General features: G+C 31.3%; 51 protein-coding genes. 42 read left to right on the top strand and 9 right to left on the bottom strand.

The window, feature by feature from the left end; all coding sequences use genetic code 11:
• The first annotated feature begins 81 nt into the window (after positions 1-81).
• The 5 genes from KQI42_RS02715 to KQI42_RS02695 all read left to right on the top strand — a co-directional run bounded on the left by KQI42_RS02715 (position 82) and on the right by KQI42_RS02695 (position 4891).
• Positions 82-582 carry an MgtC/SapB family protein gene (locus tag KQI42_RS02715; RefSeq protein ID WP_216516490.1) on the top strand — a complete coding sequence of 167 codons (501 nt, stop codon included), beginning with the start codon at positions 82-84 and terminating at the stop codon, positions 580-582.
• A 111-nt stretch (positions 583-693) separates the two neighbouring features.
• A complete protein-coding gene (murQ, locus tag KQI42_RS02710) occupies positions 694-1608 on the top strand; it encodes an N-acetylmuramic acid 6-phosphate etherase (protein ID WP_216516488.1) in 915 nt (304 codons plus the stop codon).
• An 84-nt stretch (positions 1609-1692) separates the two neighbouring features.
• Positions 1693-3096: a PTS transporter subunit EIIC gene (locus KQI42_RS02705; RefSeq protein ID WP_246566024.1), complete on the top strand. Its 1404-nt coding sequence runs from the start codon at positions 1693-1695 to the stop codon at positions 3094-3096.
• A 16-nt stretch (positions 3097-3112) separates the two neighbouring features.
• The gene (locus KQI42_RS02700) at positions 3113-3961 is read left to right on the top strand and encodes a PHP domain-containing protein (RefSeq protein ID WP_216516486.1); all 849 of its coding nucleotides are present in this window, start codon (positions 3113-3115) and stop codon (positions 3959-3961) included.
• 75 nt (positions 3962-4036) lie between these two features.
• On the top strand, positions 4037-4891 hold the full coding sequence (locus tag KQI42_RS02695) for a MurR/RpiR family transcriptional regulator (RefSeq protein WP_216516484.1): 855 nt from the start codon (positions 4037-4039) through the stop codon (positions 4889-4891).
• A 214-nt stretch (positions 4892-5105) separates the two neighbouring features.
• Here the strand turns inward: KQI42_RS02695 and iadA are convergent, their stop codons facing one another.
• Both iadA and yfcC read right to left on the bottom strand, forming a co-directional pair.
• On the bottom strand, positions 5106-6290 hold the full coding sequence (gene iadA / locus KQI42_RS02690; RefSeq protein WP_425519742.1) for a beta-aspartyl-peptidase: 1185 nt from the start codon (positions 6288-6290) through the stop codon (positions 5106-5108).
• 27 nt (positions 6291-6317) lie between these two features.
• Entirely contained in the window at positions 6318-8003 is a 1686-nt protein-coding gene (gene yfcC, locus KQI42_RS02685; RefSeq protein ID WP_246566023.1) for a putative basic amino acid antiporter YfcC, read from the bottom strand.
• Positions 8004-8193: 190 nt separating this feature from the next.
• Here yfcC and KQI42_RS02680 point away from each other — a divergent pair, with 190 nt between their 5' ends.
• Positions 8194-8604, top strand: coding sequence for an FAD-dependent oxidoreductase (locus KQI42_RS02680; protein ID WP_216516480.1), 411 nt, complete (start codon positions 8194-8196; stop codon positions 8602-8604).
• A gap of 96 nt (positions 8605-8700) precedes the next feature.
• Here the strand turns inward: KQI42_RS02680 and tnpA are convergent, their stop codons facing one another.
• Positions 8701-9096 carry an IS200/IS605 family transposase gene (gene tnpA, locus KQI42_RS02675; protein WP_216516478.1) on the bottom strand — a complete coding sequence of 132 codons (396 nt, stop codon included), beginning with the start codon at positions 9094-9096 and terminating at the stop codon, positions 8701-8703.
• Complete coding sequence (locus KQI42_RS02670) at positions 9047-9211, bottom strand: hypothetical protein (RefSeq protein ID WP_216516476.1); 165 nt, start codon at positions 9209-9211, stop codon at positions 9047-9049. Before KQI42_RS02670 ends, tnpA begins: the two co-directional genes overlap by 50 nt.
• 106 nt (positions 9212-9317) lie before the next feature.
• Here KQI42_RS02670 and KQI42_RS02665 point away from each other — a divergent pair, with 106 nt between their 5' ends.
• The 11 genes from KQI42_RS02665 (at position 9318) to KQI42_RS02615 (ending at position 20266) form a co-directional block, all read left to right on the top strand.
• On the top strand, positions 9318-9587 hold the full coding sequence (locus KQI42_RS02665) for a hypothetical protein (protein WP_216516474.1): 270 nt from the start codon (positions 9318-9320) through the stop codon (positions 9585-9587).
• 35 nt (positions 9588-9622) lie between these two features.
• The gene (locus KQI42_RS02660; protein WP_216516472.1) at positions 9623-10867 is read left to right on the top strand and encodes an RNA-guided endonuclease InsQ/TnpB family protein; all 1245 of its coding nucleotides are present in this window, start codon (positions 9623-9625) and stop codon (positions 10865-10867) included.
• A 52-nt stretch (positions 10868-10919) separates the two neighbouring features.
• Positions 10920-11213, top strand: coding sequence for a nucleoside phosphorylase-I family protein (locus tag KQI42_RS02655; protein WP_216516470.1), 294 nt, complete (start codon positions 10920-10922; stop codon positions 11211-11213).
• Positions 11214-11540: 327 nt separating this feature from the next.
• Positions 11541-12302, top strand: a complete 762-nt coding sequence (locus KQI42_RS02650; protein WP_216516468.1) for an IclR family transcriptional regulator — start codon at positions 11541-11543, stop codon at positions 12300-12302.
• Between the two features lie 41 nt (positions 12303-12343).
• Entirely contained in the window at positions 12344-12604 is a 261-nt protein-coding gene (locus tag KQI42_RS02645) for a DUF997 family protein (protein ID WP_216516467.1), read from the top strand.
• Positions 12604-14070: a sodium/pantothenate symporter gene (gene panF, locus KQI42_RS02640; RefSeq protein WP_216516465.1), complete on the top strand. Its 1467-nt coding sequence runs from the start codon at positions 12604-12606 to the stop codon at positions 14068-14070. Before KQI42_RS02645 ends, panF begins: the two co-directional genes overlap by 1 nt.
• Before the next feature lie 33 nt (positions 14071-14103).
• Positions 14104-15375 carry an acetamidase/formamidase family protein gene (locus KQI42_RS02635; protein ID WP_216516463.1) on the top strand — a complete coding sequence of 424 codons (1272 nt, stop codon included), beginning with the start codon at positions 14104-14106 and terminating at the stop codon, positions 15373-15375.
• 118 nt (positions 15376-15493) lie between these two features.
• Positions 15494-16432 carry a carbamate kinase gene (arcC, locus tag KQI42_RS02630; RefSeq protein WP_216516461.1) on the top strand — a complete coding sequence of 313 codons (939 nt, stop codon included), beginning with the start codon at positions 15494-15496 and terminating at the stop codon, positions 16430-16432.
• Between the two features lie 237 nt (positions 16433-16669).
• A complete protein-coding gene (locus KQI42_RS02625) occupies positions 16670-17647 on the top strand; it encodes an ABC transporter ATP-binding protein (protein WP_216517044.1) in 978 nt (325 codons plus the stop codon).
• Entirely contained in the window at positions 17644-18435 is a 792-nt protein-coding gene (locus KQI42_RS02620; protein WP_216516459.1) for an ABC transporter permease, read from the top strand. The genes KQI42_RS02625 and KQI42_RS02620 overlap by 4 nt, the downstream gene beginning before the upstream one ends.
• 175 nt (positions 18436-18610) lie before the next feature.
• Positions 18611-20266 carry a M20/M25/M40 family metallo-hydrolase gene (locus tag KQI42_RS02615; RefSeq protein ID WP_216516456.1) on the top strand — a complete coding sequence of 552 codons (1656 nt, stop codon included), beginning with the start codon at positions 18611-18613 and terminating at the stop codon, positions 20264-20266.
• 118 nt (positions 20267-20384) lie between these two features.
• Here KQI42_RS02615 and KQI42_RS02610 read toward each other — a convergent pair whose 3' ends face one another.
• Positions 20385-22130, bottom strand: coding sequence for an ABC transporter ATP-binding protein (locus KQI42_RS02610; RefSeq protein ID WP_216516454.1), 1746 nt, complete (start codon positions 22128-22130; stop codon positions 20385-20387).
• The gene (locus tag KQI42_RS02605; protein ID WP_216516452.1) at positions 22099-23865 is read right to left on the bottom strand and encodes an ABC transporter ATP-binding protein; all 1767 of its coding nucleotides are present in this window, start codon (positions 23863-23865) and stop codon (positions 22099-22101) included. The genes KQI42_RS02610 and KQI42_RS02605 overlap by 32 nt, the downstream gene beginning before the upstream one ends.
• Positions 23866-24041: 176 nt before the next feature.
• On the opposite strand from KQI42_RS02605, the gene KQI42_RS02600 reads away from it, so the two are divergent.
• Positions 24042-24905 carry a LysR family transcriptional regulator gene (locus KQI42_RS02600; RefSeq protein WP_216516450.1) on the top strand — a complete coding sequence of 288 codons (864 nt, stop codon included), beginning with the start codon at positions 24042-24044 and terminating at the stop codon, positions 24903-24905.
• 120 nt (positions 24906-25025) lie between these two features.
• Here KQI42_RS02600 and KQI42_RS02595 read toward each other — a convergent pair whose 3' ends face one another.
• The gene (locus KQI42_RS02595) at positions 25026-27188 is read right to left on the bottom strand and encodes a methyl-accepting chemotaxis protein (protein ID WP_216516448.1); all 2163 of its coding nucleotides are present in this window, start codon (positions 27186-27188) and stop codon (positions 25026-25028) included.
• A 176-nt stretch (positions 27189-27364) separates the two neighbouring features.
• On the bottom strand, positions 27365-29533 hold the full coding sequence (locus KQI42_RS02590) for a methyl-accepting chemotaxis protein (RefSeq protein ID WP_216516446.1): 2169 nt from the start codon (positions 29531-29533) through the stop codon (positions 27365-27367).
• A 282-nt stretch (positions 29534-29815) separates the two neighbouring features.
• Here KQI42_RS02590 and KQI42_RS02585 point away from each other — a divergent pair, with 282 nt between their 5' ends.
• From KQI42_RS02585 to KQI42_RS02510, 17 genes are all read left to right on the top strand, one after another.
• The gene (locus KQI42_RS02585; protein WP_216516444.1) at positions 29816-30976 is read left to right on the top strand and encodes an ABC transporter substrate-binding protein; all 1161 of its coding nucleotides are present in this window, start codon (positions 29816-29818) and stop codon (positions 30974-30976) included.
• 28 nt (positions 30977-31004) lie between these two features.
• Entirely contained in the window at positions 31005-31889 is an 885-nt protein-coding gene (locus tag KQI42_RS02580) for a branched-chain amino acid ABC transporter permease (protein WP_216516443.1), read from the top strand.
• 3 nt (positions 31890-31892) lie between these two features.
• Entirely contained in the window at positions 31893-32915 is a 1023-nt protein-coding gene (locus KQI42_RS02575; RefSeq protein WP_216516442.1) for a branched-chain amino acid ABC transporter permease, read from the top strand.
• Positions 32899-33666 (top strand): ABC transporter ATP-binding protein, encoded by a 768-nt coding sequence (locus KQI42_RS02570; protein WP_216516441.1) that lies wholly within the window; start codon positions 32899-32901, stop codon positions 33664-33666. Before KQI42_RS02575 ends, KQI42_RS02570 begins: the two co-directional genes overlap by 17 nt.
• Entirely contained in the window at positions 33666-34376 is a 711-nt protein-coding gene (locus tag KQI42_RS02565) for an ABC transporter ATP-binding protein (protein ID WP_216516440.1), read from the top strand. Before KQI42_RS02570 ends, KQI42_RS02565 begins: the two co-directional genes overlap by 1 nt.
• Before the next feature lie 156 nt (positions 34377-34532).
• The gene (locus KQI42_RS02560; protein WP_216516439.1) at positions 34533-35537 is read left to right on the top strand and encodes a LacI family DNA-binding transcriptional regulator; all 1005 of its coding nucleotides are present in this window, start codon (positions 34533-34535) and stop codon (positions 35535-35537) included.
• A gap of 5 nt (positions 35538-35542) precedes the next feature.
• Entirely contained in the window at positions 35543-36469 is a 927-nt protein-coding gene (rbsK, locus tag KQI42_RS02555) for a ribokinase (protein WP_216516437.1), read from the top strand.
• Positions 36470-36599: 130 nt separating this feature from the next.
• Positions 36600-37625, top strand: a complete 1026-nt coding sequence (locus KQI42_RS02550; RefSeq protein WP_216516435.1) for an autoinducer 2 ABC transporter substrate-binding protein — start codon at positions 36600-36602, stop codon at positions 37623-37625.
• A 245-nt stretch (positions 37626-37870) separates the two neighbouring features.
• Positions 37871-39373, top strand: a complete 1503-nt coding sequence (locus KQI42_RS02545; protein WP_216516433.1) for a sugar ABC transporter ATP-binding protein — start codon at positions 37871-37873, stop codon at positions 39371-39373.
• Between the two features lie 13 nt (positions 39374-39386).
• Positions 39387-40694: an ArgE/DapE family deacylase gene (locus KQI42_RS02540; protein WP_216516431.1), complete on the top strand. Its 1308-nt coding sequence runs from the start codon at positions 39387-39389 to the stop codon at positions 40692-40694.
• Positions 40695-40698: 4 nt separating this feature from the next.
• Complete coding sequence (locus KQI42_RS02535; RefSeq protein WP_216516429.1) at positions 40699-41664, top strand: ABC transporter permease; 966 nt, start codon at positions 40699-40701, stop codon at positions 41662-41664.
• Between the two features lie 17 nt (positions 41665-41681).
• Positions 41682-42650, top strand: a complete 969-nt coding sequence (locus tag KQI42_RS02530) for an ABC transporter permease (RefSeq protein ID WP_216516427.1) — start codon at positions 41682-41684, stop codon at positions 42648-42650.
• A gap of 54 nt (positions 42651-42704) precedes the next feature.
• Positions 42705-43445 (top strand): glutamine amidotransferase, encoded by a 741-nt coding sequence (locus KQI42_RS02525; RefSeq protein ID WP_216516425.1) that lies wholly within the window; start codon positions 42705-42707, stop codon positions 43443-43445.
• A gap of 52 nt (positions 43446-43497) precedes the next feature.
• Positions 43498-43632 (top strand): hypothetical protein, encoded by a 135-nt coding sequence (locus tag KQI42_RS21195; RefSeq protein WP_281420255.1) that lies wholly within the window; start codon positions 43498-43500, stop codon positions 43630-43632.
• A gap of 301 nt (positions 43633-43933) precedes the next feature.
• Positions 43934-44806, top strand: a complete 873-nt coding sequence (locus KQI42_RS20830; RefSeq protein WP_216516423.1) for an S-layer homology domain-containing protein — start codon at positions 43934-43936, stop codon at positions 44804-44806.
• Between the two features lie 321 nt (positions 44807-45127).
• Positions 45128-46699 carry a hypothetical protein gene (locus KQI42_RS02515; RefSeq protein WP_216516421.1) on the top strand — a complete coding sequence of 524 codons (1572 nt, stop codon included), beginning with the start codon at positions 45128-45130 and terminating at the stop codon, positions 46697-46699.
• 2 nt (positions 46700-46701) lie between these two features.
• Positions 46702-47538 carry a beta/alpha barrel domain-containing protein gene (locus KQI42_RS02510; protein WP_216516418.1) on the top strand — a complete coding sequence of 279 codons (837 nt, stop codon included), beginning with the start codon at positions 46702-46704 and terminating at the stop codon, positions 47536-47538.
• Between the two features lie 161 nt (positions 47539-47699).
• Here the strand turns inward: KQI42_RS02510 and KQI42_RS02505 are convergent, their stop codons facing one another.
• Positions 47700-48422 (bottom strand): GntR family transcriptional regulator, encoded by a 723-nt coding sequence (locus KQI42_RS02505; protein ID WP_216516416.1) that lies wholly within the window; start codon positions 48420-48422, stop codon positions 47700-47702.
• Between the two features lie 131 nt (positions 48423-48553).
• Between KQI42_RS02505 and murJ the strand changes: the two genes are divergently transcribed.
• The 7 genes from murJ to KQI42_RS02470 form a co-directional block, all read left to right on the top strand.
• A complete protein-coding gene (gene murJ / locus KQI42_RS02500) occupies positions 48554-50098 on the top strand; it encodes a murein biosynthesis integral membrane protein MurJ (protein ID WP_216516415.1) in 1545 nt (514 codons plus the stop codon).
• 32 nt (positions 50099-50130) lie between these two features.
• Complete coding sequence (locus tag KQI42_RS02495) at positions 50131-52314, top strand: PAS domain-containing sensor histidine kinase (RefSeq protein WP_216516414.1); 2184 nt, start codon at positions 50131-50133, stop codon at positions 52312-52314.
• Positions 52315-52358: 44 nt separating this feature from the next.
• Complete coding sequence (locus KQI42_RS02490; protein ID WP_216516413.1) at positions 52359-53678, top strand: sigma-54-dependent transcriptional regulator; 1320 nt, start codon at positions 52359-52361, stop codon at positions 53676-53678.
• A gap of 184 nt (positions 53679-53862) precedes the next feature.
• Entirely contained in the window at positions 53863-55050 is a 1188-nt protein-coding gene (locus KQI42_RS02485; RefSeq protein WP_216516412.1) for a CaiB/BaiF CoA transferase family protein, read from the top strand.
• A gap of 56 nt (positions 55051-55106) precedes the next feature.
• Positions 55107-55475: a malonate transporter subunit MadL gene (madL, locus tag KQI42_RS02480; protein ID WP_216516411.1), complete on the top strand. Its 369-nt coding sequence runs from the start codon at positions 55107-55109 to the stop codon at positions 55473-55475.
• Between the two features lie 18 nt (positions 55476-55493).
• On the top strand, positions 55494-56258 hold the full coding sequence (gene madM / locus KQI42_RS02475; protein WP_216516410.1) for a malonate transporter subunit MadM: 765 nt from the start codon (positions 55494-55496) through the stop codon (positions 56256-56258).
• Positions 56259-56301: 43 nt separating this feature from the next.
• Positions 56302-57671, top strand: a 1370-nt coding sequence (locus KQI42_RS02470; protein WP_216516408.1) for an acyl-CoA carboxylase subunit beta, incomplete at its 3' end; no start/stop codon positions are given.

Below are 57671 nucleotides of genomic sequence, written 5' to 3'. Positions count from 1 at the left end.
TTCCTACTGCTATTTGTAAAATGTATATTTTCTTTAAAGTTTAGAAAAGATTTAAAGTTAATTGGGGTGGGGGAGGGTTAAATGGAAAAATATGAGGTAATAATACGTTTTGCATTTGCTGTATTAGTAGGTGGATTAATTGGATATGAAAGAGAACACCATAATAGGCCAGCAGGATTTATAACTCATATATTAGTCTGTGTTGGAGCAGCTATAACATCTATGATACAGCTTCATTTAGTACAGGATTCTTTAAAATTGATGCTTATGTATCCTGAACTTGCAAATACTTTTAAAGTAGATACTGGGAGAATAATAGCTCAGGTTATATCAGGAGTAGGATTTTTAGGGGCAGGTTCAATAATACACGAAAAGGGCAGTGTAAAAGGTTTGACTACAGCAGCTACTCTTTGGGTAGTGGCTTGTATAGGTATTGGAGTAGGTTTAGGATATTATTTCTTAAGTATTGTATCTGCAATAGGAGTCTACTGCGTTTTAGTAGTTCTTAAAAGAGTTAAATTTAAAATTCAGGATAAAAGAGTTGAAACAGACGAAAATTCTAAAATTGACATGAGCAATTGAAGGAATTATTTTTTTAAGCTAGAAAGAAATAAAATTTTATGATATCATTTAATTTAAGGAATAAAATTTTACGACTAGATATTTTCAGCATAATAGAGGGAGATGATAGAAATGAAAATAAACCTTGATAACTTAACTACAGAACTTAGAAATCCTCATACAGAGAACATAGACCTATTATCCACAGAAGAAATGATTAAAGTTATAAACAGTGAAGATAAAAAGGTAGCCTTGGCAGTAGAAAGAGAAATAGGAAATATTGCTAAAGCTGTTGATGTTATAGCAGAAAAGTTAGAACAGGGAGGAAAGTTAATTTATTTAGGTGCAGGTACTAGCGGCAGATTAGGTATATTAGATGCCTCAGAATGTCCTCCAACTTTTGGAACTTCACCAGAAATGGTACAAGGAGTAATTGCAGGAGGAGATAAAGCAGTATTTTCAGCAATAGAAGGTTCTGAAGATAATAAGGATGCTGGAAAAGAAGATTTGAAAAAGGTTCATTTTAGTGAAAAAGATGTTTTAGTAGGTATAGCGGCAAGCGGCAGGACACCTTATGTCATAGGAGGCTTAGAATATGCTAAAAGTATAGGTGCTAGTACTATAGGAGTTACAAATAATAAGGATTCAGAAATAGCAAAAGTTGCAGATATATGTATAGCACCAGTAGTAGGAGGAGAAGTAATCACTGGCTCTACTAGACTTAAATCTGGAACAGCACAGAAGATGGTTCTTAATATGTTAACTACTGGATCTATGATTAAGTTAGGAAAAGTATATAAAAATTTAATGGTAGATGTTGAAGCGACTAATCTAAAGTTGAGAGAAAGATGCAAAAAGATTGTTAGAGAAGCAACAGGAGTAGGAGAAGAAGAGGCTTTAAAATATTTACAAGAAACAGACTACGATGTGAAATTAAGTATTTTTATGATATTGACTAATTTGAATATGGAAGAATCAAGGAACATATTGAGTTTACATAATGGACATGTTAGACAGGCATTAGAAGCAGTTAACAAAGAAAAGTAAACTACTAAACCATGAAAATAAGCAAGGTGTTTTTAAAACCCTTATTTATTTAAATATATACTAATATTAAGGAGGTTAAGACCAATGGCTAAACTATCACCCAAAGAAATGGGAAAAAGAATTTTAGAAAACGTTGGAGGTAAGGAAAACGTTATAAGTGTAACTCATTGTGCAACTAGACTTAGACTGGTTCTTAAAGACAAAGAATTAGTGAATAAGAATGACTTAGCTAAGGTTGAAGGTGTTCTTAGTACAGTTGAACAAAGTGGTCAATTCCAAATTATTTTAGGACCAGGAACTGCTGCCAAGGTATCAGGAGAAGTAGCTAAACTAGTCGGAGTAAAAGTAGGGCAAGAGGATGAAGTAGCAGTTAGAAAGGCAGAATTAAAAGAAAAAAATAATACTCCTTTCAAAAGATTTTTAAGACATTTATCAAATATTTTTATTCCATTAATTCCAGCTTTTGTTGGCTGTGGAGTTATTTACGGTTCATCTAAATTACTTCAAAACTTAGGACTAATAGATGATAATATGTATGCAATGTTAGGAGTAATAGGAAAAGCTGTATTTACTTATATGAGCATCATGGTTGGTATGTATACTGCTAAAGAATTTGGAGGAAGCGTTACTTTAGGAGGAGCTATTGCTGGTATTTTAAGTTCTCCAGGACTAGCGAAAGTAGTTATAAATGGAGAAAACCTTGTACCAGAACAAGGTGGGATTATTGCTGTATTAATAGCTTGCATGATAGGAGCATGGCTAGAGAAAAAATTAAGAAAGATAATGCCTTCTGTTATCGACTTAATAGCGACACCAACTATAGTTTTAATCGTAGTAGGATTGGGGAGTCTTTACATAGTCCATCCTTTAGGAGTAGCACTATCCCAAGGTTTAAGTAATATAGTGAACTCTCTAATAGATAGAGGTGGATTCCTTGTAGGAGCAGTTTTATCAGGATCTTTCTTACCTTTAGTAATGACCGGTCTTCATAGAGCACTGACTCCAATAGAAGTAAGTTTACTTAAAGAAACAGGAGTTGATCTTCTAAGACCAATATTAGCTATGGCTGGAGCAGGACAAGTAGGAGCTGGTATTGCAGTTTATTTAAAAACAAAGAATAAGAATCTTAAAAAGATTATAGGAAGTTCATTACCTGTAGCTATGCTTGGTGTAGGGGAACCACTAATGTTTGGTGTAACATTGCCTCTAGGTAAGCCTTTTATAACTGCTTGTCTTGGATCGGTAATAGGTGGAGCATATGTATCTATGATGAAGGTAGCTTCTATAGGTATTGGATTATCTGGATTACCTCTAACACTATTGATTCCTTCAGAAAGTATAATTCACTATCTAATAGGAACATTATTAGCCTATGCAGGAGGCTTTGTATTGACTTACGTAACTAAATGGGATGATATGCCAGATGGAAGTTTAAGTAATGGAATGGAAGAACATTCTGTATTAAATGAAGTATTAAATTTAAAATAATATTGGGGGAGTTAATATGAAATTTGACTTTCATATGCACTCTGTCTATTCAGATGGAAGTTCAACTTTAGAAGAAATATTTGAAATAGGAAAAAATTTAAAGATGTCTGCTATATCAATAACAGACCATGATACAGTACTAGGTTTAGAAAAGGCTGTAGACTTAAGTAAAAAAAATAATATTCCTATAATTCCAGCTGTAGAATTTACAGCAGTGGAGAAGGGAATTAAGTTCCATGTATTAGGATATAACATAGACTATAAATCCTTAGAGCTAATAGAATATTCAAAGATCTTGCTAAATTATTTAAATAATAGATCTAAAGAACAGATAAAACTAATGCATAATAATGGTATAGAAATTGAAGAAGAGGAGTTTTTCAAGGAAGGAAAAGGCGGTCCATTGTATAGGGCAAAGATGCTTAAAACTTTAAGTAAGTATGGATATTTAAAAGAAGAAGAGATTATGATGTCTTTAAAAGCTTATTTTGGGAAAGAAGCTCCTTATTACGTTGAAGATACTTACAAATACTATGACTTCCAACAAATATGTGAATTAATAAAAAGAAATAATGGAATCATAATTTTAGCCCATCCAATAAAAGTTAAAAATAAAGATAAGGATCTTTATTTGGAAATAATAAATAGTGGATTATTAGATGGAGTAGAAATATATCATCCTTCCAATGATATGGAAATAAGAGAAGAACTAAAAGGAATAGCCAAGAGTAAAGACATTATAGTTACTGGTGGTTCAGACTATCATGGAATCTTTAACAAATTAAAAACTCCAATTTGTGGTATAGATATACCCGAAGAAGTTTATAGAAACTTATATCCCTATTTTGTAAATAAAATAGTATAATAAGGATGTATATATGTGGTGGCCAAGTTAATTTTAGCCACCACATATTTAATAAAGTCAAAGGTGGTGGGGGCCATGAGCAGTATACTACGAATAAAGAATTTATTAAATGAATTAACAGATATAGAAAAAGTTATTGCTGATTTTATATTAGAAAATCAAGACGAAGTATATAATTTAACTGCCAATGAATTAGCAGAGATAACTAATACCAGTCCTGCTAGTGTTATAAGATTTTCTAAAAAAGTTGGTTATTCAGGATTTCAAGAGTTGAAAATTGCTCTAGCAAAGGATATTCCGAACTATGAAATAGATGAAAACAGTATATATGAAGCTATAACAATTCATGATTCTACTATGGATATTATGAATAAAGTGGCTATGGAAAATATGAAAGCAATAAAGGATACCTTAAAGTTACTGGACGAGAAAACAATAAATGAAGCAGTAGATGCTATAAGTAATGCTAAGAGAATAAATCTTTATGGAGTAGGGGTATCTTCGTTAGTAGCTTTAGATTTTCAGTATAAGTTAGTTAGAATAAATAAAGATGCTAATATACATATGGATCATCATCTTCAGTTAGTATCTGCTTCAAATATGAGTGAAAAAGATGTAGCTATAGGAATATCTCATAGTGGAAAAACTATTGAAACCTATAAAGCTTTAGAAATATCTAGAAAGAGAGGAGCTAAGACCATCTCTATAACAAAATATGGAGATAATCCTGTTAGTAAAGTAGCAGATATAAAAATTTTTACTACAGAAGTTGAAAAACACCTTAGAATGGGAGCAGTAGCTTCAAGAATAGCTCAACTTACCATAATAGATATATTATTTATGAATATTGTAAAGAAAAATTTTAATATTATTCCAGAATATATACAAGAAACAGGAAAGATAATTGAGAATTTAAGGATAAAAGAGTAGGACATATTTATTTGGAATATGTCTTTTTTATAACCCATAGGAAAGTCCTACTTTTCCTTAATTTAAACTTTCCGTAATGGGTTTCAAGAAAGGCTTCCTTAATATATTAATACTTCAATAGAAGCCTTTTTTAATATTTCATCTGTTTTATAATAGATTTAATAAAAATAACTCTCCCTTTTAGAACTAGCTCTAAGAAGGAGAGTTATTTTATTTATTCAAATGTTCCAAAGACTTTTATCTCTTTATTTTCAACAACTATTTGACCTTTTGCTATGACTGTATGGATAGTTAAATCCTTTTCATTTAATAATACCACATCAGCATCATAGCCCTCTTTAATTCTACCTTTACCATTTAATTTCAAGAGAGTTGCTGGATTAGATGTAACAGTTTTCAATACCTTCTCTAAAGGTAAATTTTCATCTATTACAGCATCTCTTATTTCTTCAAATAAAGATGAAACTTTACCAACTTGAAGACCAGCAAATTCTTTATTTTCGTTAAACATAGGAAGACTTCCTTGACCATCAGACGAAAGAGTTATATTGTTTTCTGACACACCAGCTTCATAGCATTTTTTCAATCCCTTGCTTACTTTAACTTCTCCTTCTTCCCAGAAAACAGGATCTGAGCTTGTAGTAAAGTCTATAAATCCGCCAGATTTTGCATATTTAATTGCCGCTTCAAATAATCTAGCATTTCTATTCATATGGGTAGGAATAAACTGAGTATATGGAATTTCTGTGTTCTCAACTATTTCAGTTAATACATCTATCATGGAATCACCATCTCCTACATGGATATTGACAATACCAGCTTTTCCAGACAATATGCCAGATACTCTTGCATCTGCTGCAAGTTTTTTTAATTCATCTATGGTAGGTTGTGAGGAACGATGGTCGGAAATTGCAATCTCCCCAACACCTATAACCTTGTCAATTGCAATTAAGTCCTTCGAAACATCTCCAGTAATGGTTGTAACGGGTATTCTATAAGAACCAGAATAGATAAAAGTAGTAATGCCATCTTCCTCAAGACTTCGTGCCTTTGCAAGGAGGGACATCATATTTCTTGTTATTCCGTCTGTACCTAGACATCCGACAACTGTTGTTATACCTGCTGTAGTGATATCCGTTAATTTAATTTCCGGAGTTCTTGTTCTAAAGCCGCCTTCACCACCACCGCCAATTATATGCACATGGTTATCGATAAATCCTGGAGTAAGTATTTTACCTTTACCATGGATTATATCAACGGCTACGGCATTATTTTGAGTAACTTCAAGATTATCTCCTATAGAGCATATTTTATTTCCAACCAATACTACATCCTTTATCCCTAAATATTCTGGTGCATATACTTTTACTTCTTTAATTATTTTAATCAAAGCCTTCATCTCCTAAATTAAAATTTGTAAGAAATATTAGAATCCTATTAATACACCCAGTACAATAAATATACTTGCTGTAATAAATAAAAGTCCTTGGAACTTAATTTGGAATTTTGCCCAGTTTACCCAATCCAGTTTAGCTACGCCTAATACCGCCATTAAGCAAGCAGAAGTAGGTACAATAAGGTTTGTAAGTCCGTCGCCTAATTGAAAAGCAAGAACAGCTACTTGTTTACTTAAACCAATTAATTGTGCAAGGGGAGCCATAAGTGGCATAGTAATAGCTGCTTGGCCAGAACCTGATACTACAAAGAAGTTAAATACTGATTGGAATATATACATAAACCATGCAGAAAGTACTACTGGGAGTCTGCTTAAAGCTTTAGACATTCCATTTAATATAGTATTTAAAACTGTATTAGCTCCAGGGTTGCTATCTCCTAATACTAAGACTATTCCCTGAGCTAAGGCAACTACAATAGCTGCTCCAACTAAATCCTTTGCACCTTCTCTAAAAGAAACTGCAATATCATTTACCGTCATGTTGTTTAATTTAAAGATTATAGCAGTTATACCAGAAGCCAAACCTAAAGCGAAAAATATAGTTGCAATCTCTGGCAAATAATATTCATGAACTCTAACACCCCAAATTATCCATGCCATAGCTAAAACTAAATAAATAATAATTAATATATGGCCAAACTTAAACTCAAGCTTAGAGGATTCGTTTGATTTAAAATCTTCTCTAAAATAGGAGTCAGATTCATAGGCTACAGATTTTGTAGGATTTTTCCTAATATTTTTTGCATAGAACCATATATATGCAATGGAAATTATATTAAATACTATATACATAATAATTCTAAAGCCTGATCCAGATTGAATAGGAAGTCCCGATATGCTTTGTGCAATAGATACACTAAAAGGATTCATCCATGAGGTCGCAAAACCTATTTGGGTTGCACCGTAGGTTATCAATATACCTACAACAGCATCATATCCCATAGCAATGACTATAGGTACTATAATAATGGTAAAAGGAATAGCTTCTTCTCCCATACCAAATACTGCTCCTCCTATAGAGAATAATAAAAATAACATAGGAATGAGTAGTGCTTCTGTTCCCTTTGTTTTACTTATCATGTTCATGATACCAGCTTCTACAGCACCAGTTTTGAGTACTATACCAAAAGCACCGCCAACTACTAAAATAAAAGCAATAATACCTACTGAAGTACCCCATTTATCACCTTTTACTAAGCCTTCAAAGGCAAAGTTTAAGAAACCCATGTCTCCACCTTTGGCAAAAAGCTTAATCCCTTTTTTCTCACCAGATGAAACATATTTTCCATACTCTTGTAAAACCTTAAAGTTTAATTCTCCATTTTCATTTATGGACTCAAAGGACTTTGCACGATCTTTTCTAATAGATGCTATAGGTTCTTCTACTCCATTTTCCATAATCAATGTAGTATCTCCTGAAGCATCCAAGGTATAATCTACGCCATTTACATTGAACTCTACTGCCTCTCCATCCAAAGTGGATGCAATTTCTTTTCCAGTCCCATCGTATATATTATAGAAAATCTCAAATCTTCCTAGAGGAACCAAATAAGTTAATAATGCAGCTAAAACTACTACACAAAATATAATAACGTATGTGTCTGGCATTTCCCATGTTCTTTGAAGCTTTGTACTAGTATCTGTTCCTTTTGACATCAAATTTCCTCCTTATGTGATATAAAATATAGTTAAATATTAAAATGATATTTTATATTATATTATATTTTATCAAGAGACTAAAGAAATAACTTTATTTTACAAAAATTAACTGGAAAAAGGAAGGTAGTCGAGAAAGGACATATTTCCAAATAAATATATCTTTTTTAAATATTTTATTTGTTTTATAATGGGTTTAAGGACATATGTCCTTAAAAAAAGCACAAAATCTTCTTTAGAACATTGGAATAGAGATTTAGAAGCTATTGAGAACAGAATGGAAAAAACTCTAAAGGAAAATAAAGTTGACATATATTACGGGGAAGAAAAATTTTTAAACAAAAATGAATTTCAGGTAGGGGAAAAGGTAATTCATGGCGAATATATAATTATAGCTACAGGTACTAGACCTTCTTCCTCTGAGGAAATTTCTTTAGATGGTAAAAAGATAATTACTCATAAGGAAGCCATAGATCTTGACTATGATCTTAAATCCATTATTATTCTAGGTGGCAATGTAGAAGGTGTAGAGTTTGGAGCTTTCCTTGGAGAGATGGGTATAGATGTAACTATTATTGAAAAGGAAGATACTATTTTATAGAGAATGCCCGAAAACCTCCGTTGTTTATCTCGGAGGATGAAAGGGCATAAAATTAAGGTGGTTCGATACCACCTTAATTTTACATTACACTAACTTCTAATTTTGAATATATTTTTGAATTGTTTCAGCACTAACAGTTCCAATATAATAACCCCTACTCCATAGACCACTACCCCAAAACTTATTTTGTTTTAGGGCAGGAAACCCTTGAAATATCCGGTTTGTAGAAATACTTTTAAGTTTTCTAACTATATCAACTGGTGCAATAGTTGGAGGTGCAGATACAAAAAGGTGAACATGGTCAGACATTATTTCCTGTTCAATAAGGTCATAACCATAATTATGACATATAACTTTAAAACATTTAGATAATTCCTTTTCCAGTTCACCTTTAAATATAGAGTGTCTATATTTAGGACAAAATACAATATGATAATTAATATTATACTTGCTGTGGCTCGTTGTTTTGTTTTGAGTATTTTTTAATGACATATTTCATACCTTCTTCTATTAAGTCATTAGCATTAGTACCTTTTTGCAATGCAAGTATTCTAATATCCTTGTATAAATCTTCGTCTAATGTTGTGTTAATGTTTTTTCTTGCCATTAGTATCACCTCCGTATTAAAATTATAACACATAGTTAACAATGTTTCGATGTTTGGTTATAATTAATACATAGATAACTATGTAAGGATAAGGAGGCAAAAATGTATGTTTGTTTTAAAATGTAAAAGTTGTGGATTTGAACAAGTTGTAAAAAAGAGAATAGATAAAGATACTTACAATCAATTAACAAACAATGAAGGATTATATTGTGATAGAAATTGTTGTAATGGCAGAAACTCGGAAAGACCGAAAGGATATATTGCTGTATATGGAGTTTTTGGTGGCTGGACTATTGTTCGTCAAGCAACTCTGGAGGAATATAAAGGAATTAAAAGAGCAAAAGAAATTCGAGATTTAGGTATAAAAAATCTTTAAAGTTTAGTTAATATGACAAAAAGGAGGTGAAAAATATGAAGTTATCGTTTAAATTTAAACCGAGTTTTACACTAGAGCAGTTAAGTATTATAGAAGAATTATCTTATCATACAACTAAACTATACAATATAGTTAATTATGATTTAAGAGAGAAGGGTTTCAAGTCCTATGTAGATATTGAAAATGCTTATAAATCTAATTGGCATTGTGATTTTCTTCATAGTCATACAAGACAGCATTGTTTTAAAATGATAGAACAAAATTGGAAATCATATTTTGCAAGTATTAAAGATTATAAAGAAAATCCTCATAAATACAAAGGACTTCCTAAACCACCTAAATTTAAAAATATAGAAGATAAAAAGAATGAGATTGTATTTACTAACTTTGCTATAAGATTTAAAGAAAATACATTAATGTTATCTCTTTCTAAAGCAATTCAAAAAACATTTGAGGTAGAAAGTTTAAATTTTGAAGTTTCTAACAAACTTCAAAGCCTTATAAATTGGAATGATTTGCAACAAGTTAGGGTTAAGTGGGATAATTCTTTAAAACAATGGTACTTAATTGTAATCTATAATAAACAAGAGTTAGAGCCAGTAGATAATACTAACATCATGGCTATAGATTTGGGATTAGACAATCTTGCTACACTAACCTTTAATGAAGGAATTGAAACTTATCTTTTTTGTGGTAAAAAACTTAAAGGTATCAATGCTTTTGTGAATAAGAAAATTGCTTATTATCAAGGTATTGAAATGAATAAATATAGTTCAGATAAGTTCAAAAATACAAAAATGATAAATTCTTTAAGAAGGTATAGAAATAATTATGTTAATGATTATCTTCACAAAGTAAGTAAAAATATCATAGATAAAGCAATAGAGCATAGGGTAAAAAAGATAGTTATAGGTAAAATCAAGGGTATTAAGCAAGATATGAATTATAATAAATCTTTTGTTCAAATACCAGTACAAAGACTTGCTGAATTAATAAAATATAAGGCAGAATTGCAAGGTATTGAAGTTAAATTTAAAGAAGAAAGTTATACAAGTGGTTGCAGTGCTTTCGATTGTGAACCAATAAATAAAAAACATTACGATAAAACTCGTAGAGTGGTTAGAGGATTGTTCAAATCAAGTTTTGGATTAGTTAATAGTGATGTGAATGGCTCATTAAATATATTAAGGAAAGAAGAAAAATGTATTCCCGAAATAGTGCAAACTATGAGGGATAAAGGGAGTGTGTCCTCCCCGTTGAGAGTAAGGGTTGCCTGTTAAAGGTGGAAACTTAAATATCAAACCTCTCACGAAGCCCCCGTTGCTTGTCTCGGTGGTGGTTCACATTGATGAGGAAAAAGAAGTAATGGAATATTGGAACAAAAAAGGAATTTTATGTTCTGATATGGAAACGGCTACCTTGTTAACTTTATCCAAATTAAGAAAAGTTAGGGCTGGAAGTATTTTAAATAATGTAGTAAAATATGAATCAGATGTAAAAACTGGAATAGAAGATTATGTTAAGGAAGGAGCTACGCCTTTAGAAGGAGAAAAGAGAGAAATCTTAGTAGCTTTAGAATCTCTTATAAAAATTCACCAAAATAACGAAGGGTGCAACTCTTTATAGAGTTTCACATATAACCACACCAAACCCCACAATGATACTTTTTCGGCAATAAGCTGGAAAAGTATCATTATTTTTTTGAGACAATAGTGAAAGCTATGATTTTAAAAAGCGGTTAGAAAAAAATATTATTTTTATAAAGAATTTTTAAATTTTAAATTAATTATAATCCAGCAAAGCATTGATACAGCTTATGTTAAAAAATAATAATATTAGTAATGAAAAAAATGTATGTTTTTCCATTGACAATATAATCACATATCTTTATAATTACCACAAACAAATATCAACCATCGGTTGCTATATACAACCAGTAGAAAGGAGATATAGATGTTTTTAAAATCCGCGGAAAACGTTTTAGACATTTTGTTTCTTTGGGAAAAAGAAAAAGCTGAAGAATTAGGCTTAAATGAAATAAGTCAGTTGACAGGAATTAATAAAAGTACAGTATATAAAATACTCCAATCTCTTAAAAATAGAAACGTTATTGAACAAAATGAGTCAACTAAAAAGTATAAGTTAGGAGTAGGCCTTATACAGCTTTCTAGTCACGTTCTAAAAAACTTAGATCTAAGAGAAATTGCACATCCATTATTGAAGCAGCTTGCCTATATGTGTGAGAATACAGTTACATTAGGAATAAAAAGTGGTAAAAATTTAATATTTATTGACAGAATTGATGGCAGAGATAATGTAAGATTTTTCTGTGACATTGGAAAAGTAACTCCATTTAATGGTGGAGCTGCTGCTAAAGCTTTACTTGCACATCTTAAGGAAGACGAAATTAAAGAAATCATCGATGATATGGAACACCAAAAATTTACTCATAAAACCAAAGATAGAGATGAAATAATAAAGGAAATAGAAATAATTAGGAGAGATGGATATTCCATAAGTGATGAAGAAGTAGATATAGGGGTTCTAGCAATTGGTGCACCAATATTTGACTATACAGGAGCAGCAATAGGAGGAGTAGCTATTGCAGGAATTAAACAAACTTTTACCCAAGAAAGTTTTAGAATCAATAAGAAACTTCTATTGGAATATAGCAGCATGATATCAAAAAGAATGGGTTATTTTGAAAATAAGTAATTCTAGGGATTCATTAGTTAGAAAAATAAAGGAGGAATAATATGCAAAGTACAAAGGAGAGAAGAGAACAGTATTTGCTTTGCTTAAAGGAGTTTAAAATTGGTGCTATTATTACAGCATTATTTATATCTATTTCTTGTTTAGTAAGCTATAAATTAGGTTATGGAAGAGATCCAAGCACTATTAAGTTAATACTTGGATTTCCCGATTGGGTATTTTGGGGAGTACTGGTTCCTTGGACATCAATTGTTGTCTTTACTACTATTTATGGTTTAGCAATAATGAAAGGAGATGAGAAATAATGCAGGCTTCTTTAACCACAATAATTGTTTTTTTAATATATATAGTAGTTCTATTGTCATTGGGATACATAGCCCATTTAAGAGTAAAAAAATCTGATGATTTTTCTGCAGAATACTGGGTTGGTGGACGATCCTTTGGACCGTGGTTAGTAGCTTTTACTTGGGCAACTTCATGGACCAGTGGAGGATCATTTATAGGTACGCCAGCTATTTATTATACTTATGGATGGACAGCGCTATTATGGCAGGCTGGTGCTGGAGTATTGGGCATTATAGGAATAATAGCCATAGGGAGACGAGTCTCGACTATAGCTTCTGAAAGAAATTGTATGACTTTACCTGATTTATTTGTAGATAGATATGAAAGTAATAGTATGGGAATTTTAGCAGCACTAATAATACTTGTATTTGGTATAGCTTATATGGTTTCTCAATATGTAGCAGCAGCTAGAATATTAGAAGTAATAGCAGAGATACCCTATACCATAGGAATTATATCTTTTGCAGTAATTGTTGGACTGTATACATCTTTTGGCGGAATCAGAGGTGTAGCATATACCAATATATTTCAAGGCTTAATTATGGTCGGAGGTTCAATTGCTATAGCCATCATTATGGTAATAAAAGGTGGCGGACTTACTCAAATAACTAAAACTATGTTGGCTCAAGATCCAAGTCTTGTAGTAGCACCTGGTCCAAATAATTGGTTGCCAATTAATTCAGCAATATCTATGTTTTTTGTTTTAGGAGTTGCAGTAATGGCACAACCTCATGTTGTAACTAGGTTATTTTCAGTTAAAGATGTGGATTCTGTGAAAAAATCGGGAGTTTTAGTAAGTATAGTAACTTTCATCTGGTTTATATGTTTATTTATAAGTTCTATTGCAGGAAAAAGTTTAATCCCAAATATTGATATTCCAGATCAAATATTTCCAACTATTGTAGTAAACTATTCATCAAAAATCTTTGCAGGCATAATGCTCTCAGCTCCATTTGCAGCAGTAATGAGTACAGTTGCTTCACTGCTATTATCAACTAGTAGTGCCATAATTAGAGATATTTATGAAAAAAATATTAATAGTAATATGGATGATAATAAACTTAAAAAGATGAGTTATATGACTACAGTAGGTATTAGCGTATTAGTAATGATATTGGCATTAAACCCACCATCTTTTTTACAAGCAATAGTCATATTTGCAATTTCAGGATTTGCAGCTTCCTTTACTATACCTATTGTAATGGGATTGTTTTGGTCAGGGGCTACAAAGACAGGTGGAATAACATCTATGTTAATGGGATTTTTAACTTTAATAATATTATACGTTTTTAAGATACCAGATCCTTTAGGATTTAATCCACTGGTATGGGGACTGATAGTTTCTTTAATCACCATGGTTATTGTAAGCAAGGTTACTAAAAAGAGCTCTAAAGAGATTATGAACAGATATTTTGGTATAGATTAATATAAAATTAAGTTTTTAATGGAGTGATATTTGATGTCAAAATTTATAGAAGTCAATGAATTTATAGATATAGTTGGTGGAGAAATGGACATGTTAGGTCCTATAGAAGACGGTGATACTATTTATTCAATAGTGCCACCAGGATGTTGGGGACCAATGATTACTCCATCTATAAGAAGTGGACATGAAGTGACTAGACCTATAAGAGTAAAAGGTGCTAAAGTAGGAGATGCCGTTGCATTGCATATAAAAAAAATAAATCTAAAATCTAAATATGCAGCTTCTGGGACTGGGAAAAGATTTGACGGAAGATATGATGTAGATCCTACTGTAAATGCTATTTGTCCTTATTGTAATGAGAAAAATCCAGAAACAATTATTGAAGGTATTGGAGAAGAAGCTATTAGATGTTCTAAATGTAAAAATCCAGTTATCCCCCAAACCTTGTCTAATGGATATACTATTTTATTCAATGAAGATATTGGAGTAACTGTAGATAAAACTATTGGAAATGAAATTGCATTGGAGGTAGCTAGAGGAAATGATGGTCTTCCTTCAGGCTCAAAGCAACATCCAGCAACAATTTTAGCAAAGACAGATGTTGTTGACGTAATAACTAGGGTAAAACCTATGATAGGCAATATAGGATGTGTACCAAGTAAACCGTTACCGTCTTCTAGAAACTGTGGTGATATGTTAGCTTCTTTAAATTCTACAAATATATTTGGTCAAATACTACATGAAGATATAACAGATGCTCATATGGATGTTAATAGTGTCTGCGAGGGCAGTATAGTTGTTTGTCCGGTGAAGGTAGATGGAGGAGGAGTATTTTTGGGGGATATCCATTCAATTCAAGGAGATGGAGAACTGGCTATGCATGCCATTGATGTAACGGCAGAGGTAGAAATAGAGGTAAAATTAATAAAGGAATTGGAACTAAATGGACCAATTATAATTCCACCCTTGGAAGAAATAAATTATAGATTTTTACCTTTCACAGAAAGAGAATATGAGAAAGCTAATAAGATATTAAAGCCTTATAGACAGAAAATAGAGGAAAAGCTGTATCCAGTTCAGTTTGTAGGAAGTGGTTCAAATCTAAATTTAGCTATTGATAATTGTGTAAATAGAATAAGTGAAGTTACAGGATATGATATGGAAGAAGTTAAGAATAGAGCAACTATTAGTGGAGAAGTTGGAATTGGGCGTACATCAGGTTTAGTCTATATTACAATAATGTTACCAGAAGAAAAGCTAAAGAAAATAAAAATATATTCGTTTATTGAAAAAATATATAAATAAATAACAAAAAGTATGCAATTTAACATTATGCATACTTTTTTCTTGCCATAGAATGAATTTTGATTTATAATTTTGGTTGAAAATAGAAACAACAATCTTTAGGAAAGGGATGGTCCCTATGTCAAAGAAAAGAATAGTAGTAGCTTTAGGAGGAAATGCTTTACAAGAAAATCCAAAGGATATATCAGCTGAAGCTCAGTTAGCAACAGCAAAAGAAACATCTAAATCTATTGTCGACTTAATAGAAGAGGGGCATGAAATAACTATAGTTCATGGAAACGGACCCCAAGTTGGACAATTGATCTCAGTATATGAACAATCTAAAGAAGTACCTACGATGCCTTTTCCAGAATGTGGAGCCATGAGCCAAGGCTATATTGGATACCATTTACAACAAGCTATTGGAGAAGAGTTAAATAAGAGAAATATGAAGAAACAAGTAATTTCTATTATAACTCAAGTAGTAGTAGATAAAGACGATATTGGATTTAAAAATCCAACTAAACCTGTAGGATCATTTTTTACAGAAGAAGAAGCAAGAATCCTTGAAGAAAAAGGATATGTAATGAAAGAGGATGCAGGAAGAGGTTATAGAAGAGTAGTACCTTCACCTGAGCCTATAGATATTGTAGAATCCGATATAATAAAGAACTTAGTTGATTCAGGAATTATAGTGATTACTGCTGGCGGGGGAGGAGTTCCAGTAGTTCTAAAAGAAGATAGATCCTTAGAAGGAGTAGCAGCAGTAATAGATAAGGATTTAGCTGGAGCTTTAGTAGGAGAAATTCTTGATGCAGATATGCTTATAATCTTAACAGCAGTAGAAAAAATATATTTAGACTTTAATAAACCGTCAGAAAGAGGATTAGACAAATTAAGTATAGCAGAGGTAGAAAAATACATTGAAGAAGGTCATTTTGCACCAGGCTCTATGCTTCCCAAAGTAAAAGCAGCAGCAAAATTTGTTTCCGGTAAGAAAGGTAGAATTGCTCTTATTACATCCCTAGAAAAGGCCAAAGATGGAATAGAAGGTAAAACTGGAACAATAATAGAATAACTTATATAGTATTTTAGATAAATAAGACTTCATCTTTGAGATACTTAGCGCCTCAAAGATGAAGTTTTATTGTATAATTATACAAATACGATAAATATCATGACTTCTTCTTTTTAGCTTTTTATGCTAAAGAGAGGAAGTTTTTTCTAGTTTACTGTGACTAAAGTCATATATAAATATTACTAAGATAATGACTTAAGATTGATGACATGAGGAAGTGCTTGATATATACTATAAATAACAGAATATTGTATCAATGATATATTTAGGAAGAAGGGGGATGATGGTATAGGTGTTCTAGAAGTTACTAATCTAACTAAGTATTATGGAAAGGTTAAGGCAGTAGATGACATTTCCTTTAGCATTGAAAGAGGAAAGATATGTGGAATACTTGGACCTAATGGTTCGGGGAAAACAACAACTATTAAAAGCATTTGCAATTTAATAATTCCCGATAAAGGAACGATTAAGATTTTTGGAAAAGATAATAGAAAAGCTACAAACCATATTTCAGCATTATTCGAAGGTACGAGAAATCTTTACTGGAGATTAACACCAAGGGAAAATTTACGTTATTTTGCAGGCATAAGAGGAATCGGAGGTAAAGCTTTAGAGAAAAATATAGATATATTATTGGACAGATTTAACTTAACTGATAAAAGGGATGTAATGGTAAACAACTTATCTAGGGGAATGCAGCAAAAAGTTGCCATAGCTATGACTTTAATATGTGATACAGAGATTGTATTATTAGACGAACCTACTCTTGGTTTAGATGTACAAAGCTATTTGGATATAAAAAATATTTTAATAGACACAGCTTCTAATATGGATAAAACTATATTGTTAAGTACCCACAATATGGCGTTAGTTCAAGATGTCTGTGATGATGTAGTTATATTGAGTAAAGGTAAAAAAGTTGCAGAAGATAGTATGGAAAAACTATTAAATATGTTTAAAAGTATGACTTATGAAATCATACTTGCAGAAAGTCTTTCTCCAGAAAACAAAGAACATTTATCAAGACTAAATTACGAATTTTATATAATTAATGACGGATCTAAAATAGAAATAGATATATTTGATTTTCATGATATATATAAGATTATAGAAGAACTAAAAAATATAAATATTTTTATTAAAGAGATAAAACAAAAAGATGTTAATTTTGAGAGAATTTATTTAAGCTTAACTGATGAGGAGGTGAACAGTTGAAAAAATTCTATTATCTACTTAAGGTATCTATGGAACGAACTATTAAAGAATTAATTAGATATAAGTTTAATACTATTTCAGATATTTTCCTTCTATATATATTATTTATGGCTATGTTTTTAGGAATTAGAAGTTTTGGAACTAATATGGGAGTATCCGCTTTGGATATGGGAAATAACTTAGAAGGATTTATAGTAGGCTATTTTTTATGGACAATCATGATGATGGCTTACTCAGATGCGGCTTATAGTCTGATAAGTGATGCTAATAGAGGTACCCTAGAACAACTAAATATGTCTAGTATAAGCCTTTCATGTATAATAACTGCAAGAACTATTTCTAATCTATTAGTAAACTTAGTAATTTCTATAATTTTATTATTCATTATAATGAGTACAACCAACTATTGGATTGAAGTAAAAATATTATCTATTCTAATTCCTATATTTCTAGGCATATTCAGCATATTGGGTATAGGATTAATCTGCGGAGGATTGGCACTTATTTTTAAAAAGATTCAATCTCTATTAAACGTAATTCAATATTTTTTAATAGGGATAGTTACAATAAATCCTAAAAGTGAAATTATATCTAATATAATTCCTTTTAGACCTGCAGCAAATAAAGTTTTTTTAACTATGATAGGAGGATATTCATTTAAGGACTTTTCAATATATGATTATGGAATAATGATAGGAAATTCTATTATATATTTTACCATAGGGTTAGTGGTCTTCAATAAATGTGTTAAAGTAGCTAAAAGTAAAGGTCTATTGGGACAATATTAAAAAAGGCAATGATTGATAGAAAAACAATCATTTATAAAGAAACTTCTTTTTTTGGATATTTATCGTCTAAAAGAAGAAGTTTTTTAATATATTTGGAAAAGGACTTGAAGTAAGAATATTGCGAATGTTATGATGAAGTTATAATGTACAAGGGCTAAAGTTGGAGGTGTTTTATTTGTATTTAAACTGTTTTGAAGAAGTGAAAGAAATTACTACGAATCTTGTAAAGATACCTAGCATAGTAAAAACTAGTGGTGAAACTAAATGTGCGGAAAAGATATATGAGTATTATAAGAACTTGCCTTACTTTAAAGAGAATCAAGAGTATTTATTAATGGAAAAAACGGAGAAAGACGAAATTGAAAGACATAACGTTATAGCCATGGTAAGAGGAACCAAGGGGGAATCTAATAAAACTTTATTATTAATGGGACATTTAGATACGGTAGGAATTGATGATTTTGGTACGATAAAAGAATATGCCTTCGATCCCATTAAGTTGCCAGAACTTCTAAGGAATATGAATTTAGGAGAAGAAGTAAATAGAGATATTGATTCAGGAGAGTATATGTTTGGTAGAGGAGCCTTAGATATGAAGGCTGGAGTTGCAGGGCATATGTATTTAATTAAGTATTTTTCAGAACATCCTGAAGAGCTAAATGGAAACTTAATTGCTTTAGCAGAATGTGATGAAGAAGATAATTCACACGGAGCAATTTCAGCGTTAAAGATATTAAGAGAGTGGAAAGAAAGATATAACTTTGAATATATAGCGGCTATAAATGCGGATTACTCTACTCCATACCATGAAAAAGATGAAAATAGATACATATATTTTGGAACTATAGGAAAGCTTCTTCCATCCTTTTATGTAACAGGAAAGGAAACTCATGTAGGTCAAGCTTTTGGTGGCTTAGATCCAAACTTAATAGTAGCGGAAATTACAAGACAAATGGATCTAAATCCGGATCTATGTGATGAAGCTCAAGGTGAAATTACCATTCCTCCTGTTTCATTGAAACAAGCTGATTTTAAAGATATATATACAGTACAAACACCTTTGGCAGCATATTCTTATTATAATTTCTTCGTTCATAGAATGAGTCCAACAGATGTAATGGAAAAAGTTAAAGAGAAGGCAATAGAAGCTTTTGATAATGTAATAGAATATTTAAATGACTCATATAAAAAATTCTGTGAAATAAGTGGATATACTTATACAGAATTACCATGGAGAACCAGAGTGTATACTTGGGAAGAATTTTATAACGAATTAGCAACTATCCATGGAAATAAATTTATAGCGTATATTCATAACTTTGCTAAGGAATTAAATGAAAAAGAGCCAGCTATGGATTTAAGAAAGTTTAGTGTAAGAATAGTAGATGAAGCATGGAAGTGGACAGTAGATAAATCCCCTGTCATAATAATTTATTATTCCTCTACTTTCTGTGCACGTATTGAAGTTACGGGAGAAGAAGAAAAAGAAAAGCTTCTTATAGATAGTGTAAAAGAATCTATTAATTTTGTTCAAGAATATTCAGATAAGCCTATAGTAACAAAGATGTTTTATCCCTATATTTCAGATATGAGCTTTATGGGCATGAGTGACAGTGTGGAAAGTCTAAAGACTTTAAAACAAAATATGCCAGCTTGGGGAAGCAAGTATGTTCATCCAATAGAAGAGATATTGGATATAAATGTACCTGTAGTAAATATTGGAACCTTCGGAAAGGATGGCCATAAAATTACAGAGAGAGTTCATATGAGATACACCTTTGAAAATGTTTCCAATATAACATATAATACAATAAAGAAGTTATTAAGCTAATAGTGACTTCCTCTTAAAAATAAATGCCTCTGAAAATGAGGCATTTATTTTTGTGTTTGTACATTACTTAATTATAACTTTAATTGATATCTTTTATGAAAAGTAATCTAGAATTAAATTATTTCCCAGTAGAGGATATAAATTGACTATTATAAAGTTTCTCATAAAAACCTTTTTTACTTAACAATTCCCTATGGTTTCCTTGTTCTATAATTTTACCACTTTTCATGACTAAAATTAAGTCTGCGTCTATAATAGTTGATAATCTATGGGCTATAACAAAACTGGTTCGCCCTTTCATTAGCTCTAAAAAGCCTTGTTGAATTTTTATTTCTGTAAGAGTATCAATATTACTAGTGGCTTCATCTAAAATTAACATAGGGGGATCAACAAGCATGGCTCTTGCAATTGTCAATAATTGTTTTTCTCCTTGAGATAAATTACCTTCATTCTCTGTAATTATTGTATTATATCCGTTGGGTAGTTTCTTAACGAAACTATCACAATGAGATTTTTTTAAAACTTCTTTTACCTCTTCATCACTAGCATCAGGCTTTCCATAAACTATGTTATCACGTATAGTTCCAGTAAATAACCAGCTATCTTGTAGTACCATTCCAAAAGAACGTCTGATACTATCCTTTTTTAAGTTTTTAATATTAATACCATCGATTAAAATCTCACCACTATCTACATCATAAAATCTCATTAGAAGATTTATTAAAGTGGTTTTACCTGCACCAGTAGGCCCTACAATGGCTATGGTACTTCCTTGAGGGATATTAATATTAAGATTTTGAATTAAAGGTTTATTTTTATTATATGAAAAGTTTACATTATCAAACACTATATTACCTCTACAATTTTCAAGAACTGGTATACTTTCATCTTCTACTGGCTCTGATTCTTCATCTAGAACTTCAAATATTCTTTCAGCAGAAGCCATTGCAGCTTGGAACTGAGAAATTATACTTGTTATTTCATTTATAGGTTTAGAGAATTGAGTAGAGTAAATTAAAAAACTAGATATTTTTCCAATGGAAATATATCCGGATATTGACATTATACCACCTATAATACAAACCATAATATATGAGAGATTATTAATAAATCTAGTTGAAGGATTTGTTAGAGAAGAATAAAATTGTGCAGCTCTTCCATGTTCATAAAGAAGAGTATTTATTTCTTCGAATCTTTCAAGAGAACGAGATTCATAATTAAAAGCTTTAACTATTTTTTGATTTCCTATTATTTCTTCTACATATCCATTTAGTTCTCCAATTACTATAGATTGGTCTCTAAACATTTTATTAGACATTCTTGCAATAAAGGATGCAATATAGAAACATACAGGCGTTATTAACACTACTATTAAAGTTATGGGGATACTTAGAAAAATCATAAAACCTAGAGAACCGAAGATAATAACTATTCCAGAAAAAAGCTGATTAATACCTTGAAGTAATCCCTCTGAAATAAACTCAATATCATTAGTAAATTTACTCATTATATCTCCATGAGAATTTGTATCAAAATAATTTAATGGAAGAGTACTTATTTTATTAAAAACATCTCTTCTTATATTTCTAACTGTATTATTTGAAATAAGGTTTACCAATCTTAACTGCAGTAGGTTAAATAAGGAACTAGTAATATATATAAATATCAAAATCATTGCTATCTTTAGTAGTGAGTTAAAGTCAACTTTACCCTGTCCTATCATATTATCAATAGCCTTTCCAGTAAAATAAGGAGAAATGAGAAATAAGATATTGCTTATTAATGCAAAGAGTAAAGCGAAAAAGATATATAATTTATATTTACCTACATATTTAAAAAGTCGTTTCAAAACTTGGGCTTCCATAAGTATTCTCCTTCCTATCAAGTTGAGATAAATAGATTTCTCTATAGGTAATACACGATTCCATGAGGGAATCATGGTTACCTATTCCCACTATTTTTCCATCATCTAAAACTATTATAGAATCTGAATTTTTTACCGCACTAACTCTCTGGGAAACTATTATAATAGAGGCATTATGGATATTTTCTTTAAGAGATTTTCGCAAAGCTGCATCTGTGGAATAATCCAATGCACTAAGACTGTCATCTAATATTAAGATTTCTGGTTTACCTACTAAGGCTCGTGCAATAGCAATTCTTTGTCTTTGTCCTCCAGACAAGTTAACGCCACCTTGAGATAAAACAGTATTATATTTGTCTGGGAAATCTTCTATAAAGTCAGAAGCTTGAGAAATTTCAGCAGCTAATTGAACTTCAGTAACAGTTGCATTCTCTAATCCCCATCTTATATTTTCAGATATTGTACCTGAGAATAACACAGATTTTTGTGGTACAAGTCCAATCTTTTTTCTAAGTTCTTCTTGAGGATATTCTTTTACATCAATTCCATTTACTAAAACTGTACCCTTGAAAGTATCATAGAAACGAGGTATAAGATTTAATAATGTTGACTTACCAGATCCTGTTACACCTACTATCCCAACAACATCTCCTGTTTTTATATTGAAGGAGATATCTTTTAAAGTTGGCTCCTTAGAATTCTTGTAATAAAAAGAAACATTTCTAAATTCTACTACATTATTAGAATCTTTTAAGGAAATATAATCATTAGAAATAGAAGGATCATTTATAGAAGGTTCCATTTCAAGTATTTCATTAACTCTAGCAGCCGATGCAGAAGCCCTTGTAAATATGATTACAAGATTTGCTACTACTATAAGAGCTAATACAATGAGATTTATATAATTTATAAAGGCTATTACCTGTCCTTGAGTCATTTCTCCAATATTTATTCTAAAGCCTCCGTACCATATTACTGCAAGAACTGCAAAATTAGTAATAAGAGCCGTTGCAGGATTTAACAAACTAGATATATTGCCTACTTTTATCATATCCTCAGTAAGGTTTTTATTTGAATATTCAAATCGAGTCTTTTCATAATCTATTTTAGCAAAAGCTCTTACTACTCTAACGCCTGATAAGTTTTCTCTTAAGGTTTGAGCTAAATTGTCTAATTTTTTTTGTACGGTTTTATATAATGGCACTGATTTATACATTATTAAATACAGTATAAATGTGAATATTGGTAGAAGAAATATTATTACAATAGATAATTTAAAATCCAATATCATAGCCATAATCAATCCGCCGATACAAAGGAAAGGTGCCCGTATTACCAAGCGTATCAACATAGCTACTGCTAATTGAAGCTGATTTACGTCGTTGGTTATTCTGTTTATAAGGGATGAGGTACCTATTGTATCAATTTCACTATAAGAAAGGGTTCCTATATGTTGGAAAAGAGCTTTTCTAATTTTAGTTCCAAATCCTTGAGAGGCTTTGGCTGCATAGTATTGGCACGTAAAGGCACAACCCATTCCTATAATTGCCATAAGGATCATTATTGATCCAATTTTTAAGATATAAGATTTATCCCCTAATTTAATCCCATTATCAATAATCAATGCCATAAGGGTAGGTATCATAAGTTCAAAAATAGCTTCTAGAAGCTTAAAAAAGGGACCTAGAATAACTTCCTTCTTATAAGGTTTTAAAAAATGTGCAAGTTTAAACAAAGCAGCATCCCTCCTGTTTCAAATACTTAAAAGTTTAAAAGAAAATTAATAATATTTTAACTTTGACTTAAATGGATATTATATGTATGATTATATCAAGGAAATGAACATACAAAAAATACTTATATGTGCATAGTAGTATGCTTAAAAAGTATATAATAATAGGTGATAAATATATGGATATTAGACAGCTAAAATATTTTATTGCTATTACAGAAGAAGAGCAAATAACTAAAGCAGCGAAAAAATTGCATTTGGCTCAGCCCCATTTGAGCAGACAGCTGAAGCTCCTTGAAGATGAACTAGGAGTAAAGTTAGTTGAAAGGGGAAGTAAAAAAATTCAGCTTACAGATGCAGGGAAAATGTTAAAGAATAGGGCAGAACAAATAATTCAATTAACAGAATCTACTGTTAGAGAATTGAAAGATTTTAATGAAGGGCTATGCGGAACTTTAAGAATCGGTGCAGTATCTTCATCAGGGACAGCCATTTTGAATGATAGGATAAATAATTTTCATAAAAAATATCCTCTTGTAAATTTTGAAATATGGGATGGGAACACATATAAGATATTGGAACTACTTAATAACGGAGTAATTGAAATTGGTATTGTTAGGACTCCTTTCGATATAGATAGCTATGAATCTATATTACTACCTATGGAACCTATGGTAGCTGCAATGAGGGAAGACTTATATTGGGAAGGTAGCAATACCATACGTTTGGAAGAACTCAAAGAAAAACCTTTAATAATATATAGAAGATTTGAAGAGCTTATATTGGAATTGTGTAGAAAAGCTAGGTTTGAACCCAGAATAATATGTAAAAATGATGATGCTAGAACTACGCTATTATGGGCAGATACTGGTCTGGGAACAGCTATTGTTCCGAAATCTGCTATAAAGCTTGTCGGAAGCATGCAATTGAAATACAAGGAAATTGAAGAACCATTTTTAACGACTCAAATAGCTGCAATATGGATGAAAGACAGACATATTTCTACTTGTAGTGAACAGTTTTTAAAGTTCTTTAGATCATAAATATAGATATAATGTGTATAAGAATGGAAATATAGTCTTTGTTAAATAAGTAAGTTCCTCTTTTGGTGTCTATCAACAAAAGAGGAACTTACTTTATAGTCTATAGAAAGTAAAGATTTTCTATAATTTAATATGTTTAATAATTTCCTGTAGTTCATCAGCAAGTTTTGCTAAGGCTTCTGTTGAGGAAGTGATTTCTTCCGCAGATGCAGTTTGCTCTTGGGTAGCAGCTGATACATTTTGGACTTGTCCTGCTACTTCTCTAGTAATAGTCTCTGTATTAGCTATAGCAAATACAGCATCTTCTAGACTGTCTTCTACTTTTGCTACAGATTCACTACTCTTAGCCATTCCTTCGGCTACTTCTTTTATCATTTCAGCTATTTCATCAAAAGTATTTTTAGTTTCATTAACTTTTTCTATACCTTTATTTACTTCCGTATTGCTAAATTCCATGTTTTTATTTGCATCCACAATTAGAGAATGGTTATTTTTAATAAGATTGTTTATTTCTTCTGTAGATTTTTGAGTTTGTTCTGCTAATTTTCTAATTTCATCAGCAACAACAGCAAAACCTCTACCATATTCTCCAGCTCTAGCTGCTTCAATAGCTGCATTTAAAGCAAGTAAGTTTGTTTCTTCTGCTACACTTTGAATTACTACAAGGATTTCATCCATTTTTTTAGAGCTATCATTGATATTTACTAAAGAATTTTTAACTCTACTAGTACTGTCTTTAATATTATCCATTTGTCCAATAACTTCATCAATCATTTCTTTACCCTTTTCTGTACTATCATGGGAAGATTTACTTAGACCATCCACTAATTTAGCTTGTTCCATAACCAGCATAAACTGTTTAGCCACCTCTTGCATAGCAGAAGACACACCTAAAATTTCTTGTAATTGAACATCAGATTGTTGAGCTATCTCATTAGCAGCTTCAGCTACACTAGTGGAAGCTGCAGCAGATTGTTGTGATATAGCAGCTAGTTCTTCCGAGGAAGCAGCTACATGCTGAGAAGACTCTTGGACTTCAAGGGCAAAGCTTCTCATACTATCAATTACGGTTTGTATGGATCTAGCCATTAAGCCTATCTCATCTTCTCGTTGCAAAGATTTTTCGTCAACACTAAATCTCAAATCTAAATCTGCTAAAGTCTTAGTTTTACTACTAATGTCTACTATTCTTTTAGCAATTCTTTGACTTGAGAAATAAGAAATGAATAAACCAATTACTAAGGAAACAATAGATGTTTTAATTAAAGTTCTTCGTAGACCTGTTAAACCTGCCAAAGCTTCTTTTTCATTAACGTTTACAATAACGGTCCATCCTTTAAATTTAATAGGTGCATAACCTAAGTACATAGTTTCCCCATCTGCAGTATATTTACCAGTACCAGAAATTTTTCCAACAATACTGTTTATAATAGATTCTAGATCATTTTTAGACTTTTCAGTTACTCTTTCTCTTAAACTATTAAAATTAATAACATTTTCGTTACTAGAATTAGAAACTACTGTAGGGTGAGAAATTACATCGGCTTGTTCATCTAGTATGTAAGCAAAACCCGATTCACCTATTTTTACATCATTTGTAATATAATAAAATTCATCAGCACTTTTAAAGGCTACGATGGAACCTATAATCATTCCTTTATGTCTAACTGGTGCTGAAATTGCAACTTCAGTTTTTCCAGTTTCTTCTCTTTTAAAAGGTTCTGAAAAATGAGAGTAGCCCATTTTAGCTCTTTGGAAAAACTCTTGTTCATAAACATTTAATTTAGTACCGTCATCTAATATTAAATTTCCTTTAACATCTGCAATTCCAATGTTAGAAAATCTGAGTCTACTTTTTTCTTCATTTAATATTTTTACCTTTTCTTCCCAAGGGATATTTTCATCTCCCATATCCTCTAAGTTTCCCAGGGTTTCTAAAGCTATGCTATACCTTTGGATTCTTTCACCAACTAAGTTGGCCGCATCCGTAGCTTTATTTAAAAGCAATTCATTTACTGAGTCTACTAAAGAATTTTTAGATATAATAAAGGAGGAAGATCCTAGAGCTATTGTAAGATATACAATAACAAATGTAACAGATAAAATCATGCTTTTACTAATACTCTTAGTTGTAAGTTTGTTAATCTTAAGCTCATTACCCTTGATCTTTTTAAATTTAAATTTTTTGTCCTTAGGGTCTTTGTTCTTAACTTTTTTATTTTTGAGTTTACTTTCTTTAAATTTTACTTTGAATGGATTAGATTTTTTTAACCATGAATTCATTTCGTCAGCTCCTTATATTTTACTATATATATCCTATTATACAAAACTTTTCAGATTCCTCTATATGAATTATAAGATTTTTAACAAAATAAGCCAATAATCCCCTCTTTTTTCACATTATCACTGAAAAAGAGGGGATTATCTTATTTGATAAAAAATAATTAAATAAAGACTTTTTATAATTTAATATGTTTAATAATTTCTTGTAGTTCATCAGAAAGTTTTGCTAAGGAATCTGTTGATGAAGTAATTTCATCCATAGATGCCATTTGTTCTTCTGTAGCCGCTGACACATTTTGTATTTGGCTTGTTACTTCTCTAGTTATGGTTTCTGTATTGGCTATAGCAAATACTGCATCACTTAAATTGCCTTCTACACTTATTATAGATTCGTTGCTTCTAGTTACTTCTTCAGCCACTTTTTCAATAATTGCAGCAATATCATCAAAAGTATTCTTAGTTTCGTTGACTTTTTCTATACCTTTGTCTACTTGTGTGTGGCTAAATTCCATATTTTTATTTGCATCTAGGATTAAAGAATGATTATTCTTAATAAGATTATTTATTTCTTCTGTAGATTTTTGAGTTTCTTCTGCTAATTTTCTAATTTCATCAGCAACAACAGCAAAACCTCTACCATATTCTCCAGCTCTAGCTGCTTCAATAGCTGCATTTAAAGCAAGTAAATTTGTTTCTTTTGCTACGTTTTGAATTACTACGAGAATTTCATCCATTCTTTTAGAGCTATCATTGATACTTAATAAAGAATTTTTAACCTCATTGGTACTATTTTTAATATTTCCCATCTGACCAATAACTTCATCAATTATCTTTTTACCACTTTCTGTACTATCATAAGCATTTTTAGTGAGACTTTCGACTAAATTAAACTGTTCTAAAACAAACATAAATTGTTGGGCTACCTTTTGCATACTAGTAGATACACCTAAAATTTCTTGTAATTGAGTATCGGATTGTTGAGCTATTTCATTAGCAGCTTCAGCTACACTAGCAGAAGATGCTGCAGATTGTTGTGATATAGCAGCTAATTCTTCAGAGGAAGCAGCCACATGTTGAGAAGATTCTTGGACCTCAAGGGCAAAGTTTCTCATATTATCTATTACAGTTTGTATAGATCGAGCCATTAAACCAAGTTCATCTTTTCTTCGTAGGGAGTTTTCGTCAACGTTAAAACTTAAATCTAAATCAGATAAGACTTTAGTTTTATTACTAATATCCACAATTTTTCTAGCAATTCTTTGGCTGGATAAAGAAGAAACAAATAGACCAATTATTAGAGAAACTGTAGCTGTAATGATTAAAGTTCTTTTCAAAGAGACCAAGCTTGCTAATATTTCTTTTTCTTTAATATTTACAATCAAAGTCCATCCCTTTGACTTAATAGGAGCATAACCTAAGTGAATAACATCTCCATCTTCAATGTACTTTCCAGTACCAGGTACTTTATTATCAATACCATTTATTATAGATTCTAAATCTTCTTTGGATTCAGCTGTTGTTCTGTCTCTTAAACTATTAAAATTAACTCCTCCAGCACTACTAGCATGAGAGACTATTGTAGGATGGGAAATTATATCAGCGTTATCATCTAATATGTAAGCAAAGCCTTCTTCGCCAATTTTTATATCATTTGCAATATAATAAAATTCATCGGCACTTTTAAAAGCTACAACAGAACCTATAATCATTCCTTTATGTTTTAAAGGTACTGCAATTGCAACTTCAGTTTTTCCAGTTTCTTCTCTTTTAAAAGGTTCTGAAAAGTAGGAATAGCCCATTTTAGATTTTTGGAAAAATTCTTGCTCATAAACATCTAATTCAATACCATCATCCAATATTAAAGTTCCTCTAACATCAGCAATACCAATTCCAGAATATTTAAGTCTACCTTTTTCCTGTTTTAATATTTCAATTTTATCTTCAAAAGGAACGTTTTCATCTCCCATAAATTCTAAATTACCTAAAGTTTCTAAGGCAACAGTATATTTTTGTATTCTTTCATTTACTAAATTGGCTGCATCTTTAGCTTTGTTAAAAAGAATTTCATTGGATGAGTTCACTAAAGATCTTTTAGATATAATAAAGGAGGAAGATCCTAAAGCTGCAGTAAGACAAATAATAATTAAGGTAACGGATAAAATTAAATTTTTACTAATGCTTTGAGATGTATTTATCTTTTCTTTAATCTTATTTTTCCCAGAAATATTGTTTCTATTTTTTCTCGTTTTAATTTTCCTAAAAAAACTATTAGATTTCTTTTCTTCACTCTTATTTTTTTTGATTTTGTTTTCAAAGAGTTTAGGTTTTTTTAGCTTTAAATTCATCTTGTCAGCTCCTTATATTTATATTTTCCTTTATATATAATTATACAAAACTTTCCAAAGTCCTCTATATTTATACAAAAATTTAATATATCATTAATTTAAAGTACCACACCATTGACTTTGCTTGATTGAGGTATTATACTAAAGTATATAAAAAGAATATTCCCAAAAATACAAAAATTCAGATTCAATTAATAGTCCTGCTTACTTCACTGAAAAATTTGAGCCAAAGACATGTCTACAAACATGTCTTTAAATATATTTAAAAGGAGGAGCTTTTAAATGAAAAAGAAAATAGGGTTAATATTTTTATCAGTTTTACTGGTAGCAGCATCTCTTTCAGGATGTGCTTCCAAGGAAACAGCAGGTGGAGATGACGAAGAGGTTATAAAAATAGGTGTATTTGAACCTATGACTGGCTCTAGTGCAGCAGGTGGAGAAATGACAGTAGAAGGCATTAAACTTGCCAATGAAACAAGAAGCGAGGTTTTGGGGAAAAAGGTAGAATTAGTAATAGTGGATAACAAAAGTGACAAGGTAGAAGCAGCCAATGCTGCATCTAGACTAATAGAAAAGGACAAAGTTGTTGCAATTATAGGTAGTTATAGTAGTTCCTTATCTATGGCAGCAGGAGATATAGTTAAAAATGCTAGAGTTCCAGCAGTAGGATGTTCACCAACCAATCCGTTGGTAACTTTAAACAATGATTATTATTTTAGAGTATGTTTTATAGACCCATTCCAAGGTACTGTAATGGCTAATTATGCATTTAATGACTTAGGAGCTAAGAAAGCAGCCATTATTCAAGATGTACAGCAAGATTATTCTGTAGGTTTAAGTAAATATTTTATAGATTCTTTTAAGAAATTAACTGGTGATGATAATAGTATTGTAGGCATTACTTCCTATAATACAGGAGATCAAGATTTTTCAGCACAACTTACAAATGTTAAAGGATTAAATCCAGATGTAATATTTGCTCCAGGAAACTATGGAGAATGTGCTTTACTAATTAAACAAGCTAGGGACTTAGGTATAAACGTACCAATTCTTGGCGGAGATACATGGGAAGCTCCAGAATTTATAGATATTGGTGGCACAGCAGTAGAAGGGGCTGTATTTAGTACTCACTTTACATCAGAAGCTCCTGTAACAGAATTATCAAAGACTTTCTTATCTGATTATGAAGCTAAATACAAGAAAGAAGCTAACGCTTTTGCTGCTTTAGGATATGATGCTTATATGGTAATTTTAGATGCAATAGAGAGGGCTAACTCAACAGATTCTATTAAGATTAAAGAAAATATAGCTACAACTAAGGACTTCGTTGGGGCTACAGGAACTATTACTTTAGATACAAATGGAGATGCTGTAAAAAGTGCTGTAATAAAGAAAGTTGATGGAGGTAAGTTTGTTTATTTGACCACAGTAGAACCTAATTAAAAAGTTTAGCTAAAATGGGGGATAAGGTATGAACATTCTACAACATATTACCAATGGAATATCTTTAGGAAGCCTTTATGCTTTAATAGCTATAGGCTATACCATGGTTTATGGAATATTAAGACTAATAAATTTTGCTCATGGCGATATATTTATGTTAGGAGCATACATAACTTACTATGGGGTCTTATTTACTCCTATACCTTGGTGGATAGTTTTTATATTAGCAGCAGTTGTAACTGGTATAATAGGTCTCCTCCTTGAAAAGTTAGCATATAAACCGCTAAGGGGATCACCAAGAATAACTATACTGATATCAGCTATAGGGGCTTCTTTCTTTTTGGAGAATCTAGGTATAGTAGTTTTTGGGGGAAGGCCAAAGGCCTTCCCAACTCCTGATGTGTTTAATAAGGTTATAAATATAAGAGGAGTATCCACTGGATTGGTCACATTTATAATTCCTATTGTAACTGTTTTATTACTCATAGCTCTAACTTATTTTATAACTAAAACAAAGACAGGAATGGCTATGAGAGCTTTATCTAAGGATTATGAAACGGCAAGTTTAATGGGAATAAATATAAATAGAATAATATCCATAACTTTCTTTATAGGTTCATTCCTGGCAGCAGTGGGAGGAATAATGTGGGGAATAAAGTTTCCGCAATTAATGCCTTTAATGGGAGTTATGCCTGGACTCAAGTGTTTTATAGCTGCGGTAATAGGTGGAATAGGCAATATTACAGGTGCGGTAATAGGAGGATTCATCTTAGGTCTAGGAGAAATTTTACTAGTTGCCCTTCTTCCAGGATTAACTGGATATAGGGATGCCTTTGCATTTGTTCTTTTAATCCTAATACTTCTCATTAAGCCAACAGGTTTAATGGGAGAAAAAATTGCAGAGAAGGTGTAGCTTATGAGAAATAAAAAAATAATATTAAGTTTAATAGGTATAATTGCTACTGGTATTTTACTCTTTATACTTGGAAATGTTTTAGATACTTATAAAATAAGAATACTAAATTTATGTGGAATATATATAATTTTAGGTCTAAGTATGAACCTTATTAATGGCTTTACAGGATTGTTTTCTTTAGGTCATGCAGGGTTTATGGCTATAGGAGCTTATACCGTTGCAATCCTTACTATGTCTGTTCCTATGAAAGAATTAAATTTTTTTATGAAACCTATGGTACCTTTCTTAGCTAATTTGGAATGGAGTTTTTTCCCTGCCTTGATTATGGCAGGCTTGATTTCAGCATTAGTTGGTTTTTTAATAGGTGCTCCTGTACTAAAGCTTACAGATGATTATTTAGCCATAGCTACTTTAGGTTTTTCAGAAATTATAAGAGTAGTATTTATAAATATTCAATCTATAACTAATGGAGCTTTAGGATTAAAAGGAATACCAAGCAACACTAATCTTTGGTGGAGCTGGGGAACTGCCGTATTTACTATAATATTTATAGGTCTTTTAATGGAGGGAAGCTACGGAAAAGCTTTTAAGGCTATACGAGAAGATGAAATTGCAGCTAGGTCCATGGGAATAGATTTATTTAAGCATAAAGTAATGAGCTTTACCATAGGTTCTTTTTTTGCTGGAGTAGGAGGAGGGTTACTAGCGGCATTGCTAGGAACTATTGACCCAACAATGTTTAAATTTGCACTAACCTTTAATATTCTCTTAATAGTAGTATTGGGAGGAATGGGAAATATAAAAGGTACTGTAATATCAGCCATTGTTATAACCATAGCTATGGAAGCTTTAAGGTTTTTAGATGAATCTATTAATCTAGGATTTATGACTATACAGGGAATTCCAGGAATGAGGATGGTTATTTTTTCAATAATCCTAATGCTGGTAGTAATATTTAAAAAGGATGGATTGTTAAAAAGCAACCTAAAGGATGTGAGGCGAAATTATGCTAAAAATAGATAATGTAACTATGAAATTTGGCGGTGTTGTAGCAGTAAATGGTTTTAATTGTTATATAGAAAATGGTCAAGTGGTTGGACTAATAGGTCCAAATGGAGCAGGAAAAACTACGATTTTCAATGTAGTAACAGGTGTTTATAAGCCTACAGAAGGAGAAATTATATTTGATCCAGAAGGAAAAGAAGAAAAGATATCAAAATTAAGACCAGATCAAATAGCCAAGCTTGGAATATGCAGAACTTTTCAAAACATCCGTTTATTTAAGGAACTCTCAGTTGTTGAAAATGTATTTATAGGAAGCCATCTAAGGTTAAAGTCTAATGTATTTTCCTCTATTATTAGACTTCCCAAATATAATAATGAGGAAAGACAGATGATGGAAAAAGCCTTCTATTTACTAGAAAAAGTAGGACTATATGAGGAAAAGAATGAAAAGGCTTTTTCGCTTCCCTATGGTAAACAAAGAAGGTTGGAAATCGCTAGAGCTTTGGCTACAGAACCAAAACTACTCTTATTAGATGAACCAGCAGCAGGAATGAATCCTCAAGAAACCCAAGAGTTAATGGAGTTTATTGCTGAAATAAAAGAGGAATTTGATTTAACCATATTTCTAATCGAGCATCATATGGAAGTAGTAATGGGAATTTGCGAAAAAATATTGGTATTGGATCATGGAACTTTAATATCACAAGGCAGCCCTCAAGAGATTCAAAATGATGAGAGGGTTATAGAAGCTTACTTGGGGGTGGAATAATGCTTTCGATAACCGATTTACATGTTAGTTATGGAGGGATAAAAGCTCTAAGGGGTATAGATATAAACATTGAAGAAAACAAGATAGTAACCTTAATAGGTGCCAATGGAGCTGGTAAGTCTTCTACCTTAAGAGCTATTATGGGACTCATTAAAATAGATGAAGGAAAAATAAAATATGATGATGAAGACTTAACAAATCATAAAACTATGGATATTGTTAAAAAGGGAATAGTCTTAGTACCTGAAGGAAGAAAAGTTTTTGTAAACCTTTCTGTGGAAGAAAACTTAATTCTTGGTGCTTATACTAGAAATGATAAAGCAGGAATAAATAAAGATATTGAAGAGATTTATAAATTATTTCCAAGACTTAAAGAGAGAAGCTGGCAGAAGGCTGGAACTTTATCTGGGGGAGAACAACAAATGTTAGCCGTAGGCAGAGCATTGATGATTAAGCCTAAGGTTTTAATGATGGATGAACCTTCTTTAGGCTTGGCTCCCTTATTAGTAAAGGATATATTTGATATAATTAAAGAGATTCATAGTCAAGGTAATACTATACTTTTGGTAGAACAAAACGCTAAAAAGGCTTTGGAAATTGCAGACTATGGATATGTTTTAGAAACGGGAAGATTAGTCTTAGAGGGAGAAGGTCAAAAATTATTAAGAGATGAAAGAGTAAAAGAAGCATATCTTGGAGAAGCTAAATAATAAGAGAGTCCTTTAGTTTAGAAAAGAACTAAAGGATTTTCTTATTTAGTTTATTGACAATTCAAAAACTATAGTATATCATTACAAATAATAGTAGTTAAAACGTTTTAATAAATCGTTTTAATACGTTATAAAATCTATGAAAGGAAAATATTAATGACCATTACCATTAAAGATATAGCAAGAGAAGCGAACGTATCCATTACAACTGTGTCTATGATACTAAACAATAAGGGTGATTCTTTTAGTGAAGAAACTAGAAATAAGGTATTAAGACTAGTTGAAGAAATGGGATATAAACCTAATGCACTAGCTAGAAGTTTGGTAACTAAGAAAACTAAAACAATAGGGCTGATAGTTCCAGATATAACTAACCCTTTTTATACACAGACTGCTAGAGCTATAGAAGATGTAGCTAATAACAAAGGCTATAGCCTTATATTATGTAACACAGATAACGATTTTAATAAAGAAAAAAAGTATATAAAAGTACTTAAAGAAAAATATATAGATGGAATTATATTCACTACTAGTGCATTTATCCATTTAGATAAGGTAAGAGAAATCATAGGAGATACTCCCATTATACTACTAGATGAAAATGTGGAGGCAGATATTATTCATGGAGTTTTTCTTGATAATCTAGAGGGAGGATATGAAGCAGCAAAGCATTTGCTCCAACTAGGTCATAGAAGAATTGCTTGTGTTACAGGTCCTCCAAATACAAAAAATGCTATAGATAGAATGAATGGATTTAAAAAAGCTCTGAAAGAGTTTGAGGTACCTTTTTGTGAAGACTTAGTATATGAAGGGAATTATAAACTTGAAAGTGGAATAAAAGCTGTAGAAAAATTTGAAGATAAGGAGTACTCAGCTATTTTTGCCTTTAATGATATGATGGCTTTTGGTGTTTATAAAGGATTAAAAAGTAAAGGCTTAAAAGTTCCTGACGATGTATCTATAGTAGGCTTTGATAATTTAAATCTATCTGAAATAGTAGAACCTTGTTTAACTACTGTAGCTCAGCCCAATTATGAAATGGGTACTACAGCAGCTAAAATGTTAATTAACATTATTGAAGATAAAAATCTTAAAGATAATGTTCAAATATATAAACCTCAGTTAATTGTTAGGGGTAGTACTAAATCTATAGAGGAGTGATACTAATGTCTGACATAGTAGTTGTAGGAAGTTTAAATATGGATATGGTAGTCAATGTACCTCATATACCAGCTGTGGGAGAAACCCTTTTAGCTACAGATATTCACCATTATGCTGGCGGAAAAGGAGCCAATCAAGCCGTTGCAGCTGCTCGTCTTGGAGCTAAAGTATCTATGATCGGAAGAGTTGGCAAGGATAAAAATGGAGAACTTTTGTTAAAAAATTTAAGGGATAATAACATTGATGTTAGTGGAATGGAAATTGATGAAGATATGTCTGGGACAGCCTTCATCAATGTAGATCCATTAGGAGACAATAATATAGTAGTGTATCCTGGAGCTAATAATAAGATAACTATAGATCAAATAGAAAGACATAGATCAATTATCGAAAATAGTAAAATTTGTATACTTCAATTAGAAATACCTTATAACGTAGTTAAGTATGTAGTAGATTTATGTTATGAAAAAGGAGTAAAGGTAATTTTCAATCCAGCACCAGCTTTAGAAGGAATAGAAGATGAATTGATTAAGAAAACTTATATTCTTGTTCCTAATGAAACTGAATTAGCTATGATGTCTGGTAAAATTGAATTTATTATGGATAATATTGAAGATTTGTCAAGGAAAGTATATTCAAGAGGTTGTGAAAACCTAATAGTAACTTTGGGAAATAAAGGAAGTCTATATGTAAAGGATGGATGCTTAAAATATTTTGAAAGTAAAAAGGTTAAAGCAGTAGATACTACAGCTGCAGGAGATTCTTTCGTGGGTGGACTGGCTGTAGGTCTTGTTGAAGGAAAGAGTATCGAAGAATCTATTAAGTTTGCAACTTTTGTGTCTGCTTTAGCTGTAACCAAAAATGGAGCTCAAGATTCTTTACCCAATAGATTAGAAGTAGAAGAATTTATTAATATATATAAACCGTTGTAAATTGTTCAAAGAAAGGGTATTACTATTACTTTTTAGCTAGACATACATATTTTTTAATAAAAGATTTAAATTGAATCTAGCTAAAGAGAGTAGTTTTAATACTATTTAAATTTAAGGAGGAGATTTTAGTATGTCAAAAAAATTTAAAAAACTATGTACACTAGTACTAGCTGTTTCACTTATTCTTACTTCATTAGCTGGATGTACAAAAGATAAAGCTGAAGAAACATCTGGAAATGATGCAAAGAAGAAAATTGCATTTATTCCTCAATTAATAGGAATCCCATACTTTACAGCAATGGAAGAAGGAGGACAAAAAGCTGCAGCAGATTTAGGTGTTGAGTTTATTTACTCAGGAGCAACAACAGCAAGTGCTCCAGAGCAATCAAAGATTATGGATAGTTTAATAAGACAAAAAGTAGATGCAATTTCTATTTCAGTATTGGATAGTTCTTCAATTAATCCAATAATTGAAAAAGCAAAAGAAGCAGGAATTAAAGTTTATACGTCAGATAGTGATAGCCCTACAAGTGAAAGAGAGATTTACGTTGCTCAGGCAATGGATAAAGATTTAGGCTACACCTTAATTGATAGACTTGCTCTTCAGTTAGGTAACCAAGGGAAAATAGGAGTTGTTTCAGGCGAATCTACTGCAACCAACTTAAATCTTTGGATAGACTATATGAAAGAAAGAATAAGTAGTGAATATCCAAACATGGAGATACTAGATGTTAGATACACACAAGGTGGAAGTAGTGAATCAGCTTTAAAACAAGCTCAAGAGTTAATGACTAAACATTCAGATATCAATGCAATAATCGCAGTAGCTTCAAGTACAATACCTGGAGTAGCTCAAGCAGTGCAACAAGCTGGAAAAGCTGGACAAGTTGCTGTAATTGGATATGGCTCCCCTCAAACTGTAAAGCCATTTATTGAATCAGGTGTTATGGAAGAATCTATACTATGGAATGCATTTGATCTTGGATACCTAACTGTATGGGCAGGACAACAACTAGTTGAAGGAAAAGAGTTTTTACCAGAAAACGAAGTTCCAGGATTAGACTATAAAGTTAAGTACTTAAAGGATGAAAAGACTCTTCTTCTTGGACCTCCACTAGTTATCAATAAAGATAATGTAGATGATTATGATTTCTAATAGTTCTACACTAGAACTAACAAAGTGCTGGACAAGCTATAAATAAAGTTATTATTTCAAAAAGGATTTCTCTTATATTGTATAAGGTTTTAATAATATTTTATCTAATGCAGCATAGGAAAATCCTTTTTGAGATATAAAATATTCTTGTAAAGTAATAGAAGATTTGAATTTAGATTTTTTCTTTTCATTAGCAAAGTGTTTCAAATCGAAGATATTGCTTACTTGTTAGGAGTGAAATACATTTGAGTAATATTACACTAGAATTAAAGAATATAAGCAAATCCTTTGGAGGAGTTAAGGCTTTAAAAAATATAGATTTAAAGGTAAAGGACGGAGAAGTACTGGCAATAGTTGGAGAAAACGGTGCTGGGAAATCCACCTTAATGAAAATAATAGCAGGTGCTCTTCAACCAAATGAAGGTTCTATACTTTATAAAGGAGAAACTGTTACATTTAATACACCCTTAGAAGCAATGAATAAAGGAATATCTATAGTTTATCAAGAACCTAATATTTTTGGAGATATGTCAGTTTTAGAAAATTTATTTATTGGTAGTGAAATGATAGATAAATCAGGGACTATCGATTGGGATAAAATGTACAAAGAGGCTATAGAAGCATTGAAGCTAGTTAAATTATCAGAAGAGATAATATCCAAAAGAATGAATGAGCTGTCAATTGGAACCCAACAACTAGTATTAATTGCAAGAGGTATATTTAAAAAGTGTAAGATTTTAATATTGGATGAGCCAACTTCTATATTAAGTCATGCAGAAACAGAAACTCTATTTAGCATAATAGAAGACCTGAGAGAAAAAGGAGTAAGTATTTTATATATAAGCCATAGATTAAAAGAGATTATTGAAATAAGCGATAATATAGTGGTTTTGAGAGATGGACAAATAACAGAAAACCTTAAACCAGAAGAGGCAAGTGAAGATAGAATAATTACTGCTATGTCGGGCAGAGAAGTGAATATGGATACTTATAGAGATAGGGATCTAAGCGAAGCCCCAATATTAATAGATGTAAAAGGTTTATCATCTTTAAAATATTTTGAAGATGTATCTTTCAATATAAAACGTGGACAGATATTAGGAATGTATGGTCTAGTAGGGTCTGGAAGGTCTGAAGTTGCAAGAACCATATTTGGAGATTTAAAGAAAGATAATGGAGATATATATTTTGAAGGACAAAAGATAGATATAAGAAGCCCTAAGGAAGCAGTAAGTAAGAAGATTTTTTATGTACCTGAAGATAGAGGCGTGCAAGGATTATTTGGATTACATTCTGTTCAATATAATATGAGTGCATCCTTTATAGATATTTTCTGTAACAAATTAAGTGTTATAGATAAAAATAAAGAAGAAAATACTATTGAAAATAATATTGATAAATATAGCATAAAAACAAATAATATGAAATCTAAAATTACTAGTTTAAGTGGTGGATCTCAACAAAAAGTATTATTTTGTCGTTGGCTGTTAGAAGAACCGAAACTATTAATTTTAGATGAACCTACAAGAGGTATTGATGTAAAAACTAAAGCTGAAATACATAATTATATTATGGATTTAGCAGCTAATGGTGTATCTGTTTTATTAATCTCTTCAGATTTGCCAGAAGTTCTTATGTTAAGTGATGTAGTGGTAACAATGCGTCAAGGTAAGATTACTGGCTGCATTAATAGAGAAGATTTAAGTGAAGAACTTGTTTTAAAATTATCTGTTGGTCTAAATGATTAAGGAGGGAAAGTTCATGGATTATAAAGAAAAAGTTGTTGAGTGGATTGATAGTAATCAATTAGACATTGCTAAAGTTTTAAGTGAAATGGTAAAGATACCAAGTGTAAATCCATTTTTTGAAGACAATAAAGACGTTATTTATGAAGAGAAATTTCAAGAATTTTTAGCTAATTATTTAGAAGAAATGGGAATGAACGTAGAATTATGGGAACCTAATGCTAAAGAATTAGCTAAATATGAAGGTAAAGCAGGATACTATGAAGGTAGGGATTTTACAAATCGTCCAAATTTACATGGAGAACTTAAAGGTACAGGAGGAGGAAAGTCCATATTACTATTTGGACATGCTGATGTAGTAAAAGCTGGAGATGAATGGCAGGAAGACCCTTTTGGTGGAGAAATTAAAGATGGCCGAATTTATGGTAGAGGAACAGTAGACATGAAAGGTGGAATTGCTGCTATGGTAATGGCTGTAAAGGCCATAAAAGAGTCTGGAATAAAGCTAAGAGGTGATGTATACGTAGGTAGTGTTTCAGATGAAGAAGCTGGAGGTATGGGTACATTAGCCTATGTTGATAAAGGATATAGAGCTGATGGATGTATAGTAACTGAACCAACAAAACTTAATATTGCTCCTTTATGTAGAGGTATTTTATGGGGAAAATTAACGGTTTTAGGCAGAGCAGGACATATTGAAATGGATCAGGAAGATTGGAGAACTGGTGGTGCAGTAGATGCTATAGATAAAGCCACATTGTTTTTAGAACATTTTAAACGTTTAAATAAAGAGTGGGCTATTACTAAAAAGCACCCACTATTACCTATACCATGTCAGATTAATATAGCTCAGTTTAACGCAGGAGAATATCCTACATCTTATGCTAGTAAAGCAGAAATAGTATTCAATGCTCAATATTTACCTTCAGAAAAAGATGAGAATGGTTTAGGAAGTAATGTGAAGAAAGAAATTGAAGACCTTGTAATGAAGGTAGCTAATACAGATCCATGGCTTCAAGAGAACTTACCTGAAATTCAATGGATTGTAGATGCAGATTGTGGAGAAACCGATTATGGTAATCCATTTGTTCAAACAATGGAAAAAGCAGCATTGAGTATAAATAATGACATAACTGTAGAAGGATTAAGCTGTCATAGTGATATGGGATGGCTCATAGAATCAGGAATACCAACAGTTAATTTTGGACCAGGAGAACCTAGAATAGCCCATCAGGCTGATGAATATGTAGAAATTAGCAAATTAATTGAAGCTACTAAGATAATAGCTCTAACTATAATTAATTGGTGTGGAATAGAGGAGTGATTCAATGTTAAGGAAATATGTGCCACAGCCTAGTAAAAGAGAATATATAACATTTATTCTATTGCTACTAGAGATACTCCTATTTGGCATGATAGCAGATAACTTTTTATCTTTAGATAATATTGTTAGAGTAATACAAAATTCTGCTGAAATAGCTCTTGTAAGTATAGGGATGACTATGGTTATGTTATTAGGTGGAATAGATTTATCTGTTGGGTCCACAATGGGAATCGTGGCAATAGTTGCTGGAAAAATGATACAAGGAAATTCTAATAATTTTGTAGTTCTAATAGTTGCAATGGGTCTTGGCATAATTTTAGGTACTATTAATGGATTGATTATAACTAAATTCAAGATACCAGATATAATAGTTACTCTTGCAACTATGAATATATGGAGAGCCATGATTTTTATGATGCTAGGAGGAAAGTGGATTACTGGATTGAACAGTGTTTTTTCAAAGTTGACAACGGGAAAAATTTTAGGAATTCCAGTACTTTTACTAGTAATTATAGCTTTCTATGCATTATTTTACTACATCACTATGTATAGACCGTTTGGAAGACATCTATATGCAACTGGCAGTAATATTCAATCTGCTGAACTATTAGGAATCAATGCAAATAAGATAAAAATAATATCTTATTCCTTACTTGGTCTAATGGTTGGATTAGCTTCCATACTTTATATATCCAGAATGGGAAGTGTAGAGATGACCATTGGTTCAGAACTTTCCTTACAATGTATAGCAGCAGTTACTTTAGGTGGTACTAGTGTAAAAGGAAAAGGTGGAAAAGGGTCTTTAATAGGAACTTTAGCCGGTGTATTCTTTATAGCCTTTCTAAGAAATGGAATAGTAATTTTAGGAGTACCATCATTATTAGAAAATGCTTTTATTGGAATGCTAATTATTGGTTCTATCTTATTTGATTTCTTCCTTGATAAGAAGAAGGTTGCAAAAGCTGCATAGCATTAGAAGTGAAGAGGGTGATTAAAATTAAAAAATTATTGACAAATGTTGTTACCAGTAGGACAAGTTTTTTAATATCTTTACTGCTGTTTATTATAATAATATTGTCTTTTTCTAGTCCATACTTTTTAAGTATAAGCAATCTTTTAGAAATAACTCAATTTGGAGCCGTTCTTGCAATAGTTGCTTTAGGTGAAGCTCTTATAATTTTATCGGGAAATGAAGGAATAGATTTATCTGTAGGTGCGATTCTTAGCTTATCAGGAGTATTGTTTGGATTAGCAATTAATAATGGATTTAGTATGGGTGCTGCCATAATAATAACAATATTATCAGGAATATTATTAGGGTGTATAAATGGTATTCTGATAGCTTATATAGGGATTCCTCCATTGATTGGAACATTAGGGACAATGTATATATATAGTTCTCTTGCCCTGTATTTAACTGGTGGTACACCAATTAGTGGGTTCCCACAATATTTTAGAATATTAGGTCAAAAAAATACTTTTGGAATACCGAACCAAGTTCTTTTTGTAGCTATACCAATTTTTATATTCACTTACTTTATAATAAAGAGAACATCCTTTGGGAGAAAAGTATATTTAGTAGGAACTAATGACGTGGCAGCTAGACTTGCTACTATAAATACACCAAAGGTTAGAATGGCGTTATATGCTTACTCTGGATTTTTAGCTAGTATAGCTTCTATAATAATGTGTTCTTGGTTAATGACTGCTAGAGCAGATGTTGGAAATGGATTGGAATTACAAGCAGTAACAGTATCTGTATTAGGTGGTATTAATATAAAAGGTGGAGAAGGAAATTTAAGTGGCGTCATGTTGGCTGTTTTAATAATTACTATAACTTCTTCTGGACTTCAAATTGCAAATGTTAACTCAATATGGCAGCTAGCAATTTTAGGTTTTATACTTATCTTTGCCGTATTATTGAATCAATATATTGTTGATAAAAAAGTAGCTTAAATAGATAAAGGATTATTTTTTAAATTTAATATTAAATAGAGGAGTGTGATTTTATTGAAACGAATACTAATTGCAGGAGAATCTTGGTTTACTCATACTATCCATGTAAAAGGATTTGATACATTTACAACTAGCTCCTACGGGGAAGGTATAAAATGGCTAAGAGAAGCCTTAGAAGAAGGTGGACATGAGGTAATTCATGTTCCAAATCATAAGATAGGAGAGGATTTTCCCTATACCTTGGAAGAATTAAAGAAATATGACGTAGTAATACTATCTGACATAGGGTCTAATACCTTATTGTTACCAGATTCAACTTTCGTAAAAAGCTTAAAAAATCCAAATAGATGTGATTTGATTAAAGAATATGTAGAAGACGGTGGAGCTTTTTGTATGATAGGTGGTTACATGTCTTTTACAGGAATTGATGCGAAAACTAGATATGGAGAAACTGCTATAGGGGATATACTTCCAGTAGTCATGTTAGAAAAGGATGATAGAGTAGAGTTTCCACAAGGAATAAACCCAGTAGTAGAAAATAACCATGAAATCTTAGAAGGAATAGATAAAAATTGGCCCCATTTCTTAGGATATAACAAAACTATACTTAAGGAAGAAGGAACTGTAATAGCGACTATAAACAGTGATCCTTTCATTGCAGTAGGAGAATATGGAAAAGGAAAATCAGCAGTATTTACCTCAGACTGTGCTCCTCATTGGGGACCACCAGAATTTACTGAATGGAAATATTATAATAAATTCTGGAACAACTTGATAGATTGGTTAACTAAATAAGCCCACACCTTACTAATTAATATATAACCCCACTAAAAGCCCATTTAGATCCTTGGATTTAAATGGGTTTTTATATAAAATACCATCTGTTAATAGAAAAAGTGATTCAGAAGAATTTAAGGAAACAAGAGAGAAGGTTTATATAGCATCATTTTTAACAGGCATAGGGGAAAGCTTAGAGATTTAGGAATAGAAGAAGATAAATATATAGTAGCTATGAAAGAAAATATTGATTCTGCTTTAAAATCGGGAGGATTGCAATTTTCTCCAAGAGTTCCCAACTACGAAGGAGCAGAGATATTTATGAAAAAATCTTATTATGGAAAATAAGAATATTTTAAAGAGTTTTCAACAAAAAGTTCAGTAGGAATATGTTTCTACTGAACTTTTTGTTCTATTTTGTAACCTTAATGTAAAGATTAAAGAGATGAAAAGGGTATATACTATAATATATACAGGAAATAGAATTTTTATAAGGGGTGGTATATGTGATAAAAAAGGTTTCTGTTTTATTTGTAGTTTTAATATTATCTATGACTGGGACAGCCCATGGTGCTATGGGGGACAAATTAATGACACATTGGGCTAAAAATGAAATAGATAAGGAATTTTTAGCTTACTATTTTCCCTATCTAGCTAAAGAAAACTTTAAAAAACTTGATCCCAATGCACCTATGATGGAACATGACTTTATTATTTCCTTAGCTTCTTTACTCAAGGATTATGGATATAATATTAGTAGTATCGGATTAAATGAAAGCATAAGTAGAAGAGATATGGTATCCATATTAGGAGAAAAGTTAGTTGAAACAGAAACAATTTTATTAGAAAATGTAGAACTTCCTTTCAAAGACATTAATACAATGAATAAAGATGAAATAAAATTATTAATGGGACTATATAAACCGGGAATTATTCAAGGAAATTCAAATGCTAAGTTTGATCCAGATCGGAAATTATCTCAGGCAGAAGCTATAATTATTTTACAAAGAGTGAAAGGAGTATTAGATAAAATGAAAGTCATATCATATAATACTTTGGGTATAGTTCAAACTTATAACAGTCAAGAAGAATTGATAATTAAAGAAAATGATGATAAGGTGTTGCTTACTATAACTAAAGAATTTCCAACACCAGGATACTCAATGTCTGTAGACAAAATAGTTAGGAGTCCAGGAGGATATAAAGTATTTTTAAATGTAATACCTCCAAAAGAAGGTCTAATTCAAATGCAAGTTATTACCTATAAGACTTTAACTTTAGAAATAGATAAAGATATGCTAGGAAATTCTCCTTATAATTTTATTGTAGAAGATGAAAAACTTTTAGCTTTTAAAGGCAAAACTGCATGGCAAAGATAGTCCTTAAGTTTCTCTAAGATATAACTTTGGGCAGTTTCTGCCCTACATGCCCAAAGATAACTGACTATTAGAAAAAATTTATACCAGAATTAAATAAATATTTCTAAATTGGTTTGGACAGGCTATTTTTCTAATATAATTTAAAGAACTGTTAATATAGTTTTAACTAAATGGTAATATTTCTATATATAATTCCGATAAATAACCGAGATAAGATCCTCGGTTATTTTTAATTTTAAAAAATATTATAATGCCTATTGAATTGTACGTACATTTGATGTAAAATAAATGTACGTACAATATAAAAGGAGGGGGAAATAAATGAAGAAGATTGCTATTTTAGGCAGTAGCGGTGGAAATCTTTATAACTTAGGTGGAAAAGAGCCGCTAAAGCTTTTAGGTGAAATTGAAGTTCAAGGCAAATCAGCAGATATTGAAATAGCTGAGATTCAGTTTATAGGAGCCAAAGCTTCTATGGATAATGCCAATGAAAAAACTCCTAGCAGACTTTACACTTGGAACCTTTCAGAGAAAAAAATAATTTTTTCTGAAGAAAAGACTTTAAAAGAAATAAATGAAATGGCAATAAGTAAAGATTTAGCCATAGCAGAAAAAATTCATAATGGAGAAATAGAAGGGCTAGTACTAATGAGCTCTGACCCTAAAAATGCAAATAAGCATTCAATAAAAGCAGCTATAGAAAAGAAAATTCCTATTGTCGGAACTGGTGGAACTTCCATGGCTACTATTCAGTCTTTAGGAGGCAATGTTATAGCTACATCAGGAACTACAGGAACTACTAATAGAACAAGAGCTGTAGCTTCTATCCAAGCTTTAAGCAAATATTGGGGAATTAAATACAAGCCCACTATAGGATCATCTAAAGAAAATAATAGTAATGTAGATGAAAACATTTTCCAAAGAATTAGCTTTAGAGGAATTATGATGGCTGCTCTTCCTGGGTTTATAGCAATGGCAATAGTTTTAGCTTTAAGTAAGGTTCCAGCATTGAGTAGCTTAGGAGAAGCATTTGATATATTGATCCAAGGATTACCCGTAGTTGTAGCAGCTATTGCTGCAAAGCAGGTTTCTGGATTAGATGAAGTAGGAATTGTTGCAGGGGTAGTTGCAGGAATGTTGTCATCAAAAGGAGGACTAATTGGAGGATTAATCGGTGGTGTTTTAGCCGGTATTTTTGCAGTATATTTAATTAGACTTACATTAAGCTTGAATTTTCCAGGGACAACCTCAAATATAGTTTCTGGTGGATTATCAGGTTTAGTGGCTGGACTAGTAGTATTTTATTTAATATCTCCAATAACCTTGAAGCTTGGTAATGGAATAAGATTTTTAATTGAGGCTGCTATTGGTTTTAATCCAATATTGGCTGGTGGAATAGCTGGACTTTTAATTTGGCCTGCTATAATTGGAGGGGTATACCATGCAGCTATACTACCTATAGTTTTACTTGAAATGGAAACAACAGGAGCAAGCTTCTTAGGGGCTATAGATATGACTGCACTTGTAATGGTTTCAGCTGGAATAACTTTAGCTAATATATTATTTCCAAAACAAAAAAGTGAATCTGCCATTGCGGCACCAGGATTCTTTATAAATATAGCTTTTGGTACTTTTGTTGAAGCTGCCTATCCATTTATGTTCTCAGATAAAATAGTGTTTATTGGTGCAATGATATCAGCAGCTTTATCAGGTATATCTGTAGGATTATTTGATTTAAAAGGAACAGCTTATGTTCCATCAATTACAGCACCAGCTCTATCCAATAATCCATCAGGATTTTTAATTAGTATGTTAGTAGGATTAGTTTCATCTTTCTTAATAACAGTCTTTGCAAATAAAATTGGTAAAAACAAAGGAATAAAGGAGGCATAAAAATGTTTGTTGCAGACATGGAGAAAAAAAGAAAAATAGCATATAAGAAAGTTATTGATGCCATTAATTTACATGGTGGTACAACTATATTAAGTACAGGTATTACAGGAGATGATGCTAGGTTAGCAAAAGCAGTAGTAGATGCAGGTATAAAACTTATAGAACCAAACCATCCAGCAGTAGCTTTAGCTAGAGGATTTAAAGGTGTTACCAATATGCATGCAGCAGAAGAAATACGCCATGAAATTCCAATGGAAGAAATGATTAAAGTTACTAAAGGAATAAGAAGTGTAGTAGGCAAGGATATATTCATTACTGTTGGAGTTCCGGGAGGATTCTGTGAAATAGTTCCAACAGAATTACCAGATGAAGTTTTCTTACAGCTATCAAGAGAAGGTGCTGATGGACTTCATATTCATAAGGCTAGTTTAAAGGATCTAGAGGAAGTAGTAAATAAAGCTCATAAATATGGATTATTAGTTGATGCATATATAGGACATCCAGATGATCTTCATACTTTTGGTCTACCAGCAGGAACTCCAGAAGAAGTAAGTAAAGTTGCAAAAGATATGGAAAATATAGGAGTAGATTTTATCGGTCTTATGACTGGTATGAGCTATGAAGGAGCAGAAGCAGGGGAGATACATCCTATAGTAAAGGAAAGACTTCAAGCCTTAGTAGAATCAGTTAAGGTTCCAACTTTAGCCGAAGGTGGAATTAATTTAAGCAACTATAAAGCTTTTGCTAATACAGGAGTAAATATAGTAGTAGTAGGTACTGCTATAGATGATGCTGTTAGAAAGGCAGCACAAGATGTGGTAAAACAATTTATTATATAAAGGAATAAAGAAAATAGCAGCTTAAATGGCTGCTATTTTCTTTATTAAAGTTTTATAACGAATAGGAAAGTTCTACTTTTACTTTTTTAATGAAGGAACTCGTTCTGACCTCAATGAGTTTTAAGAAAAGCTACCTTAATAATATATTATAGATGCTTTTCTTATATTCTTGGCATACTAGCAAAAAAAACATATTTTTCTCCTATATAAAAGCTTTCAACAAAATATAAAGGAGTTTTATTTTCTAAGTAAACTACACATTTCATTTTTAAGATAGGAGAGTCTTTTGGTATATTTAAATATTTACATAAGTTTTCAGTACAGTTCTCTGCCTCTAAGAAAATATCTCCATAATCCAATTTTAACTTATAGAACTCTTCGTACAATCGATATAAAGATGTTTCTTTATCAATAAATTTATCAATATCTGGACATAGTTTTTCTGTTATATAAGTTATTTCATAGCACATAGGCTCATTATCAGCTTTTCTAATTCTTTCAACTTTATATATCTTTTCTTCATCTTTTAATTCTAAATATTTTTTAATTCTTTTGCTAGGGGTTTCTACAGTAACGCTTAATAACTCACTAGATGGAACAAGACCTCTATTTTTCATTTGTTCAGTAAAGCTTTCTAGAGAGGTAAGTTTATATCTAGATTTTATATTTCTAACAAAAGTGCCTTTACCTGCCTGCCTATAAACATAGCCTTCTTGAGATAATTTATGCAGAGATTTTCTGATAGTATCCCTGCTAACATTATAAGTTTTCATAAGTTCATATTCAGTTGGAAGTTGACTTCCTTCTTCCCATATCCCATTTTCTATATTTTCTTTAAATTGGTTAAAAATTTGAATATATAAGAAATTACCCTTTTTCTCCAAAACAAACACCTACTTTCGATACACTAGAAAACTACCTATTATATTATACAGTATTTATGATTTTTCTTCCATCTATCATTAATATAGTGTGATATAATATAAAAATAAAGATGTGTTAAAGGAGAATGGAAATGACAAAACAACAGAAGATAGCTAAATCTGCTGCTATGATAGCCATATTTACACTTATAAGTAAAGCATTAGGATTTATAAGAGAAGTAATGATAGCATCGAAATTTGGTTCGGGAATGGAAACAGACACTTATTTTGTTGCTATGACTGCAACAGTATTGATAATGGGAACATTAGGTGCTGCTTTAAATACTACTTTAATTCCTATATTTTCTGAAATAGGGGAAAGACATGGTAGAAAGGGAAAATTAAAATATTTGAACAATATATTGAATGTAGTATTCCTTATAACTATAATTTTAGCTTTGTTAGGTTTTTTCCTATCTCCAGTTATTATTAAGATTTTAGCTAAGGGATTTCAGGGAGAACAATATGATTTAGCAGTGAAATTAAACAGAATTGGACTTCCTATAGTAATTTTCCTTGGTTTCACATATGTATTTTCGGGATTCCTTCATAGTAGTGAAAAATTTGGACCGCCAGCTATAATGGGATTACCTTATAATTTTGTATTTTTAATTTATTTATATTTTCTAGCAGATAATGCGGATATAAGTGGATTAATGATAGTTAGTGTAATAGCAGCCTCAACCCAGTTTTTAATTCAAGTGCCAGCAATAAAAAGTATGGGTTATAAATATAGTTTAGATGTAAATTTAGGTGATCTCTATTTAAAGAAGGCTCTAGTGCTAGTATTACCAGTACTATTAGGTTCTGCGGTTCAGCAAATAAATGTTATTATAGATAAAACTTTAGCCTCTGACTTAATAGAGGGGAGTATATCAGCCCTTACATATGCTTCTAGAATCAACGATTTAATAATAAGCGTTTTTGTAATGGCTATAACAACCGTAATTTTTCCTATGTTATCTAAAGCTTTTTCTCAAGAAGATAATAGAAAGGTAAAGGAAATATTGGGACAAGGCATAAATATTATTTTAATAATAACAGTACCTGCTACCATTGGAATACTAATGTTAGCAGAGCCAATGGTTCATTTGTTTTTTGAAAGAGGAGCTTTTGATGAAATGGCAACATATATGACTTCTCAAGCTTTAATCTTTTATTCGATAGGATTAATAGGATCATCTTTAAGAATGATGTTAAATAAAGTGTATTATTCTTTTCAAGATACAACAACACCTATGATAAATGGAGTAATAGCTGTAGTTATAAATGTTATATTAAATTTAGTTTTAATAAAACCAATGGGGCATACAGGCTTAGCTTTGGCTACTAGTATATCTGCTACTGTAACTACTTTAATTCTTTTTTTAGATTTAAGACAAAAGTTAGGACCAATAGGGCTTATTAAATATTTAGTTTGTTTTGTAAAAACTTTAGCGGCTTCAGGGATTATGGCAATAATAGTCTATTTATTGTTTTATAAATTAGGAGGATTATTACCTTCTATAAAGATAGTGCAAATGGCTATTCTCTTTATATCAGTAGCATTAGGAGCTGCATTATACTTTATATTATGTTGTGTATTTAGGATAAAGGAAATGAAGGTTCTAATAAAAGGGATTTTGAGAAGAAGATAAGACTTAAGTAATTAGGACAGTAGGGGGATTTAATGAATAAACATAGCTTAGAATTTAAAATACCATTTTTTATAATGATCTTTGCTTTAAGCTGTGTCCTAATAACAGGAGCTTTGCTTCAATTTATTATAGTTGAAAATGTTGAAGCCAACATTTTAAGTAAAAACTTAATAATTTCAAGGATGATAAGTGAGCAAATTGATATATATATTAATAATGCTAAAGATACAGTTGTTACTGCTGCTAATTTTTCTTCTCAAAGTCATGGAGATATGTCTCAAATAGAGAGAGAAATATTTAGAATATATGATAACTTTGATTATTTTGATTTAATATTTTATATGAACGATGAAGCTCAAATGAAATTTGCTAAGCCCTCTAATAGTCATGTAAGAGATAGAATATATACTGATAGAGACTATTATTGGGAAAGTATACATAATAATAGAGTTCATATTAGTCCCCTTTTAATAAGTAGTGTATTGGGAAAGCCTCATTTTATAATTTCAGCACCAGTATATGACATTAATAAACAAAATACGGGATTAATAGGGGCAGGATTGCCCCTTGATAATATAAAGAAAGTTGTAGAGAAAACACAAAAACATTTCAGTGGAAATATATGGGTTACTGATGATCAAGGAGTTATCGGAGTCCACCCAGAAATAGATAGCGATAGTGAATTAATAAAAATAGATAGTTTAGGAATCCAACTACTTAATGTGAATCATGATGTATCCCGTATATTAGAAGAAAAAGAAGAAGCTATAATTCGTTATACTAGAGAAGATCAAACATATTATGGAGCAATAACCTTTGTACCCATAGTAAACTGGATGATAGTAGTAGAACAAGATGAAAGATCTATATTTTATGAGCTTGTTCAACTTAAGAAAAGACTAAAAATTGTGATTCTAGCAGTTCTTTCTATAGCCTTATTTTTAGGTCTTATATTGGCTAAAAAAATTACAAATCCTATTAAAAAATTAGTACAGCAGGTTAGGGGATGGGGAAGAAATATAAAGGCTCCAAAGATAGAAACAGAAGAGATGACAGATTGCGATGAAATAAGTGAATTAAGAGATGCTTTTGAAGATATGACTGTAAGATTAGATAAAAATTTACATGAGTTAGAAGAATCTTATTTAAGAGAATATGAGTTAAAACAGTATCTTAACAATATACTGAAAAGTGTAGCTAATGGGATATTGGTTATTGACAAGAAAGGCAAAATTACTGTGTTTAATAAACAAGCAGAAGCTATATCTCAGTATAAAGCGGTAGATTTTATAAACAAGAATATAAATGAGTTTTTAAGTATAATAAATTTGGATCTTGGGGATATAATCGTAAATACTATGGAAAACAATATGGTAATTACAGATATGGAAGAAGTTTTAATAAACCAATTAGGAGAAGAGGTTTCCATTAGTATTTCTTCTTCACCAGTATTGGATAATAATAAAAATATAATAGGAATGGTTTTTCTTTTTAGGGATTTATCGAGAATTAAAGAAATAGAAAAAGAACTGAAGAGAGAAGATAGAATAAGAACTCTTGGAGAATTATCAGCTTCCATTATACATGATATAGGCAATCCTCTAGCAGGAATGGGGAACTTAATAGAAATATTAAAGGATAAATCCTATGATATGGATGTGAAAGCTGAAGTATTAGATGTGCTCCATAAAGAGATAGACGATTTAAATAATTTAGTTATCAACTTTTTAGATTTTAGTCGTGATGCTAAATTCAAAAAAGAGCAATCGAATATATTAGATATATTAAATAATGCAATAAAACTGTTAAAGTATGAGATGATAAATAAAAAAATTAAATTGAAGATAAAGAAATTAAAGCCTGATGATTCTTTAGTTACATACATAGATAGAAGGGCTATTAAACAAATCCTAATTAATATAATTAAGAATTCAATACAAGCTGTAGATGTAGGAGGAACCATAGATATAACTATAGATAAAGACTCTGATTATATATGGATATTAGTTGAAGACAATGGAGCAGGTATTAGTAAAAGTCAGTTAGAAAATATTTTTTATCCTTTTTATACAACTAAAGAAGATGGTACTGGCTTAGGACTTTCTACAGCATATAAGTTAATAAAAGAACATAAAGGTCAGATTGATGTAAAGAGTAATCTAGGGGAAGGAACAGAGTTTAAAATAATATTACCTTTAAATGATGCAAATAATTGAATCATTTCATGGAAGTCTATAACTTATAGAAGAGGTGATAAATATTGAAGATTCTCGTTATTGATGATGAAAGAAGTATTAGATTATCCTTAGAAATTGGTCTTAAAAAGTTGGGATTAGAAGTGTGTTCTGCTGAATCAGGAGAAGAAGGTCTTGAGTTATTAGAAAAGGAGAATCCAGATTTAGCAATAGTAGATATTAAGTTACCAGGAATAGATGGAATCGAAGTACTAAAGATAATTAAAAAGCTGAGACCTTCATGTATAGTTATTATGATTACATATATGATAGATGTAAAGTTAGCTGTAGAGGCCATGAAGATTGGAGCATATGATTACTTTACTAAACCTTTTTCTTTGACAGATATCAATGATTCCATACAAAAAACTTTAGAGTATATTGAGGTGAAAAGGAAATTAGATAGCTTTAATAAAAATCATGAAGCTGCACTAATTGGAAATTCTCATAGCATACAAAAAATTAGAGAAACAATAGTTGAAATAGGTAATTTAAAATATGATACATCTATATTAATACAAGCTGAAAGTGGTACGGGGAAAGAAGTAGTTGCTAGATTGATACATAAGGTAAAAAATAATTCTAAAGATTCTTTTATGGCAATTAATTGTGCAGCAATACCGAAAAATCTACAAGAAAGTGAACTATTTGGATATGAGAAAGGAGCTTTCTCTGATGCAAAGACTGATAAAGTTGGATTAATTGAAAAGGCTAATGGAGGAATCCTTTTCTTAGATGAAATAGGAGATATGGATATAGGACTTCAAGCTAAAATGCTAAGAGTGTTGCAGGAGAAGAAATTTAGAAGGATTGGTGGAATAGATGAAATAAGTTTCAAAGCTACTATAATTGCTGCCACTAACAAAAACTTATTAGAAGAAATTAAGTTAGGAAATTTTAGGCAGGATTTATATTATAGATTAAATATAATACCTATTCATATCCCGCCTTTGAGGGAGCGAAAAGAAGATATTTTATTATTAGCCAATTCTTTTGTTAATGAATATAATGAAAAATTAAATAAAAATGTAGTTTCCATAAACAGCAGTGCCATGAATATTTTAAAGGAGTATTCATGGCCTGGAAATGTTAGAGAGCTAAAAAACCTATTTGAAAGATTGATGATATTTAAAAAAGGAGATCAAATAACAGAAGAAGATTTACCGGATGAAATAAGGATGGAAGATTCTTATGAGGAAAAAAATTATACTCTAGAAAATATAGAAGAAGCTGCTATAAAAAAATCATTAGAAAAAAACAACTGGAATATAACTAAGACTGCTAATGAATTAGAGATATCAAGACAGACTTTAAGAAAGAAAATTGAAAAATATGAAATTAAATAAATATTAGGTGGTAAGAACCTTACCGTAGGTGGTAAGATTCTTACCACTTTTTTATTACTCCAATTATAAAAACCTGTAGTTTAAGCTAAACGGTCCATCCTAAATTATGGCATGATAGTTGCTAATCAATATAGTAAGCAGAATCTTTAGTAAACTAAAACTATTCTTTAAAGGAGGAATTTCAATGAATCAAGCATTAGAAGGAGTTAGGATTCTAGATTTAACTAGAGTATTGGCTGGGCCTTTTGCAACTATGATTTTAGCGGATATGGGGGCTGAAGTTATAAAAATAGAAATGCCTAAAACAGGTGACGATTCTAGACAATTTGGACCTTATTTAAATGAAGAAAGTGCTTATTTCATGAGTATTAACAGAAATAAAAAGAGTATTACCATGAACCTAAAAGTAAAAGAATCGAAAGATTTATTTTTAGAAATGGTAAAGGAAGCAGATATAGTTATAGAAAACTATCGACCAGGAACTATGGAAAAATTAGGCCTAGGATATGAGGAAATTAAGAAGGTTAATCCTAAAATAATCTATGCTGCTGCATCTGGATTTGGACATACAGGACCTTACAGTAAGAGAGCTGCTTATGACGCAGTAGTACAGGCAATGGGTGGAATAATGAGTATAACAGGAGAATTAGGAGGTAGACCCACAAGAGTTGGTCCTTCTATAGGAGATATTACTGCAGGACTCTATACAGCAATAGGAATATTAGCAGCATTAAATTATAGAAACAAAACTGGTATCGGGCAAAAAGTGGATGTAGCAATGTTGGATTGCCAAGTATCAATATTGGAAAATGCAATTGCCAGGTATTTAGTAACTGGAGTTTCCCCTAAACCTATTGGAAATAGACATTCATCTATAATTCCTTTTGAATCCTTTGAAACAGCAGATGGCGAAGTTATGATTGCGGCTGGAAATGACGCTTTATGGAAGAAACTTTGTGAAGCAATAGAAAGAACAGAATTAGCGGAAGATGAAAGATTTATTACCAATCCATTAAGAGCGGAAAATTATAATGAATTAAGACCTTTGATAGCTGAACCTCTTAAAGAAAAAACCACTAAAGAATGGCTGTCTATACTGGATAAGTTTGGCGTACCAAATGGACCAATCAATAATATGGAAGATGTAATAAATGACCCCCAAGTACTGGCTAGGGAAATGATAGTGGAAGTTGATCATCCAAAAGCTGGAAAGATGAAAATGTTAGGAGTTCCTATTAAGATGAGTGAGACACAAGGAAGTATTAAATCTCCAGCCCCATTGCTTGGACAACATACTACAGAAGTATTAAAGAATATAGCTGGATTAACAGATGAGGAAATAGAAACTTTAAGAGAAAAAGGTGGTATTTAATCTAAGTTATTTTTTATGAAGATTGAATCATTTAAAATCTTAGAGGAGGTATGTTTATGGAGATTTATGGATTAGGATTAGTAGCTATGTGTATGTTTATAGGATCTTTTATTGGAAGAATAATAGGAGTATTGGTAGGTGTTAGTGGTGATGTAGGTGGAGTAGGATTTGCAATGTTACTATTAATACTTATAACTAACTATTTAGATAAAAAAGGAAAACCTCTTTCACAAGGTACGGGTAGGGGAATACTTTTGTTGAGTTCTTTATATATTCCAATTGTTGTAGCAATGTCTGCTAACCAAGATGTAGTATCAGCCTTTCAAGGTGGAATAGTTGCATTTATAGCGGGAGGCGTTGCTACAGTTGGTGGAATTATGTTAGTTCCTGTAATATCAAAAATAGGATCAAATAAAAACGAATAATTGAAAAGGAGGGTTACAGTGATAAGAGATATAATTATAAAATTATTTACTTCCTATGATTTAGTAGCAGCATTTGGAATAGTAGCATTGATAATGCTTATATCCTACGGTTTTGCATCAGCAATTGGACAAAAAAGAATGGGGTCGGCTATATCCATAGTAGTAGGCCTTATATTGGCTTATATAGGCGGGAAATATACGGGCGGAAAAAATGGATTAGCTGATATAGAAATATTTGCTGGAATAGGATTATTGGGTGGAGGTATGTTTAGAGATTTTGCCATAATATCTACGGCTTATGGTGCCAAGATAGAAAACCTTAAAAAAGCAGGATTACCAGGTGTAATATCTTTATTGGTAGGAGTATTTTTTTCTTTATTTGCAGGGGCTATAATTGCATTTTTATTAGGTTATAAAGACCCTGTTGATATAGCTACTATAGGAGGGGGAGCTGTAACCTTCATAGTGGGTCCAGTAACTGGAACTGCATTAGGAGCTAGTTCTGATGTAATAGCTTTATCTATAGCTACAGGAGTTGTAAAATCAGTTCTGACAATGATTATTACTCCTTTTATTGCTAATAGAATTAAGTTAAATAATCCTACATCTGCCATGGTATATGGAGGACTTATAGGAACTACTAGCGGCGTTGCAGGAGGATTAGCTGCCACCAACCCTGAATTAGTACCTTATGGAGCAATGACAGCTACTTTTTATACTGGTCTAGGAAGTTTGTTAGTTCCTTCTATAGGATTTTTAATTATAAGATTAATATTTGGATAGATTAAAAGTTTAGTATAGGTGATTAAATAGAGGAGGTAAGAAAATGGCAATAGATAAAATCCAAGAGCTCCGTGACCTTAGAAAGAAGCTAGAACTTGGTGGTGGAGAAAAAAGGATTGAAAAACAGCATAAATCTGGTAAGTTAACGGCGAGAGAAAGAATTAATCTATTACTAGATGAAGGAAGTTTTATAGAAATAGATGCCTTTGTATCTCATAGGTCAACTAATTTTGATATGGGACAAGTAGAAGCACCTACTGATGGTGTAGTAACTGGATATGGTACAGTAAATGGCAGATTAGTTTTTGTTTATGCTCAGGATTTTACTATACTAGGCGGTTCTTTAGGTGAAATGCATGCAGCGAAAATATGTAAAGTGCAAGAGATGGCTATTAAAATGGGAGCACCTATTGTAGGATTTAATGACTCTGGTGGTGCAAGAATTCAAGAAGGTGTAGATGCTCTATCAGGTTATGGAGATATATTTTATAACAACACTATAGCTTCAGGAGTTATTCCTCAAATATCAGTAATAATGGGACCTTGTGCAGGAGGAGCAGTTTATTCTCCAGCTTTAACCGACTTTATTTTCATGGTAGATAAAACTAGTATGATGTTTATAACAGGTCCTCAAGTAATTAAATCTGTAACAGGAGAAGAAGTATCATCGGAGGAATTAGGAGGAGCGGGTACTCATAACAAGGTAAGTGGGGTAGCTCACTTTATGGATAATACGGAAGAAGAGTGTATAGTGAAAATAAAAGAATTATTAAGTTATTTGCCTTCTAATAATTTAGAGGACCCTATTACCTTCCAATCAGAAGATAATGTAAATAGAATTGAAGAAAAATTGAATAAAATAATACCAGATAATCCGAATAAAGCCTATGACATGAAAGAGGTAATCAAGCTATTGGCTGATGAAGGAGAATTCTTTGAAGTTCAACCTTATTTTGCACAAAATATAATTATTGGCTTTATTAGACTTAATGGGAAATCTATAGGGGTAGTAGCCAGTCAACCTAAGATATTAGCTGGATGTTTAGATATAAATGCTTCTGACAAAGCAGCAAGATTTATAAGAACTTGTGATGCCTTTAATATTCCATTACTAACTTTAGTAGATGTTCCAGGGTTTTTACCAGGAACAGATCAAGAATATGATGGAATTATTAGACATGGAGCTAAAATGCTTTATTCTTACAGTGAAGCTACTGTTCCTAAAGTTACAGTTATCCTAAGAAAAGCTTATGGAGGTGCCTATATTGCCATGTGCAGCAAGCATTTAAAGGCCGACCAAGTATTTGCATGGCCAAATGCAGAAATTGCAGTAATGGGTCCAGATGGAGCAGCTAATATAATATTTAAAAAGGATATTGAAAACTCTAATGATCCTATAAATACAAGACAAGA

The organism is Tissierella simiarum (genome assembly GCF_018917865.1).
Lineage (GTDB): Bacteria > Bacillota > Clostridia > Tissierellales > Tissierellaceae > Tissierella_C > Tissierella_C simiarum.
The sequence above is the reverse complement of the archived record's forward strand: the minus strand, read 5'-3'. Positions and strand labels throughout refer to the sequence as shown.

Bases quoted from the DNA above. Each gene is read 5' to 3' on its own strand.
- KQI42_RS02715 (WP_216516490.1), top strand. From the start codon at position 82: ATGGAAAAATATGAGGTAATAATACGTTTTGCATTTGCTGTATTAGTA.
- murQ (WP_216516488.1), top strand. From the start codon at position 694: ATGAAAATAAACCTTGATAACTTAACTACAGAACTTAGAAATCCTCAT.
- KQI42_RS02705 (WP_246566024.1), top strand. From the start codon at position 1,693: ATGGCTAAACTATCACCCAAAGAAATGGGAAAAAGAATTTTAGAAAAC.
- KQI42_RS02700 (WP_216516486.1), top strand. From the start codon at position 3,113: ATGAAATTTGACTTTCATATGCACTCTGTCTATTCAGATGGAAGTTCA.
- KQI42_RS02695 (WP_216516484.1), top strand. From the start codon at position 4,037: ATGAGCAGTATACTACGAATAAAGAATTTATTAAATGAATTAACAGAT.
- iadA (WP_425519742.1), bottom strand. From the start codon at position 6,290: ATGAAGGCTTTGATTAAAATAATTAAAGAAGTAAAAGTATATGCACCA.
- yfcC (WP_246566023.1), bottom strand. From the start codon at position 8,003: ATGTCAAAAGGAACAGATACTAGTACAAAGCTTCAAAGAACATGGGAA.
- KQI42_RS02680 (WP_216516480.1), top strand. From the start codon at position 8,194: ATGGGTTTAAGGACATATGTCCTTAAAAAAAGCACAAAATCTTCTTTA.
- tnpA (WP_216516478.1), bottom strand. From the start codon at position 9,096: ATGTCATTAAAAAATACTCAAAACAAAACAACGAGCCACAGCAAGTAT.
- KQI42_RS02670 (WP_216516476.1), bottom strand. From the start codon at position 9,211: ATGGCAAGAAAAAACATTAACACAACATTAGACGAAGATTTATACAAG.
- KQI42_RS02665 (WP_216516474.1), top strand. From the start codon at position 9,318: ATGTTTGTTTTAAAATGTAAAAGTTGTGGATTTGAACAAGTTGTAAAA.
- KQI42_RS02660 (WP_216516472.1), top strand. From the start codon at position 9,623: ATGAAGTTATCGTTTAAATTTAAACCGAGTTTTACACTAGAGCAGTTA.
- KQI42_RS02650 (WP_216516468.1), top strand. From the start codon at position 11,541: ATGTTTTTAAAATCCGCGGAAAACGTTTTAGACATTTTGTTTCTTTGG.
- KQI42_RS02645 (WP_216516467.1), top strand. From the start codon at position 12,344: ATGCAAAGTACAAAGGAGAGAAGAGAACAGTATTTGCTTTGCTTAAAG.
- panF (WP_216516465.1), top strand. From the start codon at position 12,604: ATGCAGGCTTCTTTAACCACAATAATTGTTTTTTTAATATATATAGTA.
- KQI42_RS02635 (WP_216516463.1), top strand. From the start codon at position 14,104: ATGTCAAAATTTATAGAAGTCAATGAATTTATAGATATAGTTGGTGGA.
- arcC (WP_216516461.1), top strand. From the start codon at position 15,494: ATGTCAAAGAAAAGAATAGTAGTAGCTTTAGGAGGAAATGCTTTACAA.
- KQI42_RS02610 (WP_216516454.1), bottom strand. From the start codon at position 22,130: ATGGAAGCCCAAGTTTTGAAACGACTTTTTAAATATGTAGGTAAATAT.
- KQI42_RS02600 (WP_216516450.1), top strand. From the start codon at position 24,042: ATGGATATTAGACAGCTAAAATATTTTATTGCTATTACAGAAGAAGAG.
- KQI42_RS02595 (WP_216516448.1), bottom strand. From the start codon at position 27,188: ATGAATTCATGGTTAAAAAAATCTAATCCATTCAAAGTAAAATTTAAA.
- KQI42_RS02590 (WP_216516446.1), bottom strand. From the start codon at position 29,533: ATGAATTTAAAGCTAAAAAAACCTAAACTCTTTGAAAACAAAATCAAA.
- KQI42_RS02585 (WP_216516444.1), top strand. From the start codon at position 29,816: ATGAAAAAGAAAATAGGGTTAATATTTTTATCAGTTTTACTGGTAGCA.
- KQI42_RS02580 (WP_216516443.1), top strand. From the start codon at position 31,005: ATGAACATTCTACAACATATTACCAATGGAATATCTTTAGGAAGCCTT.
- KQI42_RS02575 (WP_216516442.1), top strand. From the start codon at position 31,893: ATGAGAAATAAAAAAATAATATTAAGTTTAATAGGTATAATTGCTACT.
- KQI42_RS02570 (WP_216516441.1), top strand. From the start codon at position 32,899: ATGCTAAAAATAGATAATGTAACTATGAAATTTGGCGGTGTTGTAGCA.
- KQI42_RS02565 (WP_216516440.1), top strand. From the start codon at position 33,666: ATGCTTTCGATAACCGATTTACATGTTAGTTATGGAGGGATAAAAGCT.
- KQI42_RS02560 (WP_216516439.1), top strand. From the start codon at position 34,533: ATGACCATTACCATTAAAGATATAGCAAGAGAAGCGAACGTATCCATT.
- rbsK (WP_216516437.1), top strand. From the start codon at position 35,543: ATGTCTGACATAGTAGTTGTAGGAAGTTTAAATATGGATATGGTAGTC.
- KQI42_RS02550 (WP_216516435.1), top strand. From the start codon at position 36,600: ATGTCAAAAAAATTTAAAAAACTATGTACACTAGTACTAGCTGTTTCA.
- KQI42_RS02540 (WP_216516431.1), top strand. From the start codon at position 39,387: ATGGATTATAAAGAAAAAGTTGTTGAGTGGATTGATAGTAATCAATTA.
- KQI42_RS02535 (WP_216516429.1), top strand. From the start codon at position 40,699: ATGTTAAGGAAATATGTGCCACAGCCTAGTAAAAGAGAATATATAACA.
- KQI42_RS02515 (WP_216516421.1), top strand. From the start codon at position 45,128: ATGAAGAAGATTGCTATTTTAGGCAGTAGCGGTGGAAATCTTTATAAC.
- KQI42_RS02510 (WP_216516418.1), top strand. From the start codon at position 46,702: ATGTTTGTTGCAGACATGGAGAAAAAAAGAAAAATAGCATATAAGAAA.
- murJ (WP_216516415.1), top strand. From the start codon at position 48,554: ATGACAAAACAACAGAAGATAGCTAAATCTGCTGCTATGATAGCCATA.
- KQI42_RS02495 (WP_216516414.1), top strand. From the start codon at position 50,131: ATGAATAAACATAGCTTAGAATTTAAAATACCATTTTTTATAATGATC.
- KQI42_RS02485 (WP_216516412.1), top strand. From the start codon at position 53,863: ATGAATCAAGCATTAGAAGGAGTTAGGATTCTAGATTTAACTAGAGTA.
- madL (WP_216516411.1), top strand. From the start codon at position 55,107: ATGGAGATTTATGGATTAGGATTAGTAGCTATGTGTATGTTTATAGGA.